The organism is Streptomyces sp. NPDC041970 (genome assembly GCF_055588985.1).
This window is the reverse complement of sequence record NZ_JBVJCD010000002.1, coordinates 113,398-169,088: the sequence shown is the minus strand read 5'-3', so window position 1 is coordinate 169,088 and position 55,691 is coordinate 113,398. Positions and strand designations below refer to the sequence as shown.

Sequence of the window (55,691 nt, the reverse complement as noted above, 5' to 3'; positions counted from 1 at the left end):
GACCCGGCCGCCGGGCTTCGTCACCCGGTGCAGCTCGCGCAGCGCGGCGTCGGTGTCCTGGATGTTGCGCAGCCCGAAGGAGATGGTGACCGTGTCGAACGTCTCGTCCCGGAACGGCAGCCTCGTCCCGTCGCCCGCGGTGAACGGCATCCAGGGGTGGCGTTCCTTGCCGACCCTGAGCATCCCGAGCGAGAAGTCGCACGGCACGACGTAGGCGCCCGCCTTGACGAAGGGCTGCGAGGAGGTGGCGGTGCCCGCGGCCAGGTCCAGGATCCGCTGGGCGGGGCGGGCGTCCACCGCCGCCGCGACCGCCCTGCGCCAGAGCCGGGCCTGGCCGAGCGAGAGGACGTCGTTGGTCAGGTCGTAGTTGGCCGCCACGTCGTCGAACATCGAGGCGACTTCGTGCGGCTGCTTGTCCAGGGATGCTCGGGTCACCCACCCATTCAAGCAGCCCCGCCCCGGCCGCCCCCGTCCGGAGGCGGTGCGCGCCGGCGGCCCTCGGCGCGCGGTCCGCCCGCCCCCCCCCGGCGGATTCGAACTGACCTGCCTTACCCTTCAACCTTTTCGACGTGTGCCCGCTCTGTAACAGGTGGGACCTGCCCCAGGAGGTCCCGACGGGCAGGAAAGCGCGAGGAGAGGGGAGGGCGGATGCCGGCAGGGGCGGAGAGCGCCACGGCGGACGGTGACAGTGCCGCGTTCGAGGCGTACGCCCGCACCGGGCAGCGCCGGCTGTACCGGACGGCCTACCTGCTGTGCGGGGACGTCGAGGGCGCGCGCGACCTGACGCAGACGACGCTCGCCAAGCTCTTCCAGCACTGGCGCAGGGCGAGCCGGGCGGACAACCTCGACGCCTACGCCAAGACCGTCCTCGTCCGCACCTTCGTGGCCGAGCGGCGCCGCACCGTGCGGGACCTCCTCGCCCACCGCCGCAGCGCGCCCCCGCCGCAGCCCAACCCGGCGCCGGGCGCGGACCTCCGGGTCACCCTCCTCGCGCTGCTCGCCGAACTGCCGCCCCGCGCGCGGGCGATGGTCGTCCTGCGGTACTGGGACGACCTGAGCGTGGAGACCGTGGCCGCGCTGCTGCGGTGCAGCGAGTCCACGGTCAAGAGCCAGTGCTCGCGCTCCCTCGTCCGCCTGCGCGCCCGCCTGGGCGACGTCCAGCTCTACTCCACCGGAAGCTGAGGGCCGGTCATGACCCCCGAACCGCACGAGCCCGCCGGGCAGCGCGACCGCCCCCACGCCGCCGAGCACGAGGAGCGGCTGCTGCGGGACGCGCTGCTCCGCACGGCCGACGCCCTCACCCCGCCGCCCGACCTGGTCCCGGAGGCCGTACGGGAAGGGCGCCGGCGGCGGGCCAGGAGGCGGGCGGCCACCGTGGCGGGCGCGTTCGCCGCGGTCACCGCCCTGGCGCTGGGCCTGTCACCGCTGGGCCCCTGGCCGCGGCCGGGTCCGGACGCGCTGCCCGCAGCCCCCCTCGCCCCCTCGCCCTCTCCCTCCCCCTCCCGGCCCGCGCCGGACCCGTCCCCCCGATCCCCCCGACCGACGGAGCCCCACCCCTCCATGCCGATCCCCGCCTCCGTGCCCGAGCCGACGCCCAGTGCCGGCGAACCGGCGCCGCCCCTGGAAACGTCGACCTCCTCCACCCCGCCGCTCGCCCCCGAGGAGGCCGAGCGCATGGCGGCCTACCGGCAGCGGGCGGCCGGGGTCCTGGACGCGGTGCTGCCCGACTCGATCGGGACCGTCCTGCCGGTCGGCGACGACGCGATGAGCTACCGGGGGCGGCACGGCGACGCCGTCCACGCCGTGCGCCTGTCGGTGCGGCCGGAGCCGGAGGCCGCGTCGCCGCCCTGCCGGGACCTCCCGCAGAAGGGGCTGACCTGCACCGAAGTCGCCCTGGACGACGGCACGCCCGCCCGCGTGCTCCGGCAGCCCGGCGTGGGCCGGGCGGGGAGGGAGGTCTCGCTCCGGTTCCGGTACGGCCGCAGCTCCGTGGCCCTCTCCGTCACATCCGTGCCGACCGGGGCGGGCTCCTCCCCCGTCTCCGCCGGGGACCTGATCCGGGTCGCCCGCAGCCAGCGCTTCCGGGAGCTGGTCGCCTACGCGGACGCGTACCCGGTGCCGCGCGGCGGAGCCCCCTCGTGACGCGCCGCCGCGCCGCGGGCACCCTGCCGCCGCCGTACGAGGAGACCGTCCGCGACGAGGCCCCGTCCCGGCGGCGGCCGCCCGGCCCGGCGCGCGACGTCCGCCCGCCGGGCCGGGCGGCGAGCCGGTCCCGTACGCGGGCCCGGATACGGCGCAGACGGCGCAACCGGCGGCGCGCGGTCGGCCTCGCGGTCCTGGCGCTCGCGGCGGGCGCGGCGCTCCTCGTCGGCCGCCCCTGGCAGCAGGCGGAGGGCCCGGCAGCGGCCGCCGCCGAGACGCCCCCGGCGGTGGAGGGCACGTTGGAGAGCGCTCCCGACAACGCGGTGGCCAAGCCGTCCGCGCCCCCTTCCACCCCGACCGCCGCCCCCACCCGGTCCGCCGAGACGTCCCGCAAGGCCCGCCCGAAGCGGTCCGGGGACGTGCCCGCCTCCGGGCCCGGCACGTTCACCGTGGCCCGCGCGGGGGTCGCCCCGTCCGGCAGGGGCAGCGCCTACCGGGTCGAGGTGGAGGACGGGATCGGCGTCGACCCCGACCGGGCCGCCGGGGACATCGCCGCGGTCCTGGCCGACCCGCGCGGCTGGAGCCACGGCGGCGAGCGGTCGTTCCGCCAGGTCGCCGACGGCTCGGCGGGCATGGTGATCCGGATCGCGACTGCGGCGACGACGGACCGGATCTGCGGTTCGTACGGCCTGGACACCGGCGGCGAGGTCAACTGCCGGGTCGGGGAGCAGGTCGTGGTCAACCTCAAGCGCTGGCAGCTCGGCTCCCCGCAGTTCGACGGGCCCGTCTCCGAGTACCGCGCCCTGATCATCAACCACGAGGTCGGCCACTGGCTGGGGCGCGGCCACGAGACGTGCCCCGGCCCCGGCCGCCCCGCGCCCGCGATGATGCAGCAGATCAAGGGGTTGAAGGGGTGCGTCGCCAACGCCTGGCCGTACGACCGCCGGGGGCGCTACCTGAGCGGCCCGGCGGTGCCGTGACCGGTGCGCCGGGGCTCAGCGGGCGCGGTGCACCAGCCGCCCCGCGAGCACCGTCGCCACGCAGGCCCGCGCGCCCGCCGCGTACAGCGCCGCCTCGTCGGGCACGTCGAACACCGCGAGGTCGGCGCGGCCCCCGACGGCCAGCGGGCCGTGCGCCGTACGGGCCAGGTCGGCGCCGGACGCGAAGGGGTCCAGGTCCGGCGGGCCTTCGGGGCCGGGCGGGGCCGGGGGCGGGAGGGGGACCAGCCCGGAGCGGGCGACCGCCGTCCGCAGCACCGGGTCGTCGGCGTCGAGGGGGCCCGCCAGGTGCGTGGTGCCGTGCCGCAGCATCCGCTGGAGCCCCCGCCGTACGCTGCCCGCCCGGCGGGTCGCGTCCATCGACGCCGCGACCCGCTCGAACGCCGCGCCCCGCAGCGGGAGCACCCCCAGCTCGTCGGCCTCGCGCGGGTCGGGGTGGTAGCAGCGGGTGAGCAGGTCGCGGGCCCGGTCCTGGCGCAGTCCGGGCGTGAGGAGTCCGGGCCAGCGGCGGACCCGTCCGGCCGGATGGGCGGCGGCGACCTCCTCGTACGGGCCGAGCGCGGCGATCCGGTCGCCGTCCACGGCCACCGCCCCGTCCGCGACGGCCGCCCCGCCGAGGGGGAGGAGCAGCGGCGCGGCGTGGATCGTCAGCACAGCGGGCCAGGACCTCTCGTTCGGATGATGCCGGGTGCGCGGGCCCCGGCGCGTACGTCCGCGCGTCACCGCTCCGCCTCGCGTGCGCACGCACCGGCCCCCGCGCCCCGGCCCGAGGCGGGCGCGCGGCCCTAGTGGGCGTCGAGGAGCTTCAGCTCCGGGTGGGCCGTGCCGCCCTCGATCGCGGTGGAGGAGATGTGCGAGACCACGCGCTCGTCGACCGGGTCGTTCGCCGGGTCGTCGTGGACGACGAGGTGCTCGTAGGTGGTGGCGCGCTGGGCGGGGACCCGGTCCGCCTTGCGGATCAGGTCGATGATCTCCAGCCGGTTGGAGCGGTGCTTCGCCCCGGCGGAGGAGACGACGTTCTCCTCCAGCATGATCGAGCCGAGGTCGTCCGCGCCGTAGTGCAGGGAGAGCTGGCCGACCTCCTTGCCGGTGGTCAGCCAGGAGCCCTGGATGTGGGCGACGTTGTCGAGGAAGAGCCGCGCGATGGCGATCATCCGCAGGTACTCGAAGAGGGTGGCCTGCGTCTGCCCCTTCAGCTTGTTGTTCTCCGGCTGGTAGGTGTACGGGATGAAGGCGCGGAAGCCGCCCGTGCGGTCCTGGACGTCCCGGATCATCCGCAGGTGCTCGATGCGCTCGGCGTTGGTCTCGCCGGTGCCCATCAGCATGGTGGAGGTGGACTCGACGCCCAGGCCGTGCGCGATCTCCATGATCTCCAGCCACCGTTCGCCGGACTCCTTGAGCGGGGCGATGGCGGTGCGCGGGCGGGCGGGCAGCAGCTCGGCGCCCGCGCCGGCGAAGGAGTCGAGGCCGGCGGCGTGGATGCGGCGGATGGCCTCCTCGGCGGAGACCCCGGAGATCCGGGCCATGTGCTCGATCTCGGACGCGCCCAGCGAGTGGATCACCAACTGCGGGAACGCCTTCTTGATCGCGGAGAAGTGCTCCTCGTAGTACTCGACGCCGAAGTCCGGGTGGTGGCCGCCCTGGAACATGATCTGGGTGCCGCCCAGCTCCACGGTCTCCGCGCAGCGGCGCAGGATGTCGTCGAGGTCGCGGGTCCAGCCCTTGGCGGTGTCCTTGGGCGGGGCGTAGAAGGCGCAGAACTTGCAGGCCGTCACGCACACGTTGGTGTAGTTGATGTTGCGCTCGATGATGTACGTCGCGATGTGCTCCGTACCGGCGTAGCGGCGGCGGCGTACGGCGTCGGCGGCGGCGCCCAGCGCGTGCAGCGGCGCGGACCGGTAGAGGTCCAGCGCCTCCTGCGGGGTGATCCGACCGCCCTCGGCGGCTCGGTCGAGGACGGGCTGGAGGTCGGCCTTCTCGGTCACCGGGCTGTCACCTTTCGGCGGTTCTCTCACGATCCTCGGACCGATCCAGCCTACGCCAGCCCCCCGCGCGGTCAGCCGCCGGACCGGGTGAGCCGCCCCCGCGGGAGGCCCGCGGCCCGTTCCTCGGAGCGGTAGTCGAGCGTCCCGTCGCCGACCAGGCGGAAGACCAGGTCCGCCTCGCCGCCGGTGCACAGCCCCGGCGTGCTGGGGCGGTCCGGGTCGGTGCGCTCGCGGATCCTCAGCTCCCGCGCGGTGGCGGAGGTGAGGGCGCCGACGCTGTTGCAGGTGACGGAGACCCCGAGCTGGGAGATGGTCGTGCTCATCCGGACGACCCGCTCCCCGCGCCGCCCCTCGGTGAAGACGGCGGTGAGGGTGCCGTGCGGCTGGCCGGTCGTCCGCTCGGTGACCGGGCCCTCCCACGCGCCGACGAACGCCTTCGGCAACGCGCCGACCGGGGGCCCGCCCCCGTCGGACGGGCCGTCGGATGCGGTGGGCTCCGGCCGCTCGGCGGCGGGCGGGGAGACGGAGGCGGACGGGCGGCCGGCCGCGGTGTCGTTGTCCTTGCCCCGCTCGCCCTCGCCGCCCGGCAGGAAGCCGTCGAGCAGCCCCGACCCGAGGGCGACGACCGCGAACGCGCCGGCCACGGCCAGAGCGACCGTGCAGCTCACCCGGCGGCTCCCGCGCTCCCCCGGCGTACGCCGGCTCTCGCCGCCGATGCTCACCGAGAACCGGGGGTCGCCGTGCCGCTGCCCCGGCAGCCCGGACGCGCCTCCCACGCCGGGCGGGGTCCCGTAGGGCCCGTCGCGCGGGGGCGCGGCCGGCGGGCCGAACGCCCCGAGGCCCACGGGCCGCGGCTCGGGGGGCTCCTGCGGCCCGAAGCCGGGGCGGCCGTCGCCGGGTCCGGCGCCCGCGCCCGGCGGGGGCGTGCCCGGCGGCGCGCCCAGCGACGCGCTGCTGAACGGCACCGGCCCCGAGCGCACCGGCCCCTCCTGCGGCTCCAGGTCCAGCAGCGCCACGGCGGACCGGCTCAACTCGCGCACCAGCCCGCCCGGCAGCCAGCCGCCCGCCACCAGCGCCGCCGCCCCGCCGGGGGCGAGCGCGCGGGCGAGGTCGGCCGGGGCGGGGCGCGCCTCGGGCTCCTTGGCCAGGCACCCGGTGACCACCTCGCGCAGCTCGCCCGCCAGGTCGCCCAGCTCGGGTTCCTCGTGGACGACCTTGTAGAGGAGCACCGCGGAGGAGTCGCCGGAGAAGGGGGCCGCGCCCGTCGCCGCGTACGCGAGGACCGCGCCCAGCGAGAAGACGTCCGCCGCGCCCGTGACGTCCCGGCCGCGGATCTGCTCGGGCGCCATGTAGCCGGGCGAGCCGACGGAGACCCCGGTGGAGGTGAGGGAGACGGTCGCGCCGAGCGCGCGGGCGATGCCGAAGTCGATCAGCCGGGGGCCGTCGAGGGCGAGCAGCACGTTGGAGGGCTTCACGTCGCGGTGGACGATGTCCTGGCCGTGGACGGCCGCGAGGGCCTCGGCGAGGCCCGCGCCGAGGGCGCGTACGGCGTACTCGGGCAGCGGGCCGTGCTCGGCGACGGCCTGGGAGAGCGGCGGGCCGGCCACGTACCCGGTCGCGACCCAGGGCACCGGCGCGTCCGGGTCCGCGTCCAGCACGGGGGCCGTCCACTGCGCGCCGATGGACCGCGCGGACTCCACCTCGCGCCGGAACCGGGCGCGGAACTGCTCGTCGAGGGCGAAGTGGGGGTGCACGACCTTGACCGCGACCGTGCGGCCGCCGGCGCTGCGGCCGAGGTAGACCCGGCCCATGCCGCCCGCGCCGAGCCTGCCGAGCAACCGGTAGGAACCGATGGTGTGCGGTTCGCCCGCTTCCAGCGGTTGCATATGGACTCCCCCTGTGAACCCCGTGGACGGTCCGGACTCGGACCGAAGCCTAAGGGCTGTCCCGCAACGCCGGGGGAAAGGCGCGAATGCGCGGTGTCCCCCCGCGGAGTTCCGCCGGAATCGGCGGCTTCCGCGCGGGGTTCGGCACCGTCGGCAAGGCCCGGCGGAAGGTGCGGGGAAGTGCGGCGGGCGCGTGTCGGGAAACGCCGCCGCGCGGGCCGGGAAGTCGGCGGGGACGTGGGAAGTCCGGCGGAGTTCACCCCTTCATCGGCGTTCCGTCACGCCCTATTCCGCGCCCCGCGCTATTCCGCCCCCCGCACCCGTACAAGGCGCGGCGCGCACAGCGCCCGGCGGCCGAAACGCGAACGCGGCGCATTCGCCGTTCATTCCCCGCCCGGCCCCGGCTCAGCCGCCGAGCAGCTCCACGTGGACGTCCGCCGGATATCCGGTGTCGCGGCCCGTCCGGCGGGCGAACTCGCGGACGCCGGCCAACTGGTCGGGGCCGAAGCGGAAGTCCAGCGTCGTGAAGTACCGCTCCAGCACCTGCGCGTCGAAGGTCTCCCAGCGGGCCGCCTGCTCCGCGACCTTGGCGACCTCCTCCAGCGAGAGGTCGCGGGAGGCGAGGAACGCCTCGTGGACCTGGGCCGTCTCCTCGGGCCGCGCGGCCAGGAAGTCCTTGCGGGCCGCCCAGACGGCGAAGACGAACGGCAGCCCCGTCCACTCCTTCCACATCTGCCCCAGGTCGTGGACCTGGAGCCCCAGCCGGGGGGCGTCGTGCAGGTTGGCGCGGAGCGCGGCGTCGCCGATGAGCACGGCGGCCTCGGCCTCCCGCATCATCAGCCCCAGGTCGGGCGGGCAGGTGTAGTAGTCGGGCCGCACCCCGTAGCGCTCGGCGAGGAGGAGTTGGGCCAGGCGCACGGAGGTGCGGGAGGTGGAGCCGAGCGCCACGCGGGCCCGGTCGAGCTCCTCCAGCGGGCGCTGGGAGACGATCACGCAGGACATGACGGGGCCGTCGCAGCCGACCGCGATGTCGGGGAAGGCCACCAGGTCGTCGGCGTTGCGCAGGTACTCGACGAGGGTGACCGGGCCGATGTCCAGGTCCCCCCTGATCAACTGCTCGCTCAGCCGCTCCGGGGTGTCCTTGGACAGCTCCAGGTCGAGCAGGGTCCCCGTCCGCGCCAGGCCCCAGTACAGCGGCAGGCAGTTCAGGAACTGGATGTGGCCGACGCGGGGCCGGCTGCGACGGTCGTCGCCTGAGCGGGGGGAGACGGTTGAATTGTCCACATCGCGAGGCTAGACCCGCCCCCGCGCACCACCGCCACCGGGGCGTCGCGCCCCCTCTCCCGGCCGTACGCCCCCCTCGTCGCACGCCCTTGCGCGGCCGCCGCGGGCCGGTGCGGCGAAACGGCCGACAGGGCCGTCAAACATTCGAGTGAGGTGATCTTTCCCTCTACCGCTCGCCGGAGGCCGCGTGCTAGGCTCGTCCGCAAGTTGCAGTTTGGTTTCCCTTGCAGTACAGAGCCTGCGGAGCATGTAACCCGCAGGCTTTTGTAGTATTCAGACTTGTTTGCAGGTTCTGGAGCAGGGCAACCCTTTGGCCCAAGGAGGGCTTATGGCTACCGGAACCGTCAAGTGGTTCAACGCTGAAAAGGGCTTCGGCTTCATCGCCCAGGACGGCGGCGGCCCGGATGTCTTCGTTCACTACTCCGCGATCAACGCGTCCGGGTTCCGCTCCCTCGAGGAGAACCAGGTCGTGAACTTCGACGTCACTCAGGGACCCAAGGGTCCGCAGGCTGAGAACGTCACCCCGGTCTAGTTGCCCTGGGTCGGCCGATCGCGGCCGTTTCTCGCAGTACCCAAGGAGCCCCGCTCCCCCGCATCGGCGGGGGAGCGGGGCTCCTGCCCGTGGGGGGGGTCGCCGGCGCTCCCGGTTGACGTTCCGTCAGCGTCCGTACGGGCCCCGCCGTTCCCCGATCGTTGCCCGGGGCCGGTGCGGAGCGTCGCCCACTGCTGACGCGCCCGCCCGCGACAAGGCAGACTGTTGAGCGCGATACCAGCGGTACCGAGCCATCCGGAGGCATCTCGCGCCACGAGGCACAGGCGGCCATGCGGGCGCGGGCGGCACGGGCAGGGCCGCGGACGAGCGGGACCGGCAGGCGAGCAGGACAGGGGGCATCAATGGACCGTGACGACGGGCCACGCGTGCGCGTACCGGAGCAGCGTGCTCCGGAGAAACCGGGTACGGCCGGCGCCCTGAGGTTCACCGTGCTCGGACCCGTACGGGCCTGGCGGGGCGCGGAAGCCCTGCCCCCCGGATCGCCCCAGCAACGCGCCCTGCTGACCGCCCTGTTGCTGCGCGAGGGGCGCACCGCCACCGCGGGCGAGCTGATCGACGCGTTCTGGGGGGAGGACCCGCCCTCGCAGGCGCTCGCCACCATCCGGACGTACGCCTCCCGGTTGCGCAAGATCCTGGGGCCCGACGCGCTGGTCACCGAGTCGGGCGGGTACGCGCTCCACGTCGAGCGCGGCGCGCTCGACCTCACCCTGGCGCAGGACCTCGCCGCCGAGGCCGAGAAGGCCCGCGCGAGCGGCGACCGCGGGCAGGCCCGCGCCCTGATCACCAAGGTGCTGGGACTGTGGGACGGCGAGGCGCTGGCCTCGGTGCCCGGCCCGTACGCGGAGAACCAGCGCACCCGGCTGGAGGAGTGGCGCCTGTCACTCACCGAGACCCGGCTCGACCTGGACCTGGAGGTCGGCTGCCACGCCGAGGCCGTCTCCGAACTGACCGCGCTCACCGCGGCGCACCCGCTGCGCGAGCGGTTGCGCGAGCTGCTGATGGTGGCCCTCTACCGCAGCGGCCGGCAGGCCGAGGCGCTCGCCGTGTACGCCGACACCCGCCGGCTCCTCGCGGAGGAGCTGGGCGTGGACCCGCGCCCCGAGCTGTCCCAGCTCCAGCAGCGCATCCTGCGGGCCGACGAGGAGCTGGCCCGCCCCGCCGACGAGGCGGCCCCGGCCGCCACCCCGCGCCGGCCCGCCCAGCTCCCGGCGACGGTGCCCGACTTCACCGGCCGGTCCGCGTTCGTGACCGAGCTGGGCGACCGGCTCGCCACCGCCGCGAGCCCGGTGATGGCCGTCTCCGCGGTGGCCGGGATCGGCGGGGTCGGCAAGACGACCCTGGCGGTGCACGTCGCCCACCAGGCCCGCCCGCACTTCCCGGACGGCCAGCTCTACGTCGACCTCCAGGGGGCCGGGGCCAGGGCCGCCGAACCGGAGACGGTGCTCGGCTCGTTCCTGCGCGCGCTCGGGACCCCGGACTCGGCGATCCCGGACACGCTGGACGAACGGGCCGCGCTCTACCGCTCGACGCTGGACGGCCGCCGCGTCCTGATCCTCCTGGACAACGCGCACGACGCCGCCCAGATCCGCCCGCTGCTGCCCGGCACGCCGGGGTGCGCGGCCCTGGTGACGAGCCGGGTGCGGATGGTGGACCTGGCCGGGGCGCACCTGGTGGACCTGGACGTGATGTCGCCGGAGGAGGCGCTGCAGCTCTTCACCCGGATCGTGGGCGCCGAGCGGGTCACCGCGGAGCGCGAGGCCGCGCTGGACGTGGTGGCCGCGTGCGGCTTCCTCCCCCTGGCGATCCGCATCGCCGCCTCCCGGCTCGCCGCCCGCCGCACCTGGACGGTCTCCGTCCTCGCCGCCAAGCTCGCGGACGAGCGCCGCCGCCTGGACGAGCTGCAGGCGGGCGACCTCGCGGTGAAGGCCACGTTCGAACTCGGCTACGGCCAACTGGAGCCGGCCCAGGCCCGCGCCTTCCGCCTGCTGGGCCTCGCGGACGGCCCCGACGTCTCCCTCGCCGCGGCGGCGGCCCTGCTGGACCTGGAGCCGCACGCGGCGGAGGACCTCCTGGAGGCCCTGGTCGACACGAGTCTGGTGGAGTCGGCCGCTCCGGGCCGCTACCGCTACCACGACCTGGTGCGGCTCTACGCGCGTGCGTGCGCGGAGCGCGACGAGGAGCCGCGCGCACGGGAGGGGGCGCTGTCGCGGCTGCTGGACTTCTACCTCGCCACGGCCGTGGGGGTGTACGCGCTGGAGCGGCCGGGCGACCGGCTGACGGACCACCGCGAGCCGACCCAGTACCCCGGCCTGGGCTTCGCCGACCGGCACAGCGCGCAGGACTGGCTGTACACGGAGGCCAACGCGCTTCTGGCCTGCGTACGCCAGACGTCGTCGGCGGGGGCGGTGCGCCGGGCCGTCGATCTGCTGTGGGCCACCAAGGACCTCGCGGAGTCGGGGGCCAACTCCAAGCAGTACGAGGCCGCGGCGATCACCATGCGCGACCTGGCCCGGTCCAGCGGCGACGCGTGGGCCGAGGGCCGCGCCCTGATCACGCTCACCAACGCCCGGCTGGTCGCCGGCCGGTTCGACCAGGCCGAGCGGGACGCCCAGCGCGCCCTGCGGCTCGCCCGCGCGGTGAACGACCCGCTGGCGAGCTGCTGGGCCCCCAACGACCTCGGCGTCATCGCGGTGTACCAGAACCGCCACGCGGACGGCGAGGCCCACCTCAAGCAGGCCATCGCCCGTTTCCGCGCCGACGGCAACCGGCCGGGCGAGGCGAGCGCCCTGTGCAACCTCTCCCGCATCCACCTCGCGATGGGGCACACCGCGAGCGCGGTGGCCCTCGCGCAGCGGGGCATCGACATCTACGACGCGCTGGGCCACGCGCTGCGCGGGGCGAACGGGCGGTACGCTCTGGGGCTGGCGCTGACCCGGACCGGGGCGTACGCCGACGCGACCGACCAGTTGCACGAGGCGCTGGCCGTCTTCCGGGACAGCCGGCAGCGGCTGTGGGAGGGCATGGCGACGTTCCGCCTGGCGGAGGTGGACCTGGCGGCCGGGGTCCCGGCGCAGGCCGCCGCCAAGGCCGAACAGGCGCTCGTCGTCCTGCGCGGCATCGGCGGGGAGTGGCGGCGCGGCAACGTGCTGACCGTCCTGGGCCAGGCCCTGAGCGGGATAGGGCAGCCGGGCCGGGCGCAGGTGTGCTGGCGTGAGGCGCTGGACATCTTCGAGGCGCTCGACTCGCCCGAGGCGGCGGCCGTGCGGACGCTGATGTCCTCGACGCTGCCCGCCTGAGACCGCGGCGCGCGTTCATCATTCGTTTATCGCGGCCCGCGATTCTCGTACCAGTCGATCCGTCGCGTCGGGGGGCAGACGGGCCGGCGTTGGCCGCAACGGTACGTTGAACGGCCAGATGTCATCCGCCCGGCGACCCACGGGGGAGTTGCCGGGCGGGCCCGTCCCGTCCGAGCACAGCTATTCAGGGAGCTGAGAACGCTATGAGCGATGCGAAGAAGAAGCCGGTCATCGAGCCGCTCGACAACCACGCCACCGGTGGAGTGGCCCAGCCGCTCGACAACCACGCCACCGGCGGGGTGCTGAAGCCGCTGGACGGCCACGCCACCGGCGAGGTGGCCCAGCCGCTCGACAACCACGCCACGGGCGAACCCGCCTAGACCATTTCCGAGGGGGGACGGGGGAAGCGGTCGCGGCGACGCCGAGGGGGAGCCGCCGCGACCGCTGTACGGGGGAGAGTGTGAGGGGCCCGAGCCGGGGGACGAGCTCGGGCCCCTCCCGCGTGCCGGGGGCCCCGCCGGCCGGGAGCGCGGGGCCGGGCCGCGTGGCAGGGGTGATCGTCCGGGCGTAGCGTCGAGGCCGGGGGCTGTCCGCGTACGCCGTGGGAGGCGACGATGATCCGCAACGTCCTGGCCGCCCTCGCCGTCCTCACCGGGGCGGCGGCCGCCGTGCTGGGCCCGCTCCGCGCGTGGCGGGCCGGGCGGCGCTCCGTCCGGCGCGCGCGGGTCCGACGGCGCGGGCCGGTGCGGCCGTACGCGGCGCCGGGGCCGGAGGACGCCGACGTCTGGCCGCCCACCCGCGAGCCGGGGATGTCCGTGCACACGTCGCCGGAGCCGGAGCCCGAGCCGGAGCCGTACACCGGCCCCGACCCCCGCGAGCCCCCCACGCCCCCGGAGTCCGACCCCCGCGACCCCGTGCACCCGCCGCATCCGCCGCCTCCCCCGCAGGGGTGACGGGCCCGGTCAGGCGCGGGCCCTGTTGCCGGTGCCGGTGCCCTTGAGCGCGTCCAGGGCGTAGACGCAGCGGTCCTTGCTGCACGCGTAGACGACGCCCGCCTGCACGACCGGCGAGCCCGTGATCTCGCCGCCGGTGGCGAGCTTCCACCGCAACTGGCCGCCCGCCGCGTCCAGGGTGTACAGCACGTGGTCGGCGGAGCCGAAGTGCACCCGGCCCTCGGCCACGACCGGTGCGCCGACCACGTCGCCGCCCGCCGCGAAGCGCCACTTCGGGGTGCCGGTGACCGCGTCCAGGGTGTAGAGCGCGCTGCCGCTGCCGACGTGCACGTTGCCCACCGCGACCAGCACCGGTTCGATGGAGGCGCGGGCCTCCGTGGCGATCCGCCAGCGGTCCTTGCCGGTCGTCGCGTCCAGCGCGTACACCGTGCCGAGGTAGTCCGCGAGGTACACCCCGCCGCCGGTCACCGCGGGGCCGGGCGCGAACGCGGGCGGCGACAGGAAGACGGCCGGGGCCTCGAAGTGCCAGCGCACCCGGCCCGAGCCGGTCTCCATCGCCACGACGCGGGTGCCCGCCGCGACGTAGACGAAGCCGTCGGGCGCGGGGGTGACCCGGACCGGGACGCCGCCGCAGGAGGCGGTGTCGCCGATGGGGTACGACCAGCGCTCGATGCCGGTGCGGGCGTCCAGCGCGCGGAGCCGGGCGTCCTGCCAGACGTACACGGTCCCGTCGTGGATGACCGGGCCGGCCTCCGCCGTCTCGAAGTCGCTCTGCGCGCCGGTGACCTCCCACAGCATCTCGCCGTTGGACGCCTCGCGGCCCTGGACGCCGCCGCCGCGGGTGGCGGTCAGGACCGTGCCCCGGTCGACCTTGACCGCGTACACCCACGCGTCGCTCCGGACCCGCCAGCGCTCGTCGCCGGTCAGGGCGTCCAGGGCGTACAGCGACGGGCCGTCCGACGCGTGGATGCGGCCGCCCTCGACGGCCATCGCCCAGGCCACGTCGCGGGTCTTGAACTGGCGCCGCCCGTTGCCCACGTCCAGCGCGTGGACCTCGAAGGACGTCACGTACAGCAGGTCACCGGAGACGACGGGCGTCCCCCACACGTCGTTGGACATGCGGAACCGCCAGGGCCGCCAGCGGTCCGGGGCGGCGGGCGCGGCGTCGGGGGCGGGGGCCGGCGCCGGGACGGGCGCGGCCGGGGCCGTCGTGGCGTTCAGCCCGCCGGGCGGGCGCACCCAGCCGGTCGCGGCGGCCGGGTGCGCGGCGGCGGCCCCGCGCCCCTCCCCCGCACGCGGTCCGGGGCCGATCGGGGCCTTGGCGCCGGGCAGGTGGACCGGCCCGGCGTCGGAGGGCGGCGCCACCGCCTGGGACACGGGCGGGGTGAGCGGGGAGGGCGAGCTCAGCTCGCCCCCGCCGCGCCAGGCGGTGTCACCGTGGGCCGGGGCCCCCGGCGGCCGCGACGGCGGGGGCGGGGGCGTGAGCACGGCGGGCTGGGCGGTGCGTCCGCCGCCCCGGCGGCGCTCGATCATCGCGGTCGCCGAGGTCGGCAGCCAGGCGGAGGCGGTCCCGCTGTCGTCGCCGCCGGCGGCGAAGAGGTGCGGGGCGAGCTGGGCCTGGAGGTCGGCGGGGGTGGGGCGCTGGGCGGGGTCCTTCTGCATACAGGACTCGATCAGCGGCCGCAGGTCCTCGGGCAGCCCCTCGGTGTCGGGGCTCTCCCGCAGGAGCATGAACACGGTCTCGACCGGGTTGGCGCCCCGGTAGGGGGCGTGCCCGGTGGCGGCGAAGACGAGCGTGGAGCCCAGCGAGAAGACGTCGCTGGCCCCGGTGACGCTGCGGGAGTCGCGGGCCTGCTCGGGCGACATGTAGGCGGGGGTGCCGACGGCGACGTTCGTCATGGTCAGGCGGGTGTTGGAGACGCCGGACGCGATGCCGAAGTCGATCACGCGGGGCCCGTCCTCGACGACGAGGACGTTGGACGGCTTGAGGTCCCGGTGGACGAGGCCCGCCCCGTGGATGGACTGCAGGGCCTCCGCGATGCCGGCGGCCAGCCAGCGCACGGCCTGGGTCGGCATGGGCCCGCACTCGCTGACTATCTCCTCGAGCGAGGGCGCGGGCACGTAGGCGGTGGCGAGCCAGGGCACCGCCGCGCGCGGATCGGCGTCGACCACGGCCGCGGTGTAGAACCCGCTGACGGCGCGGGCGGCCTCGACCTCGCGCGTGAACCGGACGCGGAACAACTGGTCCTCGGCCAACTCGGTCCGCACGGTCTTGATCGCCACCCGCCGCCCGGACGCCGAGCGGGCCAGATAGACCAGCCCCATGCCGCCGGCGCCGAGCCGTCCGAGCACCTCGAACGGGCCGATCCGTCTCGGGTCGTGCTGCGTAAGCTGCTCCACCACGTACCTGCCACCTCCCCGTACGGACCTCGGCGACGAGGTCCGCTTATTACCGCCCGGTCGATTCCCGCCCTGCTCAGCGTCTCACCACCGGGCCTCACCTGGCGGCGCGCACCCTGATTCTTCCTGGCGCGGGCCCCGGTTGCGAACCGGGGCGGACGGGTGTCGCGCGCCGCTGCCGGATTCCTGTGCATAAGGGCGGTCTTCGGGACCGCGACCGGCCCGGTGGGGGCGGCCCGACCCTCGGGGGGCGGCGCGGCCCGCTCCCGGTCCGGGGCCGCCCGCGCACGGGGAGCGGGCGGGGCCGGGTCCGGAGGGGCTGCGGGCTCCTGCGGTGGCGGCCCCTCGCGGCGGGCTAGGGGAGCGGTCCGTCGGGCTGGAGCACCGCGAAGGCGGCCCCCTGGTCGTCGTGGAGGACCGCCGTCCGGCCGTACGGGACGGTGGCGGGCGGCCGGGTGATCCGGCCGCCGAGCCGTACGGCGCGTTCGGCGGTGGCGTCGCAGTCGGCGACGGCGAAGTAGACGAGGAAGTGGCTCGGCATCTCGGCCGGGAGCGCGTCCGTGATGACGCTGCGGCCGCCGACCGCCGTGCCCGGTCCCGGTCCGGCGCCCTCGGGGGTCCACACCCGGAAGTCGACCAGCGCCTCCGCGGCGTCGCGGACGTTGCGGCCCGGTGCGTCCGGGTCGGTGGCGCGGAAGCCGAGGACCTGCTCGTAGAAGGGGTCCACCCGCTCCGGCAGGCGGGTGTACACCTCGGTCCAGCAGAAGGAGTCGGGTTCGTTCCGCTTCTCGAAGCCGCCGCGCTCCTCGGCCTGCCAGAGGCCGAAGACCGCGCCGCCGGGGTCGGCGGCCTGCGCCGTGATCGCGGCCCGACCGGCCCGGACCGGTTCGGTGATCACCTGGCCGCCGTGTTCGCGGACCGAGGCGACGGTGGCCCGGATGTCGTCGGTGGCGAAGTGGACGCCCCAGGCGGTGGGCAGCCGTCCGTCCTTCTTGGCGGCGAGTCCCGCGACCAGGCGGCCGTCGCTGAGCGCGTCCGCGAAGGGCATCCCGTCGCCCGCCCGGAAGGTCCAGCCGAAGAGTCCGCCGTAGAAGCGCTTGCCCGCTTCCAGGTCGGAGAGCTGCACGTCCGCCCAGCACGGAGCGGAGTGGGCGAATGCGGCCATGGGACCGGGTCCTTCCGTAGCAGTGACGCCCGTCACAGTCAACGTAGCGTCGGGGCGGGTGCCGCGCGCCCCGGCGTCCGCCGGACGCGTCCGGCGGGAACATGCGCCCGAGGGGCGAGGGCCGGACGCTTGAGGGGGACGGAAGTTGTCCACCGGTGTTGTCCACAGGCTGTTGATAACACTTTCGCCGCGCGGCGCTTCCGGCTCCGCCACCCCCGTAACCCCTGGCCGAAAAGCATCGCCTCTGCCCGTGCGCACCCCGCCGATCCTGGGGCGTTCCCCATTTGCAGTCGGCCGAATCGCGCTCCCACCCCCCGTCGGTAAGCTGACGGCATGACAGGACAAGTGCGCACCGTCGACGGCCGCGTGGCCGGTCGACGCGGTCAGGCGACGCGGCAGAAGCTGCTCGACTGTCTCAGCGAGATGCTCAGCTCCTCGCCGTACCGGGACGTCAAAGTCATCGACGTCGCCCGGAAGGCGGGGACTTCACCCGCGACTTTCTACCAGTACTTCCCCGACGTCGAAGGCGCCGTCCTCGACCTCGCCGAGGAGGTCGCCAAGGAGGGCGCCGGCCTGACCGAACTGGTCGCCGGGCGCTCCTGGGTCGGCAAGGCCGGCTGGCAGACGTCCGAGCAACTGGTCGAGGGATTCCTCGACTTCTGGCGGCACAACGAAGCGATCCTCCGGGTGATCGACCTGGGCGCGGCCGAGGGGGACAAGCGGTTCTACAAGATCCGCATGAAGATCCTGAACTCCGTCACCGGCTCCCTCGCCGACTCCGTGAAGGAGTTGCAGAGCAAGGGCAAGGTCGACAAGGACGTCAGCCCGGCGGCGGTGGCGGGCTCCCTGGTCGTGATGCTGGCCGGGGTCGCCTCGCACCAGAAGGGCTTCACCACCTGGGGGGTGAAGCAGGCCGAACTCAAGCCCAACCTCGCCCTGTTGGTGCATCTCGGCATCACCGGCAAGAAGCCGGCGAAGTAGCCCGCCCGGCACCGCCCCCCTCGCCGGGCGGCCTCCCGCCGGGCCGCCCCCGTCCTGTCTCGCCGACGGCGGACCACCGCGCATCCCGCCCGTGGTCCGCCGTCGGCGTTCCCGCACCCGCCGGGCAGGGGGGCCGCGCGGACGCGTCCTGCGGTGCAATGGCCCCATGAGCGATACGCCCGGCCACCGCGCCTTCCTCGACCTCCTGCACGCCCAACGCGTCCGGGACGCCGACCTGCCCGCCTTCGATCCGGCCGCCGCGCCGCCGACGCCGCTGCCCCTGTTCCACGCCTGGTTCGCCGAGGCCGTCGCCGCCGGGCAGCCCGAGCCGCACACCATGCACCTGGCCACCGCCGACGCGGCGGGCCTCCCCGACGTACGCGCGCTGGTGCTGCACGACGCGGACGAGCGGGGCTGGCACTTCGCCACCCACGCCACCAGCGCCAAGGGCTGCCAGCTCGCCGCCCGCCCGTACGCCGCGCTCAACTTCTCCTGGGCGACGCGGGGGCGGCAGGTGCGCGTCCGGGGCCCGGTCGCCCCCTGCACCCCCGCCGAGAGCCGCGCCGATCTGCGCGCCCGCTCCACCGGGGCCCTGGCCGCCGCCCTGACCGGGGCGCAGAGCGAGCCCGTCGGCTCGGTGGCGGAGCTGCACCGGGCGGCGGACGCGGCCTGGGAGCGGGCCCGGACGGACCCGGACGCCGAGGCCCCGACCTGGACGCGGTACGTGGTCGAACCGGCCGAGGTGGAGTTCTACCAGGGCGACGCGAGGCGGCGGCACGTACGGCTGCGCTACCGCCGCACCGGGGCCGAGGACTGGAGGCGGGAGCTGCTCTGGCCCTGAGCGGCGGCGGGCCGGCTCACGCCGGGCGGCTTCGACACGAAGGGGCGCGCGTCCGGCGTACGCGGCCGCACACGACGGGCGGGGACGCGGGCCCGGCGTACGCGGCGGCACTCCACGCGGGCCCGGCGTACGCGGCGGCACCCGACGGGCCCGGCGTACGCGACCGCACACCACGCGGGCCCGGCGTACGCGGCGGGGCGCGGGCCCCGCGCGCGGGGCGGCTTCGGTCCGCGACGGGACCCGCCCGGTTCGGGCGAGAAAGGGGCACTATGGGAGGGGCGACGAGTGACAGGCGAGCCGTTGGGAGGCGCCCCATGCCACGAGCCCGTTCCCGCTACGCCCCCGACCGGGGCCTGACCGGTCGCATGGTCGTCACCATGTTCCTGATCGGCCTGCTCTACGTCGTCTTCGTGGGCGTGCTCCTCGCGGCCCTGCGCGGCTCCTGGCCGGTCGTCCTGATCATCGCGGGCGGGCTGTTCGTCGCCCAGTTCTGGTTCAGCGACCGCATCGCGGCGTACGGCATGGGGGCCCGCGAGGTCACGCCCGAGCAGGCCCCCGAGCTGCACGGGGCCATCGACCGGATCTGCGCGCTGGCGGACCTGCCCAAGCCGAGGGTGGCCGTCGCCGAGAGCGACGTGCCGAACGCGTTCGCCACCGGGCGCAACGAGAGGACCGCCCTGGTCTGCGCGACGACGGGGCTGCTGCGCCGCCTGGAGCCGGAAGAACTGGAAGGCGTCCTGGCGCACGAGCTGGCGCACGTCGCGCACCGGGACGTCGCCGTCATGACGATCGCCTCGTTCCTGGGGGTGATGGCGGGGGTCATCACCCGTGTGGCCCTGTGGGGCGGCTTCGCGCGCGGCAGGCCGAGCAACGACCCGGCGGGCGTGCTCCTGCTGCTGATCCCGCTGATCAGCGCCGTGGTGTACGCGGTCAGCTTCCTGCTGACCCGGTTGCTCTCCCGCTACCGCGAGCTGTCCGCCGACCGCGCCGCCGCCCTGCTCACCGGCCGCCCCTCCGCGCTCTCCTCCGCCCTGACGAAGGTCAGCGGGCAGATGGCCCGCATCCCGACCCGCGACCTGCGCAAGGCGGAGCCGTACAACGCCTTCTACTTCGTCCCGGCGTTCGCCTCGAAGGAGAGCCTGAGCCGGCTGTTCTCCTCGCACCCGACGCTGGAACAGCGCCTGGACCAGCTCTCCCGCATCTCCGCGGACCTGTCGCGGTGAGCGGACCGGTGGCGCCCCGCCGATGGGCCCGCCGTTCCGCCCCGTGGAAACACGCAGAAGGAGTCGTCTCCCGTGGGCCTGCTCGACGCGATCCTCGGCCGGAGCAAACCGGTCCGCCCCGATCTCGACCAGCTCTTCGCCGTGCCCTCCGCCGCCCTCACCCTCCAGGCGGCCACCGGCTTCGCCCCGACCGGCCGGGGCTCGGTCTGCTTCGCGGGGGTGGAGGGGGGCGGCTTCGCCCGGCTCCAGGAGGACGTGCGGGAGCTGCTGGACGCGGACACGGGGCGCGGGGGCGTCCCGGTGGAGTTCAGCCGGGACGCGTACGGCTACACCTGGCTGCTCGCCGACCACCCGGCCGACGACTCGGCCGCCCTGGTCAACGACCTGCACGCGGTCAACACCCTGCTCCAGGACGGCGGCTTCGGCCCGCACCTGCTCTGCTCGCTGATCGGCTTCCGGGACGCCGGGGGCCGCTCGCTGGCGCTGGTGTACCTCTACAAGCGGGGCTCGTTCTATCCGTTCGCCCCGCTGCCCGGCGCCGCCGACAAGCGGGACAACGCCCTGGAGCTCCAGGTCAGGGGCGTCCTCGGCGACGACCTGCGGGTGGAGCAGGACCTGTCCCGGTGGTTCCCGGTGTGGGGCGCGCCGGGGCTGTGACCGGGCGCGCCGGGCCGTCTCACCGGCGGACCGGGTTCGAGCGCTCCGCCCGTACGAGCAGTCCCGACATCCGGTCCCCCGGCGGTCCGTCCGGGGCGAGCGCCGGCCAGCGGGCCGGCGGTCCGTCCGGGGCGAGCGCCGGCCAGCGGGCGAACAGGGCGCGGAAGACGACGCACCCCGCCAGGCGGGCCGGCGGCGCGGGAGCACCTCCCGTACGGGATCGGCAGCCGCTGGTGCGTCGGCGAGGCGCCGGCCGACCTGGAGCTGTCGACCGCCCTGTCCACGCCCGTGGCGCGGTTCCACTCCGGCGTGGAGCACCTGGACCCGCTTCCCCGACGTGCGCACGACGCCGCTCCCGGCCCGCCCGCCCCTGGGTCCGCGGCCCCGCTGTGCGTCAACAACCGTACTGCATATGCCTGTTGATGGTGCGTCAGTCATGCCGCCGGCCCCGCTTCCGGGCGGTGGGGCACGTTCCGCCAGAGGTCCCGAGACGGAGTCCACCGCTATCCGGCCACCGGCGCCGTACGGCGTTTGACCGCCGGGACGGTTGGAAACTGACCCAGCAGCCTGCAGAGGAGGCCTCTTGCTGGTCCTGCTGGATCACCCGGTCCCGTCCTCCGTCGAACCGCTGCTGAACCATCCGAGCGTGCTCCACCGCCCCTCGCTCACCGCCCACGCGTACGCCCGCCGCGGCCGGGCGCTGGCTCGGGACCGCCCGGACGTCCTGCTCACCCGGTCGCTGCCCGCCGCCGCCGAGACGGCCGCCTGGAGTGCGGCGGCGGGAGGGCGCGCCCTCCTCGTCGTCCTCCTCCAGGAGGGCGGCGGGCTCGCGCCGGACGGGCAGGAGGACGGTGTACGCCCGCCGCCCGTGCCTCCTCCCGACGGCCCCCTGCCCGGAAGCGGCCCGGCCGTTCCCCGGCCGCGCGTGGTCGTCTGCCCGGCGGCCGGGGCCGACGAGCCCGCGGCGGAACGGTACGCCCGAGCGCTCGCCGCGGCCGAACACCGCCTGCTGGCCGAGCGGGTCGCCCCGGCGCTCGCCCGCCGCCCCGGCCCGGCCCGCGCGGAGGCGGGCTCGGTCGTCCTGGTGGGGGCCGGGGTGGTGAACCTGCTGACCGGGCTGCGGCTGCTCCGGGCCGGCCACCGGGTGGCGTTCTACGACAGCGGCCCCGACCCCCGGTCCGACGCGCCGTGGACGTCGTACGGGTGCAGCCGGGGCGGCGGCGACGCCCGGATGTTCACGCTCACCGAGGCCGACGGCTACTTCGGCAGCCCCGGCGGCGGGCCGGTGCCCTTCGCCCGGCCCGTCAAGGACCGGGGCTGGGGCCTGGCGGACCTGGCCCGGCTCGACCCGGCCGAACGGGCCTGGGTCGAGGACAACGCCCGCGTGCCGCACTGGCTGGCCCGGTCGTACACCGAGAGCGTCCTCGGGTACAACCTGCTGGCCGAGCGGCTCTGGCAGGAGCTCCGACGGGACGAGCCGGCGCTGTTCCACGGGGTCGGACTGCGGGAGGGCATCCTGCGGGTCTACAGCGACCCGGCCGTCCTGGCGGCCCACGTCGCACGCCAGCGGGCCCTGACGTCACGCCGCTTCGAGGTCCTGTCCGCCGACCGGGTGAGCGCCCGCCACCCGGCGCTGGCGGCGGCGCACCGGGCGGGGGCCTTCGTCGGCGGCCTGGTGGTGCAGGGGTTCACCGTGCAGGTGCACCGGTTCCTCGGCGTCCTGGCGGACACCGCGGAGCGGGCCGGGGCGGTGTTCCACTGGGAGCGGCCGGTGGACGGCCTCGTGCCGGGCGGGGGCGGCGCCCCGGACGGGATCAGGTGCGCGGACGGCGAGAGCGTCCGGGCCGACCACTACGTCCTCTCCCCCGGGGCCTACGGGGGCGCCCTGCTGCGCGGCACGGCCTCGGACGGGCTGATCCACGGCGTCGTCGGCGTCTGGCTCACCCTCCCCGACCCCGGCCGGGGGCTGCGCGACTCCCTGAAGATCAGCAGGAGCGGGCACACCGCCGCCGACGCCAACGTCACCGTGACCGAGGGCCCGGACGGCCGCCCCCTGCTCACCGTCGGGTCGGGTTACGGCTGGACGGGCGGCGATCCGCACAACATCGACCCCACCCAGCTCGAAGCGCTCCACGCGGCGGTCGACGACACGGCCGCCGCGTTCTTCCCCGACGCGTTCGACGCGGCCCGGCGGTCCGGTCTGCTGGCGGAGAGCAGGCGGTACTGCGTGCGGCCCTGGACCGCGTCGAGCCTGCCCGTGTTCGAGACCGCGAGAACCGCCCGAGGCGGCCTCCTGGTCGTCACCGGGGGCCACAACACCGGCGGTTTCGCACAGGCCCCCGTGACCGCCGACGCCGTTCGCGCGGCGCTCGCCGGAGAAAGCCATCCGATGCACACCGATTACCACCCGAACCGGCTCCGTATGTTCTACGGACGGAAGAATGCGAGGCTCCCGCGATGACGGACGCAGCGGCGACCAACGACGAGACGGCGTGGCAGCAGCGAGGCAGTTCCTTCGGTGACGGCGTCAGCGCCTACGAGAGCACGCGGCCGGGATATCCGGTCGAGAGCGTGCGGTGGATCCTCGGGACCGAACCGCTGGACGTCCTCGACCTCGGCGCGGGCACCGGCCTGCTCACCCGCGTCCTGACGGCCGAGGGGCACCGGACCTCGGCGGTCGAACCGGACGACGCGATGCGCGCCCGCATCACCGCGACCGCTCCGGGCGCCACGGCCCTGGCCGGCAGCGCCGAGCACATCCCGCTGCCCGACGCCAGCCTGGACGCGGTGCTGGTCAGCCACGCCTACCACTGGTTCGACCACGAGCCCGCCCACGCCGAGATGGCGCGCGTCCTGCGCCCCGGCGGGACGCTGGCGACCCTCTGGAACCTCCGCGACGAAGAGGTCCCGTGGTCGGCCCGGCTGTCGGAGATCCTCGCCGACGAGGACACCGGGGCCGACCCGAGCACGCCCGCGGCGATCATGCTGCACGGCGCGCTGGAGGCGCTGCGCACCCAGGACGACCAGTGGCTCACCGGATGGCTGCGGGACCCGTCCTTCGGGCCGGAGTTCGGCCCCGTCGAGCAGGGGTTCTTCCCGCACTCCGAACCGAAGACGATCGAATCCCTGCTCACGCTCATCACGTCCCGGTCGTATTACCTGACGTCTCCCCCGGAACGGCGCCGGGAGATCGAGGAACGCATCCGCGAACTCGCCGCCGAATTCCCGGAACTGAAGAACGGCAACACCTTCGAGCTACCCTACGTGACGGTGGTCTTCACCACGGTCCGCCGCTGACGGCCCGTACCCCGGCCGGGAGTTCCACCGCGTCCCGGCCGGGCCTTCCACCGCCGACATCACCGGAATCGCCGAAGGGGTCAACGGTGCTCCCACCCGTCGCCGCGTCCGCCTGCCCGTCGCCCGACGGCCGGGAGGCCCGCTGGGAAGGCTTCTTCACCGGTCACCGGGTGTGGGACGAGGCGCGCGTCGCGCAGAGCGCCGAGCGCCTCCTCGGCCTGGACACCGAGACCGTGGCGAAGGTCGCGAACGAGGTGGTGCGGCCGTACCGGGCACGGTCCGGCGGACCCGCCCCGTCGCTCCTGCTGCACACCACCACGCCCTCGATCAAGGCGTTCGACGGCGACCTGGCCGCCCTGCTGGGCGGCCAGGAACCCCACGACGTGACCACCTACGTCGAGGCCAGGTCGGTGTATCTGGGGACCCCCGGCGACCTCACCGTCGGCCGCACCGCCCCCTGGGCCGAGGCCGCCGCGCTCCGGGGCGTCCCCGCCGTCGACATCGGCGACCTGGACCACTACTACCTGACCCACGCCCTGCTCCTCATGGCGGAGGCCCACGAGGCGGGCGCGGACACCCCCCTGGGCCAGGTCGTCGACTGGCTGCGCGACCACCCCGACGCGGTGGTCCGGCTGTACGCGCTGGACGTGGAGACCCAGGTCCTGCTGCTCTGGCTGCGCCGCCGCGCCGGGCTCGCGGAGCTGGCCACCGACGCCAACAGCCCGGCGGTCGCCACCGGATGGAACCGCAAGGACCACATCCACCCCACGGTGGCCGAGGCCCGCGCGATGCCCGCCGCCGCGCTCCTGCTCCCCCCGGACGAACTGCTCGCCGCCGAACAGCGCCTGAGCCGGGCCCACCAGCGGCTCGGGCTGACGATTCCCGTCCTGCCCGGCTACACGATCCCGCGCGCCGGGGCCGACCCGGACGCCTTCGTCGCCGACGTGCTCGCCGCGGCGGCCCTGCTCCGCACCCGGTACGGGCTCGCCCGCGCCGCGCTCAAGCCGAGCGACGCGGGCGACGGTGCGCGCATCGCGGGGAACCTGGACCTCGCCGACGCCGACCGGCTCGCCCGCGAGGCCCGAGCGGCGTACGCGGTCGGCGACGACCACCTGCTGGAGGCGTGGGTCTCCTTCCTCACCGTCTCGCCGGAGCACGGCTCCCCGCGGGACGCCGGCGTCCCGGTCGTCCCCTCCGGGCACATCCGCCACGGGCAGGTCGCCGAGGGGCTGACGCTCCAGATGCTGGACGGCTACGCCTGGCGGGGCAACGACTACGTGGACGAGGCCGGTTGGCGCGGACTGGGACTCCCGGAGCACGCGTACCGGACCGTCCGCTCCTCCCTGGAGGCCGTCCGCGCGGCCTTCGACGGTCCGCGGAGCGCCGCGGACGGCAGCAGCGGCGGGCTGGTCACCGGCGGGATCGACTTCGCGGTGGGCCGCCTCGGCGGCGCGTTCGGGGACCGGCTCGTCGTCGGGGCGATCGACTTCAACCTCTCCGCCCACGGAGCGGAGAGCCTGCGCACCTTCCGGGACCGGGCCCGCGAACGGGGCGTCGCGGAACCGTACGCGGCCACCCGCGTCTTCCTTCCCCCGGCCGACCGTACGCTCCGTCAGATGGACGCCGCCGCACGGTCGATGGCCGAGCCCGGAGCCCTGCTGGAGGCGGTGGCCTGCGTGCCGCGGCGATGGGGCATGGTCGCGGCGACCGGCGACTCGCCGGCCGCGGCGGCGGCCCGCGCGGACGCGCTGGTCGCAGCCCTGAAGGGGCCCGACTCCGGCCCGTGACCGATTCGCAACCGATTCCGGTCTTGACCGAGACCCATCAACCGTGCGGGCGGATACGCTCCGGACCATGCCCAACAGCCCCTCCCCCGAAGGCGGTAGCGCAGCCCTCGCCGTCACCGACCGTACGGACGACCGGCCCGTCTACGTCATCGGCGGCGGCCCCGGCGGCCTCGCCACCGCCGCCGCGCTCCGCGCACGCGGGGTGCGGACGCTGGTGCTGGAGAAGTCGGACCGGGTCGGGGCCTCCTGGCGCGGCCACTACGACCGGCTGCGCCTGCACACCACCCGCCGCTGGTCGGCCCTGCCGGGGCTGCGGATGCCGCGCCGGTTCGGGCGCTGGGTGAGCCGGGACGACCTGGTGCGGTACCTGGAGAAGTACGCCGACCACCACGAGCTGGAGGTGGTGACGGGCGTCGAGGTGACGCGGATCGACCGGTGCGCCGACGGCTCGGGCGACTGGCAGCTCACCGCCACCGGCGGCCGGGTCCTGCGGAGCCGCGCGGTCGTCGTCGCCACGGGCTTCAACCACACCCCGCGCATCCCCGACTGGCCGGGCCGCGACGCGTTCACCGGGACCCTGGTGCACGCCGCCGAGTACCGCGACCCGGCCCCGTACGCCGACCGGGACGTCCTCGTCGTCGGCATCGGCAACACGGGCGCGGAGATCGCCGCGGACCTGGCGGAGGGCGGCGCGTCCCGCGTACGCATCGCGGTCCGCACGCCCCCGCACATCGTCCGCCGCTCCACCGCGGGCTGGCCGGCCCAGGCGACCGCCGTCCTGGTACGCCGCCTGCCGGTGCGGCTGGTCGACCGCGCGGGCGCGCTCCTGACCCGCGTCGCCGTACCCGACCTCTCCGCCCACGGCCTCCCGCGCCCCCGCACGGGCCTGTACTCCCGCGTCCGGCAGGGCGCGATCCCGGTCCAGGACGTGGGCCTCGTCGAGGCGGTGCGCACCGGCAGGGTGGTCCCGGTCGCCGCGGTCGCCTCCTTCGACGGGGACACCGTCGTCCTGGCCGACGGCGCGCGGATCACCCCGGACGCCGTCATCGCCGCCACCGGCTACGACCGCGCCCTGGAACCCCTCCTCGGCCACCTGGACGTCCTGGACGCCGCGGGCCGCCCCCTGACCCGCGGCGGCCGCACCCCGACCCACGCGCCGGGCCTCTACTTCACCGGCTTCACCAACCCGATCAGCGGAATGCTCCGCGAGATAGCCCGCGACGCCGACCGGATCGCCCGCCGAGTGGCCCGCTCACGCCACTGACCCACCCGCGGCACGCGGGCCCCTGGGTCAGCGGGCGTTCGGCGACGCCTCGGACACCGGCGCCCCGGCCGACCAGAAGGGGGAGCGCACGTTCGGCCGGGGAATCTCGACCCCCTCGTACGCGGGGCCGTGCGGCGGGGAGACCGGCGGACGCACCTCGGACTTCTCCACGCACGGCGTGTTGACCTCGAAGTGGGCCTGCCCCTGGTCGGCGATCTCGACAGTGACGCCGAACCCGTCGGGCGTCCGGGCGAAGATCGCCGGATACTTCTTGCTGGGATTCACCGACGTGATCTCGAAACCGCTCTTCTCCCAGTACCTCTCGACCATCCCGAGGAAGCCGCCTCGGCGTGCCTCGGAGATCACGGTCATCACCGTGCGGCGCCGAGTGACGTCGCAGCTTCCGTGCGTCGTGTCGTCGTGCGCCCACTGAACAGCGGGCTCGATGCTCTCCAGCGTCGCGTCGAGGAGGGCGTCCGAACGCTCGGCCGCTTGCTGCATGTTCATGGTCTCTCCGTCCTCCGCCGCTCCCGGAGTTCCGCACCCGGCAAGCAGCGCACTGGCCAGAAGGAGGGTCAGGGCCGGTCCCGCGGACCGGCTCACCGGTGCTCCGCCGAGGTGATCTCACTGTTGCGCGCGGACACGGCATCCTTCTCCGGCGTGAAGTACTGGGAGTGGGCATCGAACATACCCCGGTCGCGGACCGGCCTCGGCCCGTCGTCGGCGTCGAAGCGTCGTCCTGCTCGCGCGCCCCGCGCGAGGTCGGCGCGCGGGTCCGGGCGGGCCACTACCGTGGGGCCGGAGACCCGCCGCCGTGCGCCCCGGTGGGCGGTGGCGGGGCCCCTTCTGCTCGGGAGTCGACGATGACCGTTCGCCGTGTCGTGCCCAACATCCGGTCGAGGGCCGTGCCGGAGAGCCGGGCGTTCTACGGACTGCTCGGCTTCGAGGAGGCCATGGACCTGGGCTGGATCACCACCGTCGCCTCACCGTCCCACCCCCAGGCGCAGGTCAGCCTCATGACCCACGACCTGACCGCCCCGGTCGTCCCCGACCTGAGCGTCGAGGTGGACGACGTGGACGCGGCCTACGCGGTCGTGCGGGCGAGCGGCGCCGAGATCGTCCACCCGCTCCAGGACGAGGAGTGGGGCGTGCGGCGGTTCTTCGTCCGCGACCCCGACGGCCGGGTGGTCAACGTGCTGAGCCACCGCTGACGCCGTGCCGGCCCCGCTCACCGGGGCCGGTGTGACGCCCGCCACGTCCGGTCGTGTCACATCCTTCCGCGCCGGTTCCGTCCCCTGAGTGACTGGACGACACCGAAGGAGCACACCATGACCGCCCGACTCAACGCCTTCACCAGCCCGACCGCCGGCAAGCTCATCAAGCACCTCGTCTCGGCGGGCGCCGTCGTCTCGGGCTCGGGGCTGCCCGCGGCGACGCAGGAGCTGGTGAAGATCCGCGCCAGCCAGATCAACGGCTGCGGCGGATGCCTGGACATGCACACCAAGGAGGCCGCCGCGGCCGGGGAGACCTCGCTGCGCCTCAACCTGATCGCGGCGTGGCGGGAGGCCACCGTCTTCACCGACGCCGAGCGCGCGGCACTGGAGCTGACGGAGCAGGGCACCCGCATAGCGGACGGCGCGGGCGGGGTCCCGGACGACGTCTGGGCGAACGCCGCCCAGCACTACGACGAGGAGCAGCTCATCGCCCTCGTCTCGCTGATCGCCCTGATCAACGCCTTCAACCGGCTGAACGTCGTCCTCCAGCAGCCGGCCGGGGGCTACCAGGCGGGAATGCTCGACCAGTTCGCGTAACCCGCCCGGCCCGGACCGCCCGGCCCGCACCGGTCGGGCGGTACGGCCCAACCGCCCCCGCCCGCCTGCATAAAGTGGCTCCCATGGACGTGTTCGACGAGCTGTTGCGGGGCGTGCGGGGCAGGGGCGCGGTGTTCGGCCGTTCGGTGCTGTGGCCGCCGTGGTCGCTGCGGTTCACGGACGGGGCGTACCTGACGCTGTGTGTGCCGTTGCGCGGCGAGGGCTGGATCGTGCCGGAGGGCGGCGAGCCGCAGCGCGTACGGCTCGGCGAGGCCGCGATCGTCCGGGGCCCGGCGCCGTTCGTCTTCACGGACGACCCGGAGAACCGTGACGTGGCGGGGCAGGTCGTCGGCGTGCGGGAGGTCCACTGGGGCCTGGGCCAGGACACGGTCCTCGCCCCGGACGGCGGCCCGGAGGTCGACGGCCCCACCGCGTTGCTGGTCGCCGCGTTCGACGTGCAGGAGCAGGTCCCCCAGCGTCTCCTGCGGGCGCTGCCGCCGGTCCTCGTGGTGCCCGACGAGCACGACTGCACCCAGATGCGGGACTACCTGGCGGCGCAGATCCGCGGTGGGCGGCCGGGGCATCAGATCGTCCTCGACCGCCTCCTGGACTGGCTGCTGGTGTGCACCCTGCGGGACTGGTTCGCCCGTCCCGAGGCCAACCCGCCGGGGTGGTACGGCGCGCTCGGCGACGAGGTCGCGGGTCCGGCGCTGCGGGCGATCCACGAGAACCCCGCGCACCCCTGGACGACGGCGGAGTTGGCGGCCCGCGCCGGGGTGTCGCGGACGACGCTGGCGAAGCGGTTCACGGAACTCGTCGGCGACGGCCCGGTGGCGTATCTGACCGAGTGGCGCATGACCCTCGCCGCCGACCTGCTGACCCGCTCGGAGCTGACCGTGGCGGCCGTGGCCCGGCAGGTCGGCTACGCCGACGCGTTCGGCTTCAGCGCGGCGTTCAAACGGCTGCGCGGCGAGAGCCCCAGCGCCTACCGCCGCGAGGCGGTCGCCACCGGCGCGACGGGGTGAGCGGGGGGCGCGGCGCGTAGGGGGCCGTGTAGGGGGTGCGTGCGGGGAGAGTGCGTGCGGGGGACGTACGGGATGACGCGTACGAGGGGGATGCGCGTGCGCGTCGGGAGCACCCCGTACGCCGGAGCCCGCCCAGCCCCCAGGGGCCCGCCCCGTACGCCGGAGCCGCCCGCATACCGGGGGCTTGCCCCGTACGCCGGAGCCCGCCCGAACCCCAAGAGCCAGCCTCGTACGCCGGAGCCGCCCGGACCCCAAGAGCCAGCCTCGTACGCCGGAGCCCACCCGCGGACCGGGGCCCGCCCCGTACGCCGGAGCCCACCCCCACACCGAGAGCCCACCCCGCACACCCGGAGACCCCCGGAGCCGCCCGGAGCCGCCCGGAGCCGCCCGGAGCCGCCGCGAAGGACACCCCGAGACACCGGGAAGGGGCGCATCCGCCCCCTCCCGGCTCATCTCCGCGTCAGCTCCACACGCCCCGCGCCGCCGCGTCGCGGACGAACTCGGAGAAGTCGCGCGGCTCGCGGCCGAGCGCCCGGCGCACGCCGTCCAGGACCGGCGCTTCCTTGCTCGTGGCGATCGGCCGCAGCACCGACGCCCAGAGCGCGGCCGCCGGCTCCGGGACGCCGCGGGAGACCAGGCCCGCGCGGAACGTGGCCTCGTCGATCGGGAGGTACGCCGCGCGCACCCCGCCGGCCTCCGCGATCTCCTCCAGGACCTCCGCGACGCCGAGCGCCCGCGGGCCCGACAGCTCGTAGACCTCGCCCGTGTGACCGTCCTCCGTCAGCGCGACGGTCGCCACCTCCGCGATGTCGTCGGCATCGATGTACGCGGCCTTCCCGTCGCCCGTGGGCAGGGCCAGCCGGCCCCCGCGCACGCCTTCGAGGAAGTCGCCCTCGCTGAAGTTCTGGGCGAACCAGCCGGGGCGCAGGATCGTCCACGGCACGCCGGAGGCCCGCACGGCCCGCTCGGCCGCCGCGTGGGTGGTCTTGCCGTCGTGGTCGTCGCCGAAGTAGCCGGGTATGCCGGTGCCGCGCGCCGACAGCAGCACGAACCGCCGGACCCCGCTCGCGGCGGCCTGCTCGATGAAGGCGGGCGTCGGGGAGGACGCGCTGTCGAGGGGGACGATGTAGACGGCCTCGACCCCGTCCAGGGCGGTCTTCCAGGTGGTGCGGTCCGCCCAGTCGAAGGGGGTGTCGCCGGACCGCGAGGCCGCCCGTGCCTCCACTCCCCGTTCGCGGAGGAGGGCCACCACCCTGCGGCCGGTCTTGCCCGTGCCGCCGGTCACCAGCACGGGGCCCTGCGTCGGCGTTGCTGCGTTCTGTGTCATGGCCCCAGCCTGGCCCGGCGGGAGGGGCGCGCCCATGGCTCAGCGTCCGCGAAGGATGTCCGAACGTCCGCCGACCGGGACCGGGACCGGGACCGGAGGCCGCCGGGGCGGAGACGACCGGGCCGCAGACGCGACTGAGGCCCGAATCCAGGGGATTCGGGCCTCAGTCGCGTCCATCAGTAGCGGGGACAGGATTTGAACCTGCGACCTCTGGGTTATGAGCCCAGCGAGCTACCGAGCTGCTCCACCCCGCGTCGGTGAACACCACACTACGCCACCGAGCGCCCCTCCCCGACCACCGGAGCCGCCCCCCGGCCCCGGCCCGCTCCGGCGTGCGCGGTGGCGGTCACCCCGTCCGCCGGCGCTCCCACGCCCCCAGCCGGTCGAGCACGCCCCACGCGGCCGCCGCCCCCACCGCGTACCAGAGCAGGTCCGGCGGGTTGAACGTCGAGCCGAGCACCCACCGGGCCGCCGTGCTCCGGGCCGCCAACGCTGCCGGTACTCCGGTGAGTTGCGCGAACTCCACCGCCCAGCTCACCGCCAGCCCCCATACCGCGGCACGGGCCGGGCGGTGGCGCAGGCGCGGGACGAGGAGCACCGCCACGGCGCAGAGCAGCACCGTGTAGAGCGCGTCCCCGGCGTACGCGCCGGCGTCCGCCGCGTACCCGGTCGCGCCCGCCGCCGCTGCCGCCCGGACCCCGAGCCCGGCGGCGACCGTGAGGGCGGCGGCCGCCAGCGCGGCGAGCCGGGCCCGGCCGTCCCCCCGGCCCGCGTCGGCCGGGCGCCCCGTGCGCCGGCGCGCGGTGCGGGCGCCGGTCACGCGACCCGTCGCAGGCCGCGGATCGGCCGGACCACCAGGAGCACCGCCACCGCCCCCATGTTGATCACGGCCGCCGCCACGAGCAGCTCCGCGGCCCCCACCGCCTCGGCCACCGGGCCGGCGAGGGCGCGGCCCGCCGCGACCATCAGGAGGGAGCCCGCCACGTCGTAGGCGTGCAGGCGGTTCAGGGCCTCCGGAGGGACATGGGTCTGGACCGTCGTGGACCACATCACCAGCCAGAACGCGGCCGCCCCGCCCGCCAGCGCCTGTCCCGCCGCCAGCACCGGCACCGGCATCCCGAGCGCCAGCACCACCAGGCTCACCGCGACCAGCGGCAGCGCCGCCGCCCCGGCCGCCAGCGGGCGCGAGGGGCGCAGCCGCAGGGCGAGGAGGCCGCCGACGACGCTGCCCGCCCCGCTCACCGCCATCAGCATCCCGTACGCCCCCGAGCCGTGCTCCTCGGTGACCAGGACGGCGGTCAGCGGGAGCATCGGGCCGAGGACCGCGAAGCCGTACACCGTCCAGACCGCGATCACGCCCCACAGCCAGGACCGGGCCCGGAACTCCCGCCAGCCGTCGACCAGTTCGGCGGTGAACGAGCCGCGCCGCACGTCGTCGTGCGGGGCGGGGGCCAGCCGCAGCAGGAAGAGGCAGGCACCGGAGACCGCGAAGGTCGCCGCGTTCGCCGCGTAGACCGCACCGGCGCTCGCGAGCCCCACCAGCGCTCCCGCGAAGGCGGGTCCCGCCATGGCCATCAGCGCCTCGGAGACCCGGAGGACGGCATTGGCGCGCTGGACGTCGGCGGCGACGCGGGGGACGGTCGAGGCGACGCCGGGCTGGAAGAGCGCCGCGCCGACGCCGGCCACGGAGCTGAGGAGGTAGACCGACCACAGCGGCGGGTTGCCGGTCGCGAAGGCCACGGCGAGCACCGCCGCGCCGACGAGCCGCAGGGCGTCGGCGATGATCATCATGCGGCGCGGGGTGAACCGGTCCGCGAGCACCCCGCCGAACAGGACGAACACCGCCAGCGGCCCCATCCAGGACGCCAGCGCGTACCCGACGGCGGAGGCGGGCCGCCCCGCGCCCAGCAGCCCGGCGGTGAGGGCCACGGGGATCATGCCGTCGCCGAAGAGGGCGACCGTGCGGGCCACGAAGAAGTACCGGAAGTTGCGGTTCCACAGCTTGCGGGGACCGGGGTCGAAGCCGAGGGGGCCACCGGGGCCGGGCGGCGGCGGGGGGCGTCGGTCGGCGGGGGCCGCATCAGGGGCGGACGCGGTGTCTGTCGGCTTCGTCATCACGTCAGTAACCTGTACCAGCTCGTGGTCTATACCAGCCACCGAGTTACGTCGCGCGTCCGCCGGACGCCCGCCGCGCGCTCCGAGGAGGCCGCCATGCCGCACCGCGTCGTCGTCCTGGCCCTCGACGGGCTGCTCCCCTTCGAACTGGCCATCCCCCAGCGGATCTTCGGGCTCGGCGCGGGGGCGGGCGGCACGCCGCTGTACGACGTGGTGACCTGCTCCGTCCGCCCGCCGGGGCCGGTCCGGACGGACGCGGACTTCTCCGTCCTGGTGGAGCACGGCCCGCGCGCCCTCGCCACCGCCGACACCGTGGTCGTCCCCGCCTCCTCCGAGCGGGGCCCGGTCTTCGAAGAGGGCAGGCTCACCGAGGAGTTGGCGTCCGCGCTCGACCACGTCCGGCCGGGCGCCCGCAGGGTCTCCCTCTGCACCGGCAGCTACGTCCTGGCCGCCGCCGGGTATCTGGACGGCCGCCCCGCCACCACGCACTGGTCCGCCGCCGACCGCTTCCAGCGGATGTTCCCGCGGGTGCGCGTCGACCCGGACGCCCTGTTCGTCGACGACGGCGACGTCCTGACCTCCGCCGGCGCCGCCGCCGGGATCGACCTCTGCCTGCACCTGGTGCGCCGCGACCACGGGGCGGCCGTCGCGGACGAGATCGCCCGCCGCGCGGTCGTCCCCCCGTACCGGGACGGCGGGCAGGCCCCGTACATCCACCGCCCCCTCCCCGAACCGCCGTCCGCGAGCACCACCGCCGCCCGCGCCTGGGCGCTGACCCGGCTGGAGCGGCCGATCCTGCTGAGCGATCTGGCGGCGCAGGAGGCGATGAGCGTACGGACGTTCACCCGCCGCTTCCGCCGGGAGGTGGGGGTCAGCCCCGGCCAGTGGCTCGCCCGGCAGCGGGTGGAGCGGGCCCGCCACCTGCTGGAGTCGACGGACCTGCCGGTCGACCGGGTGGCGCGCGACGCGGGCTTCGGCACGGCGACCTCGCTGCGCCAGCACTTCCAGGCGGCCGTGGGCGTGCCGCCGACGGTCTACCGGCGCACGTTCCGCTGCCCGTCGGGCGCGCCGCCGGCGGACCGCCGGGCCGGGGCCCGCGCCGGTCAGGCCGCGGTGCCGCGCGGGACGTCCACCTCGGCCGCGTAGAGCCCGGTCCCGCCCTCGCCCGCCGCCTTCCGGCGGGCCGCCGCCGCTTCCCGTCCCGCGAGAGCCGACACGGGCCGCCGGGGCGGTACGCACACCGCCCGCACGTCCGGCCCCGGCTCAGACCAGGTTGCGGGAGAGGTAGGAGGGCGGCTCGCGGACTTCGCCGCCGCTCCGGATGACCACCGGGGGCGGCTCCTGGCACCGGGCCGGGCCGTAGCGGTCGATCTCGCACCAGATCTGCTTCCCGGCGCCTTCCGGCTGCCAGCCCCAGCGGTCCGCGAGGCCGTCCACCAGCTCCAGGCCCCGGCCGTTGGTGTCCCCGCCCTCCGCGTGGCGCTGGAGCGGCGGGCGGGCGCTGGCGTCCGCGACCTCGACCCGCACCGTCTGGGTGGCGCCGCCGCTCCCGCCGGTGCCGAACAGCATCCGCAGCACCGCCGGGCAGCCCGTGTGGACGACCGCGTTGGTGACGAGCTCCGAGATCAGCAGGATGAGCGTTTCCGCGAGCGGTTCGTCATCCCCTATCCCCGACCCCACCAGACGCGACCGCGCCCACCTGCGGGCCCGCCCCACCTCCGCGGGGTCCGGGCCGACCTCCAACTGAACCTGAAGCACCTGCACCGCTCACACCATCCGAACCGGCGGACACATCGCCTCGCGCCTCCTCAGGGTCACGGAACGTGATTCCCTTACGCGACAGCATGGTTGACGTACAGTCACCGCAACAAGCGCTTCGGGCATATTCCAGCGCGAAGGAGTACCCGTGGTGCATACTGTGCGACGCACGTTGCGGGGATTCGAACAGGAGCACGTAGGGACGGCGGGAATCGCTTCCCGGACGGCTCCGGCGCAGCTCCGGCGCGAGCCCTCGGTCCGGACCGGGGCCGCCGCACAGGCCGCCCCCGGATCGCCCGGTTCCAGAACCACTCGCATCCCACGGAGGGTACCCGAGCCGGGACCCGACTCCACCCGGTGACGAACGAGGCAAACGACGCAAGCCGGTACGGACCGTTCCGGGCGCGCTGCGTCACCCTCGATCCCCCCGACTTCCCCCACCGCTTCCGCACACGCACGGGTGGTCCGGGCGCGGGACGCGTCGCCCCCGCGCCCCGGACCGCCCCCGTCGCGCCCCTCCGGCGCGTGCCTACGCGTCCGGTTCGATCACCGTGAAGTACGCGGCGAACGCGGCCATCACGTCGCTCTCGGCGATCTGCCCGTCCCGGTCCGTGTCCAGGCTCCGGGCGGCGGCCCCCGCGGCCTCGGCGTCGGCCCCCAGCACCCGCAGGGCCCGCTCCACGGCCGCCACCGACGCTCTGCCCCCGTTCTCGCTGTCCGCGACCGCGATGGCCGCCCGGAGGAAGGGCCGGGCGATCTCCGCGAACCGGTCCGGGTTGTCCCGCAGCCGCTTCACCGCCCCGCCGACGAACTCCTCGCGGGTGACCCGCTGGTCGCCGTCCACGTCGGCGATGCCCGCCATGCCCTGCCAGAAGGCCTCGGCCCCGGTGTAGAGCGCCTGGCCCTTGTCGCAGCGGGCGGTCGTGCCGAACTCGGTGAGCAGGCCGGCCGCCGCGGTGTTGAAATCGGCGCGATCGATGTAGCCGTTGCCGTCCTGGTCGAAGGAGGCGAAGCGGTGCGCGATCTTACGCTCGTACTCTGCGCTGTCCATGCGGGGAGCGTACGACGCCCGGAGCCTTCACGTGTCACCGAGGCGCATCACCCGTGTGACAACCGCGGTTCACCCGACCGTCACGTCAGGCGCTCAGCGGGCGGCACTCCTCGTCGGTCGCCGCCGGCGCGTCCGGGTAGACGTCGAAGAGGCGGCGCACGCCGAGCGCGCCGAGCACCTTGTTGACGTGCGATCCGTCCTCCGCGCCGCGCGCGGGGAGGACCAGCCGCAACCGGCCGCCGCAGGACTTCATGAGCCGCCGGGAGGCGATCAGCACGTTCACGCCGCTGGAGTCGCAGAAGAACACCTGGGACAGATCGAGCACCACATCGTGCTGCCCCTCGGCGACCGCCTCGTGGACGGACTGACGCACGACGGGTGACGACACGAGATCCAGTTCACCCCGTATCCGCAGCACGGTCCAGGAGCCCTGCTCGGTCTCGTCCACCTTCAGCGCCACGCGACTGGACCTCTCGTTCCGGGGCTCCCGGCAGTACCGGAAGTGTCCGTTCCTCCTCGCGGCTGCCCCACCGCCCCTCCATGAAACACCGGAACACCCGCGCGGGCCTGCGGAATTTACGGTGGAAAAGCTCACTTCGGCCCGTTTCCCCTGGTCAGACGGGGCGAGCAAGCATACCCGGCGGAAATCGACTACCGTCGACCGCCATGCTCCACGGGAACGGAGTCGACGCGAAGACGCGCCCTCCGCCCGTCCCGCGCATTACATTCGGTCCCCACGGGCAGAGCGCGGAGCACGGAGCGGGGCACGGGCAGGGCTGGGGGTTGCATGGCGAAGGACACACCGCCCCGCTGGGACCGCCGGATGCGGCAGCGGTTGACCCGCGGGGAGGCGGCGGCGCTGGGCGAGCTGTACGACCGGTTCGCCTCGCTCGTCCACAGCCAGGCCCATCTGATGCTCGACGACGAGGACGCCGCCGACCTGGTGACCCGCGAGGTCTTCCTGGAGATCTGGGAGGACCCCGGCTCCTTCGACCCGGACCAGGGCTCGATGCGCTCCTGGGTCGCCGGGCTCACCCACCGCCTCGCCGTGCGCCGGCTGCGCGTGACGGCGGCCGCCTGCCACGAGGCCCGGTACGGCGAGGGCGCGGCCCCCGACCCGGAGGAGCTGGAGCGGCGGGTGCGCCGCGCCACGGCGGCCGCCCGCGCCGACTACATCGTCTCCTCGATGCCCGCCCCGCTGCGGCAGGCCCTGGAGCTGGCGTACGTCCGGCGCCGCGACTACCGGCAGGCCGCCGCCGATCTCGGGGTCACCGAGGACGAGGCCCGCCGGCGGCTGCGGCTGGGGCTGCAACTGCTCTCCACCGCGGGCGCCCGCCTGCCCGAGGGGGCCCCGCCGCCCGGTCACGGACGGGACCGGTGAACGGCGGCGGGCGCGAGGGCGACGGGCCCGGCGACGAGGTGCGCGGCGCGCGCCGCATACCCGGCCCGCGCGGCCCGGCGGACGACCTGGACCCGGCGTACGCGCCGGTGTACGCGCCCCCGCCAGGCCGGCGGGCGCCGGACGACGCGGTGCCGGAGCAGGCCGGGCCGGACGACGCCGCGAGCGAGGCGGCCGCCCCCGGTGGCGCGGGGCCGCCGGAGGGGGTGGCGGACGCCGGGACCGGGGAGCCGCCCCGTACGCCGCCCGTGCCGGACCTCCCGCACCGGGTGCTCATGTCCCTCCTCGGGGCGTGGGCGCTGTCCGCCTGCTCGGCGGAGGAGACCGCCGCCGTCGAGGACCACCTCACCGGGTGCGCCCCGTGCGCGGACGAGGCGCTGCGGCTGCGGGACGCGGTGGGGCTGCTGCACACCGACGGCTCCCTGGACCTCGACCCGACGCTGCGGAACCGGGTGATGGAGGGCTGCCTGAGCCGCCGCCCGGCCCGCGTGCCCGTACCGGAGTGGGCCTCTCCGTACGACGCCGAGACCGCCCGGCTCGACGCCCTGCTCCGCGACATCCGGGACGTGGAGTGGCACGCCCCGGTGCGGCTGCGGTGGTTCGAGCACGAGCGCGCCGCCGCCCGCAGGACGACGGTCGCCGGGGTGATCGGCCATCTGACGGCGGTCGACGGGCTGCTGTCCGCCGCCCTCGGCCTCGACGACCCGCTCGGCGGCGGCGACCCTCCCCCGGACCCCACCGAGCGCACCGAGCGCTACTGGTCGGCGGCGCGCCAACCGTGCACCCGCGCCGTCCGCGAGCCCTGGCGGGACCAGAGCCACGAGCTGATCCGCACCGCGTCGTTCGCCGGGCGCAACGTCGCCGAGCTGTCCGTCTCCTACGGGGACTTCGCCCTGCCGTTCCAGGACGCGCTGCTGGAGCGGGCCTTCGAGTGCTGGGTGCACGGCGGGGACATCGCGGACGCCGTGGACTACCCGTACCGGCCCCCGTCCGCCGCACACCTGCGCCGGATGATCGACCTCGCGGCCCGGCAGCTCCCGGCCGCGCTCACCCGCCGCCGCCGCAGCGGACTGGCCGGACCGGCCAGGGACCTGGTCGCGGCCGGGGCGCCGGGCCGCTCGCTCCATCTGGAGATCGAGGGCCACGGCGGGGGCGACTGGTACATCGCGCTGGACTCGCCGGCCGCCCTCGGCTCGCCCGAGCGCACGGTGGCGCGGGTCGCCCTGGACGGGGTGGAGTTCTGCCGCCTGGTCGCGGGCCGCGTCGCACCGGTGGAGGCCGCGGCGGGTCAGGAGGGCGACCGCGAGGCGATCGACGACGTCCTGGCCGCGGCGGCGTCGCTCAGCCGGCTCTGACCGGCCGGCGCGGCGGCGGGCCCGCGGTCAGGGGAAGATCACCGTGCGGCGGCCGTTGAGCAGGATGCGCCGCTCCGCGTGCCACTTCACCGCGCGGGCCAGCGCCCGGCACTCCACGTCCCGGCCGACGGCGACGAGCTGGTCCGGGGTGACGCCGTGGCCGACCCGCTCGACCTCCTGCTCGATGATCGGGCCCTCGTCGAGGTCGGCGGTGACGTAGTGGGCGGTCGCGCCGATCAGCTTCACCCCGCGGGCGTGCGCCTGGTGGTACGGCTTGGCGCCCTTGAAGCTCGGCAGGAACGAGTGGTGGATGTTGATGATCCGGCCGCTCAGCCGCTTGCACAGGTCGTCGGAGAGCACCTGCATGTAGCGGGCGAGGACGACCAGCTCGACGCCCTCCTCGCGGACCAGCTCCAGCAGGCGCGCCTCGGCCTCCGGCTTGGTGTCCCTGGTCACCGGGAGGTGCCGGAAGGGGATGCCGTACGAGGCGGTCAGCTCGGCGAAGTCCGTGTGGTTGGAGACGACGGCGACGATCTCCACCGGGAGCGCGCCGGTGCGGGAGCGGAACAGCAGGTCGTTCAGGCAGTGCCCGAACCGGCTGACCATCAGCACCACCCGCATCCGCTCCGCCGACCGGTGGATCTGCCACTCCATGCGGAAGGCCTCCCCGACCGCGGCGAAGCTGGCGCGCAGCTTGTCCACCGTGACGGTGGCGTCCGCCGAGAAGTGGACGCGCATGAAGAACAGGCCCGTGTCGTGGTCCCCGAACTGCTGGCTGTCCTCGATGTTGCAGCCGGTCATGAAGAGGTAGCTCGACACGGCGTGCACGATGCCCTGCTTGTCGGGGCAGGAGAGCGTGAGGACGTACTGCTCCGAAGCGGCGGCGTCCGGGGCGGCGGGGGCGGGCTGCGACGCGGTCATCCCCGTAGGGTGCCACACCGCTCCGGTGTCAGGCGGCCCTGGTCATGATGCGGATGACGTCCAGCGGGCGGGGCGGGATGTCCGGGTCCTCGCCGTCGTTGCCGGCCAGCAGCACGTGCGCCTCGCGCGCCGCCCGGACGGCCTCCGGCCAGCCGGGGTGCTCCAGGTAGGCGGAGACGGGGGCGTCCGCGCCGACCTGGTGCATGATGCGCAGCACCCGCAGCGCGGCGGTGTCCACGGCGGCCGCCTCGGCGGAGTCCCGGAAGATGGCGCCGACGTACTTCTCGGCGGACCAGTTGTCGAGCCAGGTGTCCTCGACGAGGCGGTACACGGCGTCGGTGACGTCCCCGTACCCCTCCCGGCCGGCGAGCCAGCACGCGTGGTGGAAGACCGGGTCGGAGAGCATGTGCAGCGCCGAGCGCACGTTGGTGCGCCAGCGCCACCACGGCATGTCAGTGAGCGGCATACCGCCCATGGTGGAGGAGCGGCGGCCGCGACGGGAAGAGTTCTCCGAACCTTGCTGCACGGTCGTCGATCGTACGTTCCCCCGACCTTCCCCCGCACAGCCCCCCGCAATTCACCTGGAGGTCACTGAGCGTTGAGAACCGCACACCGCGCCGTTACCCCGCGCGCGGAAGACTCACGGTCCATGACCGGACGGCGACGCCCTTCCCTGACCCGCCCCTTCCCGCGCGTGATCGGAGCTGTGGCGGCGGGGGCGCTCTCGCTCACCGGCTGCGGGGCGCTCCCCGGCGCGGTCGGGGGTGCCCCGGAGCCCGTGACCGTGATGACCTGGGCGCCCGACCGCTCGGACGACATCAACGCGGTGAAGATGGCCGGGGTGCCCGCGATGGCCCGCACCTACGCCCGCTGGGTCAACGACACCGGCGGCATCGACGGGCGTGAGCTGCGGGTGCTCGTCTGCGATGAGGGCGACACGCCCCTCGGCGCCGAGCGGTGCGCGCGGGAGGCCGTCGACAAGGACGTGGCCGCCGTCGTCGGCTCGTACAGCCGGCACGGCCAGAGCTTCATGCCCGCGCTGGAGGCGGGCGGGGTCCCCTACATCGGGGGGTACGGCGCCTCCACCGAGGAGTTCAGCAGCTACCTCTCCTATCCGGTCAACGGCGGCCAGTCGGCCCTGCTCGCCGGCCACGGACGGCAGTTGGCGAGCCGCTGCGAGCGGGTCTCGCTGGTCCGGCCGGACTCGATCGGCGGCGACGTCATGCCGCAACTCCTCAACCACGGGCTGCTGGCCGGCCACCGGCCCGAGTCCACCGACATCCTGGCCCCCGAGAGCGCCACCTCCTACGACGAGCAGGCCACGACGGCCCTGGAGCGGTCCGGCGGCAGTTGCGTGACGGCGGTGCTCGGCCCGCGTACGGAGACCTTCTTCGACTCCTTCCGCCGGTTGGAGGAGGACGGCGAGCGCGTCAGGATCTCCTCGGTGCTCGGCAGCGTCAGCCAGCCGCTCATCGACCGCACGGGCGGCCGGAACAGCCCGTTCGAGGGCGCGTACGTCACCGGCTGGTACCCGGACGCGGGGGACGCCCGCTGGAAGGGGATGCGCGAGGTGATCCGGAGGTACGCCTTCGGGGACAACCGCATCGACCCGGACGACACCGCCGTCCAGACGACGTGGATCGCGTACACGGCGCTGCGGGCGGCGGTGGCGGCGATCGACGACCGGGAGGTCACCTCGGGCCGGATCATGGCCGCCCTCAACCGGGGCACCGAGGTGGACACCGGCGGGCTGACCCCGACGCTCCGCTGGCGCTTCAGGGACCTGGTCGGCACGGCCGGGTACCCGCGCATCGTCAACACGAAGGTGACGTTCCAGGTGGTCCGCGAGGGCCGTCTCACCGCTCAGAAGAGGGGTTTCGTCGACGTCGCGGAGGCCCTGGCGGAGCCCGCGGCGCGGTGACGGCGGGCCGACTCCCGCGCCGGGCGGCCCGAGCCGATCCCCGCGCCGGGCGGCCCGAGCGGCCCGGCCCCCGCCCGCGGTGCGGGGCCGGGGCGGGCCGCTCAGGCGGTCACAGCTCGACGTAGGTGTGCTTGGTGAGGCCGTACTTCGCGGCGATCACGTTCCAGAGCCGGGACGCCTCCCGCTTGGCCTGGGTCGCCACCCCGCTCTGCTGGTTGCCGCGGGCGGTCTCGTTCGTCGAGCGGGCCTGGCCGCCCTTGCAGACGCCCTTGTTCTTCTTCGCCTGCCGGGCCCAGGCGGCGTAGTGCTCGTCGGCCGCGGCGGACGCCTTCCAGGCGCGGGTCAGCGAGGCGGTCAGCTCGGCGTGGCGCGGCAGCTTGTCGAGCGTCAGGCCGTCGAGCCGGGTCACGAGGTCGCGGCGCTGCCGGGCGGCGCCCCGGAGGTCGGAGTCCGCCCGGTCCAGGTCCTTGCAGGACTTGATCTTCTCGACCGCGCTGATCACCGCGGCCCGGCTGTCGTTGCTGTCCGCGAGCAGTCCGTCCAGCGCCTCGGCCTGCGGCTGGCCGGGGTCGACCGGCTTCTCGGGGCTGGGGGTCGCGGCCGGTGAACTCGCCGCCACGACCGGCTGCCCGGCCTTCTCGCCGGAGTCGTCGCCGCCGCTCATCAGCGCGCCCGCGCCGAGCCCGACGACCGCGCAGACGACGACCACCGCGGCGATCAGCGTGATGTGCGCGGACCGCCGGCGCGGGGGCTCGCCGCCGCCGGGCGGACCGCCCGGCTCCGTGCGACCGGGGGACGACGGCGGGCCCGCGCGGTGGCCCTGGGCGGTCGGGTGCGGCAACGGGCCGCCGGGGGGCGGCTGCTGGGGCTGGTACCCGTGCTGGGGCACGCCCTGCTGGTACGGGGGCGGACTCTGCCGGTACGCCGGGGGCTGCTGCCGCGCGTCGGGGTGCGGCCGGTGCGCGGTCGCGCCCGCCGGGCCCTCCGCGCGGAACAGGTTGTCGAACTCGGCGGGCGGCTGCCGGTCCTCCGGCGCCCCCGGCCTGATCCCGTACGCGTCCCCTCCGGGCACGGGCGGCAGGTACTGGGTCGCGTCGGCGTGGGCGGCGTCGGCGCCCACGCCCGGAACGGGGGCGATGTACTGGGTCGCGTCGGCGCCGCCGCCCGGAACCGGGGCTATGTACTGCGTGGCATCCGCGCCGCCGACCGGAGCGCCCGAACCGCGCGGGACCGGGGCTATGTACTGCGTCGCGTCCGCGCCACCGCCCGGAACGCCCGAACCGCCCGGAACCGGGGCTATGTACTGCGTCGCGTCCGCGCCACCACCCGGAACGCCCGAACCGCCCGGAACCGGGGCTATGTACTGCGTCGCGTCCGCGCCACCACCCGGAGCGCCCGAGCCTGCCTCCGGCGGCAGCGGCCGCGCGTACGGCAGGGGTTGGGAGCGGGGCTGCTGGTTCGGGTCGGGCTCCTGCGGGTACGCGCCGGTCCGGCGCGGCTGCTGGTACCCGGACTGCTGCCGATACCCCTCGCCCGGCGCGGGCTGCGCGGGCGGCAGGGGCTGGGCCTGCGGGCGCGGCTGCTCCTGGGGCTGCGGATAGCCGTAGTGCCCCGCCTGCGGTGTCCCCGCCTGCGGCGGCTCGTCGGGCTGGGACTCCCGAGGCCGGCCCCAGGGCTGACCACCCGCGGGCACCGCCCGCACGTCCGGCCCGCCCTGTCCGGACGCGGACTGTCCGGGAATCCAGGGGCCGCTGCCGTCGGCGGGCAGCACGACCCCCTCGTACGCGGGTCGTGCGGCGGGGAGCTGCTGCTCGCCGCCCTGGCCGCTCTGCGTCACCGGGACTCCTCCATGGGAACTACGGAACCGTCGGCTCACGCTATCGGGTGGCCGCCCCCCTCCGCCAAGCGCGTGGTCCCGCACACCCCCTCTTCACAGGGCCGGTCGCGCCCGGCCCCGTCCCGACCACGCCCCGCCCACGCCAACGGCCGGACCGCGCCCGCCCGCAGCCCGGTCCGTCGTGTGCCGGGGGGTGGTCCGCCTTGTGGCGGGGGCCGGTTCGCCGTACGACGCGGTCCAGTTCGCCGTACGACGCGGCACGGTCCGTCCGGGGCCCGGTTCGCCGTGTGCCGGGGCCCCGGAGGTTCAGGCCGCCTGGAGTTCCAGCCGCTCGCCGAACTCCCGTACCGCCGGCTCCTGGGAGAAGGGCGCCAACCGCTGCTGGAGGTCGTCGAGATACTCCGCGCCCCGGCTGGAGCGCACCGTCCCCAGCAGCTCCATCGCCCGCGTGCCCGTGTGGCAGGCCCGTTCCACCTCGCGCTGCTGGACCTGCGCCGAGGCCAGGAGGACCAGCCCGATGCCCCGGCGCCGCGCGCGACTCTCCGGCAGGGTGGCCAGCGCCTCCCTGGCCCGCCGGGCGGCCTCCTCCGCCTGCCCCAGGTCCCGGTGGCAGTGGGCCAGTTCGTCCGCGAGGTAACCCGCGTCGAAGTGCGCGATCCAGGCCGGGTCGTCCCCGGCGTCCGGGTCGGCCTGCTCCAGCGCGGCGATCGCCCGGCCGGCCACCGCCTGGCAGGCGCGGGCGTCCCCGAGCAGCGCGTGGCCGCGGGCCTCCGCCGCGTAGAACATCGCCTGGGCGCGGGGCGTGGCCTGCCCCCGCGTCCCCTCCTGCGCCGCGCGGGCCAGTTGGGCGATCTCGCGCGGGTTGCCGAGTTGGGCGGCGAGGTGGCTCATCGACGCGGCGAGCACGTAGCCGCCGTACGCCCGGTCGCCCGCGGCCTGTGCGAGCCGCAGCGCCTGGATGTAGTACCGCTGGGCGAGGCCGGGTTGGCCGGTGTCGACCGCCATGTAGCCGCCCAGCTCGGTGAGGCGCGCCACCGCGCCGAAGAGCGCCCGCCCCACCCGTTCGCGGTACGCCCCCGAAAGCAGGCCGGAGACGACGCTGTTGAGGTAGTGCACGAGCACCGGGCGCACATGGCCGCTGCCGAAGCGGTGGTCGAGGTCGACGAGGGCGCTGGTCATCGCCCGTACCGCCTCGACGTCGGCCATCCCGACGCGGGCCCCGGCCGACCGCTCGACCTGCGGGTCGGTGCCGGAGATCAGCCAGTCCCGGCTGGGCTCGACCAGCGCGGAGGCGGCGACCGCCGTGCCGGTGAGCAGGTCGCGGCGGCCCACGTCGCTGCGCCACAGCTCGCAGACCTGCTCGACGGCCCCGGCCACGGTGGGCGCGTACTGGAGACCGACGCCGGAGGCCAGGTTCTTGCCGTTGGCCATGCCGATCTCCTCGATCGTGACCGTACGGCCGAGCTTGCGGCCGAGCGCCTCGGCGATGATGCCCGGCGCCCTGCCGCGGGGTTGCTGTCCGCGCAGCCAGCGGGCCACGGAGGTCTTGTCGTAGCGCAGGTCGAGTCCGCGCTCGGCCCCGACCATGTTCACGCGGCGGGCGAGCCCCGCGTTGGAGCAGGCGGCCTCCTGGATGAGCGTCTGGAGCCGTTCGTTGGGCTGGCGGGCTACGAGTGGCCTTGCTGCCATATGTCCCCCTGGAACAGTCGGTACGGGCAGTTTGCGATGGAAGGGATCACTGCCCGTCACCTGTGCAAGAAATGCGCCCATTCCATCGATATTCGGTACGAGCACGACGTGTTGACGCCGCAGTGGCGGACCGGGCGGCAGCCCTGGGGGTGGTTACCCGCACTTCGCCGGGATGTCTCCCGCGCGCCCCCGCCCGTGCACCGGTGCGCCCCGTGTGCGGGTGCGGTGCGCCGTGTGCACGGCGCGGGCCCGCGCACGCGTCCTCCGGGGCCGCGGACCGGGTTGCGTGCGGGCCGGCGCTCGTGCGCACCGGCTTCCGTAGGGTGGCCCCACCAGTGGCGTCTTCGAAAGGCTGTGCCATGCCGGACCGGGCAGACGCGCGTGAGGGAGCGGACGCGCGTGAGGGAGCAGACGGGCGCGGACGAATGGACCCGCGCGCGGGAGGGGGCCCGCGCGAGGGCGCGGGAGCGCGTGAGGACGCGGGAGCGGTGGCGGGCGGCGCGCGCACGGCGCGGCCCGCCGTGCGCATCGAGGGGTTGTGGAAGCGGTTCGGGGACCAGATCGCCGTGTCGGGGATCGACCTGGAGCTGCCCGCGGGGAAGTTCGTCGGGCTCGTCGGCCCCAACGGGGCGGGCAAGACGACCACCCTGTCCATGGTGACCGGCCTCCTGCGCCCCGACCGGGGCAGGATCGAGGTCGCCGGCCACGACGTCTGGGCCGACCCGGTCGAGGTCAAGTCCCGGATCGGAGTGCTGCCGGAGGGGCTGCGCCTCTTCGAACGGCTGTCGGGCCGCGAACTGCTCGCGTACAACGGCCGGTTGCGGGGGCTTCCGGGCGACGAGGTCGACAAGCGGGCCGCCCAGCTCCTGGACGTACTGGATCTCGCGGGCGCGCAGCACAAGCTGGTCGTGGACTACTCGACCGGGATGCGGAAGAAGATCGGACTGGCGGCCGCGCTCCTCCACAACCCCGAAGTGCTTTTCCTGGACGAGCCGTTCGAGGGGGTCGACCCGGTCTCCGCGCAGACCATCCGGGGCGTGCTGGAGCGCTACACCCGCTCCGGGGCGACCGTGGTCTTCTCCAGCCATGTGATGGAGCTGGTCGAGTCGCTGTGCGACTGGGTGGCCGTGATGGCGGCGGGCCGGATCAGGGCGCGGGGCACGTTGGCCGAGGTGCGCGGCGACGCCCCCTCCCTGCAGAGCGCCTTCCTCGAACTGGTCGGCGCGGGCGGCCGGGACGCCGGGGACGCGCTCGACTGGCTGGGCGGCTCCCGATGAGTGTGCTGGACGCCCCGGCGGGCGCGGCCGCCCCGACGGCCCCCGTCCAGGGCCTGACCTCGGTCTTCGTCCGGCTGAAGCTGACGCTCCTGCGGAACGGGCTGCGGCAGTCCGGCGGGCGCAGGGCCGCGTTCGTCGCCTCCCTCGTCCTCGCCCTGCTGTTCGCGGCGGGCCAGGTGCTGGGACTGGTCCTGCTGCGCGGCCACGACCACGCGAGCACGGTCGTGGTGCTGCTCACCGGCGTGGTGGCGCTCGGCTGGGCGGTGCTGCCGCTCTTCTTCCCCAGCGGCGACGACACCCTCGACCCGACCCGGCTGGTCATGCTGCCGCTGCGCCCGCAGCCGCTGGTGCGGGCCCTGCTGGTCTCCTCGATGGTCGGCATCGGCCCGTTGTTCACCCTGTGCCTGGTGGTCGGCTCGGTCCTGGCGCTGGCGCACGGGGCGGCGGGCGCGGTCTTCGCGGTGCTCGCGGTCCCGTCGGCGTTGCTGTTCTGCGTGGCGCTGTCGCGGGCGGTCGCCACCGCCAACGTACGGCTGCTGAACTCCCGCAAGGGCCGCGACCTCGCGGTGCTCAGCGGGCTGGTGATCGCGGTGGGCCTCCAGTTCGTCAACTTCGGCGCGCAGCGGCTCGGCCGGGCCGGCGGGCTCTCCGCGCTGGACCCGGCGGCGGACGTGGTCCGCTGGCTCCCCGGCCCCTCCGCCCTGGGGGCGGTCGACGCGGCGTCGCGGGGCGCGTACGCGGTGGCGGTCCTCCAGGCGCTGATCACGGCGGCCGGGCTGGCGGCGGCGCTGTGGTCGTGGCGGCGGAGCCTGGTGCGGCTGATGACCTCGCCGGACGCCTCGACGCCGGGCGCGGCGGAGTCGGCCCGCGCGGAGTCGGGGACGGACCGCACGGGCCTGGCGGCGCTGCTCCCGGAGGGCCGTACGGCGACGGTGGTGCAGCGCGGTCTGCGGTACGTGGCGCGGGACCCGAAGACCAAGGCCGCCTGGGTGACGGCGTTGGCGGTGGGGGCGATCGTCCCGCTGCTCAACGCCGCCCAGGGCACCGGCTCGGTGTACTTCGCGTGCTTCGCCGCCGGGATGCTCGGGATGCAGATGTACAACCAGTTCGGCCAGGACACCTCGGCCTTCTGGATGGTGGCCCTGACGATCTCCTCGACCCGTGACGCCTACGTCGAGCTGCGGGCGCGGGCGCTGACCCTGCTGCTGATCACCCTGCCGTACACGGTCGTGGTCTGCACCGCGACGGCCGCGGTGATCGGTGACTGGCGGTCGCTGCCCGCGGCGCTGGGCCTCTCCCTGGCGCTGCTGGGCGCGATGACGGCGACGGGGGCGGTGGCGTCGGCGCTCTTCCCGTACTCGATCCCGCAGGACGGCGCGTTCAAGAACGTGGCGCCGGGGCAGGGCGGGCTCGCCTGGATCTCGATCCTCGGCGGCATGGCGGGCTCCGCGCTGCTGGCCGCGCCGGTGCCGGCGCTGACGGTCTGGATGCACCTGGCGGACCACCATGACGCGCTGTGGCTGCTGGTGCCGGTGGGCGCCGCGTACGGGGCGCTGATCGGGTGGGCGGGGCTGCGGTTCGCCGCGCCGCGCACGGCGAACCGACTGCCGGAGATCCTGACGGCGGTCAGCAAGGGGTGACGGGCGGAGCCGTGGGCCGGCCGACCGGCTGGTCGGGCGGTCGGGCGGTCGGCCGGTCGGCCGGTCAGCACAGACGGCCGGTCAGGCGGTCGCGCGGTCAGGTGGTCGGGCGGTCAGCCCGGACGGATGGTCAGCTGGTCGGGCAGTCGGCCGGTCGGCCGGTCGGTCGGTCGGTCGGTCAGCCCAGACGGCCGGTCAGGTGGTCAGCCCATCAGCCGGTCAGGGCGAACGGTTGGCCGGAGGCCGGGGCGGGCCGGGGTGTCGCGGGCGGCTGAGGCGTCAGGGGGCGACCTGTTCGCGGTCCTCCCGGTTGTCCTCCGCGAGCTGCTCCAGGAACGGCTCCACCGCCGCCCGCCAGCCCTCGGGCTGGTCGTAGTGGACGAGGTGGCCCGCGTCCGCCACCTCCGCGTACTGCCCGCGCGGCAGGACGCGGACCATCTCCTGGGCCTCGGCACGGCCCAGCTCGCCGTCGATGCCGCGCAGCACCAGCGTGGGGCAGGAGACCTGGGCCAGCTCCTCCCAGTGGGCGTCGTGGACCCAGGTCGCGCGGGAGCGGAGCATCTGGCCGCGCGAGAAGACCGGGCGCCAGCCGTCCTCCCGCTCGGCCATCACCTCGGCGTAGAACGCGCCGCGCGCCGGATTCGGCCGTTCGACCCAGGGGTCGTCCTCGCCGAACCACTTCCGTACGTCCGCGAGGGTGGCGAAGGGCAGCGGCCAGGAGGCGAACCAGTCGCTCCACTCGCGCTGGGACGCGGCCCCGAGAGCGGAGGCCCGCATGTCGCAGATGACCAGGGCCCGCACCAGGTCGGGGCGCTTGGCGGCGAGCTGCCAGCCGGTGAGCGCCCCCATGGCGTGGCCGACGACGGTGACCGGGCCGAGCCCGAGCTGTTCTATCGCGGCCTCGGCGTCGCGGACGTAGGCGTCGCGGGTGTACGGCCCGTCGGCGGGCTTCTCGCTGCGGCCGTGGCCGCGCTGGTCGAGGCCGACCGCGCGACAGCGCTCGGCCAGCCAGCGGGCGGTCGGGGCCCAGTGGGAGGCCCGGCCCATCAGCCCGTGCAGCAGTAAGACCCCCGGCGCACTGTCGTGCTCCGCACGCCCCTTGGGCGGATCGGCGAACTCCCACGCCGCGAGGCGTACGCCGTCGAACCCCGTCACATCGATGCGCCGCACCATCGTCCTGGCACCCCCTTCTGGTCCTCGATCACCGTCTGGTCGCACCCCGCAGGCTATCGAACTTATATTCGAACACGGGGGTTCGGCCTCGAATAACCCACGTTCGAGTGACACCTGCCGAGGATTGACGCCGAGTCTTCGGGGGAGATTTCCAGCGGGAGGCGGGCCGCTCGGGGACAAGGGCCCGTAGGGAGTGACCTTGAGAGCTCGGGGCTCCGGGTCAACACGGGGGAGGACCGGGGGGGGGGGGGGGGGGGGGGGGGGGGGAGGGGCGGCCTGGGGGGGGGGGGGGGGGGGGGAGGGCGGGGGGGGAGAGGGGGGGGGGGGGGGGGGGTTTGGGAGCTTTTGGTTTCGTATCCCCCCCGGGCACCCCCCCCCCCCCCCCTCCCCCCCCCCCCCCCCCCGCCGCACGTCCGGGGACGTCCCGACGGCCGGTTTCGCCCGGCCATGACAACGATGCCGAGCGGCGACGCGCTCCGCCGCTCCCCTTTCGGGAGGACCCGCCCTCGCGCTTCCGGGGCCAGGGCGGCGTGCGGCTCGTCGGGGACCGCCCGGTGGGCGTGCCGGTACGACGGGCGCATTCCCTGCTCCCTCCCCGAGCGTGCCGGCCGCGGCCGGTCGACTCGGTCGACCCCTTCAGGCGTCTGCCTGGCCTCAGCCTGGCACGCGATCGCTCCGGGCGCTGCGATTCCGGACGGAAAGCGGAAAGCGGGCGCCACGGCGGTGCCGTACGGCGGTCGTGCCGCCGGAGAAACGGAGAAGCACCGGCGCTCGACGGCGGACACCGACGCTCGGCGACGGACCTCGGCACCCGCCGACGAACACCGACGGACGCCGGCGCACGCCGGGCGACGGACGCTCGGGGTCCGGCACTCGGGGCCAGCGACGGGCGTGAGCGCGTGACGGCGGCTCGGCGCCCAGCGACGGACAGGAACACCTGGCGGCGGCTCGCCTCTCAGCGCTCAGCGCCGGGCGGGGAGCACCCGTCGACGGCTCAGCGCTCAGTGCCGGGCGGGGAGCGCCCGTCGACGGCTCAGCGCTCGGGGACCGGCGTCAGCGCATGGCGAGGGCTCAGCGCTCGATGGAGGACGTCGACACCCGCCGACGGCTCGACGCCCGAAGACCGGCGCGGACAGCCGGTACGGCGACGGCGAACGGCGACGGGCGACCGGCGACGGGTGCCGAGTGCCGGGCGACCAAGTCAGCGCTTGGCGACGAAGACGTGCGACGCGATCTCGGCGCCCAGCTCGGCCGCCTCCCCGCTGGAGCCGACCAGCACACCGCCCGGCGACTCGGTGACGCTGACCACCGATCCGGGCTGCACCCCGGCCCGGCGCAGCGTGTACATCAACTGGGCGTCGGCCTGGATCGGCTCCCCGATCCGCCGCACCACCACCGTCTTCCCGTCCGCGCCGGGGTCCAGCTCGGCCAGGCTCACCATCGACGCGTCCAGGAACGGATCGGCCTCCGCCTCCTCGCCCAGCTCCTCCAGGCCCGGAATGGGGTTGCCGTACGGCGACTCCGTCGGGTGCCGCAGCAGCTCCAGCACCCGCCGCTCCACGGCCTCGCTCATCACGTGCTCCCAGCGGCAGGCCTCGGCGTGCACCTGCTCCCACTCCAGGCCGATCACGTCGACCAGCAGGCACTCGGCGAGGCGGTGCTTGCGCATGACGCGGGTGGCGAGGCGGCGGCCCTCCTCGGTCAGCTCCAGGTGGCGGTCGCCCGCGACCTGGACCAGTCCGTCGCGCTCCATCCGGGCCACGGTCTGACTGACGGTGGGACCGCTCTGGTCCAGCCGTTCAGCGATGCGGGCGCGCATGGGGATGACGCCTTCCTCCTCCAGCTCGAGGATGGTGCGGAGATACATCTCCGTGGTGTCGATCAGTCCGGACATACGTGCCCCTCGGTGCTGTGACAGAAAAACGTCGTGCGACGGCCCTCCGCCAATTCTGACCCATACCGCCGACAACCGTGCCGCCCCGAGCGCGCGACCGCGCGGGCGGGGACGACGGGTCCTATTGACAGGCCACTGGTCCAGACCGCAACGTGATCGGCGGCACCGGCGCCCCCAGCGTCGCACGCCCGCCGCACCACCCGTCCCACGCCCGCCCCATCCCCCGTCGAAAGGGCTTTCCCCGATGAGCGACAGCAAGCTGGCCGGTCAGTTCTTCGACGCAGCGATCGGCTTGCTGACGCGGGTGCGGGACGAGGAGTCGGAGAGCATCGCCGCCGCCGGCACGGTCATCGCCGACGCCGTCGAGGCGGGCGGGCGGCTGTTCGCCTACGGCGCCGGGCACTCCTCGCTCGCCGCCCAGGACGTGGTCTACCGGGCGGGCGGCCTGGCCCTGATGAACCTGCTCACCGTCCCCGGCACCACGGGCGTGGACGTCATGCCCGCCACGCTCGGCTCCGCGCTGGAGCGGGTGGACGGGCTCGCCTCGGCGGTCCTGGACTCCAGCCCCGCCACCGCCGGGGACGTACTGGTGATCATCTCGCTCTCCGGGCGCAACGCCCTGCCCGTCGAGATGGCGCAGAACGCCCGCGCCCTCGGGCTGAAGGTCATCGGGCTCACCTCGGTCGCGTACGCGGACCAGACCCGCTCGCGGCACGTCTCGGGCGGCTTCCTGCGCGACCACTGCGACGTCGTCCTGGACAGCAAGATCGCCGTCGGTGACGCGGAGCTGACGGCCCCCGGCATCGGCGCCCCCTTCGCCCCGGCCTCGACCGTCGTGACCAGCGCGATCATGCAGGCGATGATGGCCGCCGCCGCCGAGGAGCTGTCCTCCCGCGGCATCGAGCCGCCCCTGCTGCGCTCGGCCAACGTCGACGGCGGCCACGAGTGGAACGGCCGCGTCATGACGGAGTACCGGGACCGCATCTTCTACCGGCACTGACGGGACCGGGGGCGGCCGCGTCCCTCGTACGCGTACGGGGCCGCCGGCCGTACGGACACACGCCTACGCCCCCGGCACCACGCACGCGCACGCCTGCGCCCCGTCGTCACGTACGCGCGCCTACGGCCCCGCCGTCGCCTGCGCCAGGTCGACCGCGCCCGCGACGCGAGCCGCCACCGTCTCCGCGTACGCCGTGTCCGGGCGCTCGAACGCGGTCCGGTTCGCCGCGCGCAGGAAGGTCAGCACGCCGAGCGTCCGCCCCCGGCTCCGGAGCACCGCGCACAGGGCGTGCGCCGCGTCCGGGGGCCAGTGGCGCTCGGCCGCCCACGCCGGCCCGACGCCCCCGGAGGCCGCGCTCGTCCGGACCGTGCCGGTGCGCTCGACCGCCTGGAGCGCCGGGTGGCCGGGGCCGTAACGGGCCGGGGCGGAGCCGCCGGAGACCGGCAGGCAGGGGCCCGGAGCGTCGACGGGGGTGGCGGCCGTACGCACCAGGCGCTCCCCCGCCACCAGGTCGATCAGCACATGGTCGGCGAACCCGGCCACCGCGAAGTCCAGCAGCGCGGTCGCCGCCTCCATCGGGTCCTCGCACTCGGACGCCGTACGGGCCGCCCGGTGCAGTTGGCTCGCCCGGAAGCGCAGCCGGTCCGCCTCCCGCTCCGCGAGCTTCGCCGCCGTGACGTCCCGGAACAGCCAGCCCGCCCCGAGCGGCACCGGCTCCTCGGTCAGCGGCGAGGCCAACCGCAGGAACCCGCTGCGCAGGCACCGGCGGCGCCCGCCCTCCGCCGTCCGCAACGTCACCCAGAAGTCGGCCGGGGGGCTCTGCGCGCCCTCCGCGAGCACATGGTGCAGGGCCGCCTCCAGCTCCTCGACGCCCTCGACGACCAGCTCGCCGAGCGGGCGGCCCAGCAGGGAGACGCGCCCGCCGCCGAGGGCGCGGGCGGCGTGGGGGTTGACCGCGGTGGGGCGCAGGTCCACGTCGAGGAGCACCACCCCCCAGGGCACGCCCTCCAGCAGCCCCTCGCTCAGCGCGATGGCCCGCTCCAGGTCGATGCGGGCGTGCACCTCGCTGAACGCGCAGTACACCCCGCGCGGCCCGCCGTCCGCGTCACGCACCCCGGCGGACTGGGCCCGCACCAGGACCCGGCCGCCGTCCTTGCGCAGCAGGGCGAACTCGTGCACCCGCCGCCCCGGCGCGTCCATCACCGCCATCAGCCGCGCCAGGACCTCGTCCGCGTCGGCCCGCCGCACCGCCCACCCGGCGAACCCGGTGCGGCCGACCGCCTCCCGCGCCGACCAGCCGAGGAGGCGTTCGGCCTCGCGGTTCCAGTGGGTGACCGCGCCGTCCGCGTCGAGGGCGCAGAGCGCGGTGTCCATGCCGTCGAGCAGGGCCGCCAGCAGCTCCGACCCGTCGGGGGCGCCGCCGCTCCCGTCACCGGCGGACCGGGGGCCCGGACGGGCGGGGCCGCCCGGCGTCCCGCCGGGGTCCTCGTCCGGCCCGAGCGCGTCGGTGGTCCCACTGCTCCTGGAAGCACCCACTCCGTACCCCCCGCAGAACGCGTCGGCTGTTCCCCCGCGTGTCATCGCGCCTATCGCTGCACGTCAGACCATTCAACTCGAACGCGCCCCGCCGCACATCCCCCTTCGCCGAATAAACGGGTTGAACCATCGGCGAGGCGGCTCCTAGGCTGGGGCCAGCGAAGAAAGGAGGTGTTCCGGAAGTGATTTCTTCTCGGACTCGTGAGGTGACTGCGGGCTGACGCCCGTTGTCGCGCTCTTTGCAGTGCAGGCCGGTCATCGGCCAATTCCCAGCAGTCACCGACCCGCAGGCTCGCCGGTAAGTCCGGCCGGCTCCTCCGCACACGGTCAACCCCGTTGTGCGGAGGAACCAGAGCCTGCGGGTTTCTGCGTTACGGGGGGGGGCAGCGGGCGGGGCGGGCGCTCGGCCGCGCAGCCCGCCCCCGTAGGTCACGGGCAGAGCCGCTCCACCCGCCAGGCGGCGGACTCCCCCTCACCCTCCCGGACGTACCGCAGGCGGTCGTGCAGCCGGTTCGCGTGCCCCTGCCAGAACTCGATGGTCTCCGGGACCACCCGGAAGCCGCCCCAGTGCGGCGGGGCCGGGACCTTCTCGCCCTCGGGGTAGCGGGCGGCCAGTTCCGCGTACCGGGCGACCAGCTCCTCGCGGGAGCCGACCACCTCGGACTGGGCACTGGCCCACGCGCCGAGCTGGGAGCCGTGCGGGCGGGTGCGGAAGTAGCCGACGGTCTCCTCGCGGGAGACGCGCGCGGCCGTGCCGGTGACGATGACCTGGCGGGCCATGGGGTGCCAGGGGAAGAGCAGCGAGACGTACGGGTTCGCGGCCAGCTCGCGACCCTTGCGGGAGGCGTAGTTGGTGAAGAAGACGAAGCCGCGTGAGTCGTACTGCTTCAGCAGCACGGTCCGCGAGGACGGGCGGCCGTCCGGCGTGGCGGTGGAGACGACCATCGCGTTGGGCTCGTGGAGCACGCCGCCGACGGCGACCTGGCGGAACCAGCGGGCGAACTGGTCCATGGGGTCGGGGCTGAGATCGTGCTCGGTGAAGTCCTCGGAGCGGTAGTGCTCGCGCATGGCCGCCGGGTCGACGGGCCTTGCGGCCTCTGTGATCCCTGCGGCCCCTGTAGTCCCTACGGCCTCTGTGATCCCTGCGGCCCCTGTAGTCCCTACGGCCTCTGCTGTCCCTGCGATCCCTGTGGCTCCTGTTGTCCCTGCGGCCTCTGTGGCCCTTGTTGTCCCTGCGGCCTCCGTCTTGGGGGCCGGGCGAACTGCCGCGTGATCGGGTGCGGGCACAGCGTGATCCGGATGCGGCACGGAGTGATCTGGTGTGGGCACGGGCCCATCCTGCCGCAGCGGCCGAGTGTGCCCGGCGTCGAGGGGCCGTAACCTCACCCCGCCGAAAGGGGGCCCTGTGCCGGATGTCACGCTTCCCCGCGTCGGAGGAACCCGCCAATATCTTGGGGCAGGCCCCTGTGGCCTTCGCCCAGCAGCGGACCGACGTACACCTGCCGCCCGTACACCTTCGTACGCCAGCCGTCCGTACGCCTGCCGTCCGTGCCTGCCGGCCATGTGCGTGTGGCCGCCGATCGCCGACCGCCGAACTGAGGGAGCCGCCTGATGTCCGACTTCGTACCCGGTCTTGAGGGAGTCGTCGCGTTCGAAACGGAGATCGCCGAACCGGACAAGGAAGGCGGTTCGCTCCGCTACCGCGGGGTGGACATCGAGGACCTCGTCGGCCACGTCTCCTTCGGCAACGTGTGGGGCCTGCTGGTGGACGGGGCGTTCAACCCCGGACTGCCGCCCGCCGAACCGTTCCCGATCCCCGTCCACTCCGGTGACATCCGCGTCGACGTGCAGTCGGCGCTGGCGATGCTCGCCCCGGTGTGGGGGCTGAAGCCGCTGCTGGACATCGACGAGGCGACCGCCCGCGACGACCTGGCGCGCGCCGCGGTGATGGCGCTGTCGTACGTCGCCCAGTCGGCGCGCGGCCAGGGCCTGCCGATGGTGCCGCAGAGCGAGATCGACAAGGCGCAGTCCGTGGTGGAGCGGTTCATGATCCGCTGGCGCGGCGAGCCGGACCCCCGGCACGTCAAGGCGGTCGACGCGTACTGGACCTCCGCCGCCGAGCACGGCATGAACGCCTCCACCTTCACCGCCCGCGTCATCGCCTCGACCGGGGCGGACGTCGCGGCCGCCCTCTCCGGCGCGGTGGGCGCGATGTCCGGCCCGCTGCACGGCGGCGCGCCCTCGCGCGTC

At 75.3% G+C, this 55,691-nt stretch carries 48 protein-coding genes and 1 tRNA gene (2 of these 49 only partly in view); 26 read left to right on the top strand and 23 right to left on the bottom strand.

Going from position 1 to position 55,691, the window contains the following annotated elements:
- On the bottom strand, nt 1–435 hold the 5' portion of the coding sequence (locus tag ACZ6EJ_RS02020) for a demethylmenaquinone methyltransferase (RefSeq protein WP_469263837.1). 258 nt of this gene lie to the left of the window's left edge; only the first 435 of its 693 coding nucleotides appear in the window; the start codon lies at nt 433–435; its stop codon lies beyond the left edge, outside the window.
- 213 nt (nt 436–648) lie between these two features.
- On the opposite strand from ACZ6EJ_RS02020, the gene ACZ6EJ_RS02015 reads away from it, so the two are divergent.
- The 3 genes from ACZ6EJ_RS02015 to ACZ6EJ_RS02005 are packed head-to-tail and all read left to right on the top strand — an operon-like array spanning nt 649 to nt 3,122.
- The gene (locus tag ACZ6EJ_RS02015; RefSeq protein ID WP_469263835.1) at nt 649–1,182 is read left to right on the top strand and encodes a SigE family RNA polymerase sigma factor; all 534 of its coding nucleotides are present in this window, start codon (nt 649–651) and stop codon (nt 1,180–1,182) included.
- Nucleotides 1,183–1,191: 9 nt separating this feature from the next.
- Nucleotides 1,192–2,142, top strand: coding sequence for a hypothetical protein (locus ACZ6EJ_RS02010; protein ID WP_469263833.1), 951 nt, complete (start codon nt 1,192–1,194; stop codon nt 2,140–2,142).
- Nucleotides 2,139–3,122: a DUF3152 domain-containing protein gene (locus ACZ6EJ_RS02005; RefSeq protein WP_469263831.1), complete on the top strand. Its 984-nt coding sequence runs from the start codon at nt 2,139–2,141 to the stop codon at nt 3,120–3,122. Before ACZ6EJ_RS02010 ends, ACZ6EJ_RS02005 begins: the two co-directional genes overlap by 4 nt.
- Before the next feature lie 15 nt (nt 3,123–3,137).
- On the opposite strand, the gene ACZ6EJ_RS02000 is transcribed toward ACZ6EJ_RS02005, so the two are convergent.
- The 4 genes from ACZ6EJ_RS02000 to ACZ6EJ_RS01985 all read right to left on the bottom strand — a co-directional run bounded on the left by ACZ6EJ_RS02000 (nt 3,138) and on the right by ACZ6EJ_RS01985 (nt 8,295).
- Complete coding sequence (locus ACZ6EJ_RS02000; protein ID WP_469263829.1) at nt 3,138–3,794, bottom strand: imidazolonepropionase-like domain-containing protein; 657 nt, start codon at nt 3,792–3,794, stop codon at nt 3,138–3,140.
- A 131-nt stretch (nt 3,795–3,925) separates the two neighbouring features.
- Complete coding sequence (mqnC, locus tag ACZ6EJ_RS01995) at nt 3,926–5,125, bottom strand: cyclic dehypoxanthinyl futalosine synthase (RefSeq protein ID WP_469263827.1); 1,200 nt, start codon at nt 5,123–5,125, stop codon at nt 3,926–3,928.
- Between the two features lie 71 nt (nt 5,126–5,196).
- Entirely contained in the window at nt 5,197–7,011 is a 1,815-nt protein-coding gene (locus tag ACZ6EJ_RS01990) for a serine/threonine-protein kinase (protein WP_469263826.1), read from the bottom strand.
- A 405-nt stretch (nt 7,012–7,416) separates the two neighbouring features.
- Nucleotides 7,417–8,295: a menaquinone biosynthetic enzyme MqnA/MqnD family protein gene (locus tag ACZ6EJ_RS01985; RefSeq protein ID WP_469263825.1), complete on the bottom strand. Its 879-nt coding sequence runs from the start codon at nt 8,293–8,295 to the stop codon at nt 7,417–7,419.
- Between the two features lie 328 nt (nt 8,296–8,623).
- Here ACZ6EJ_RS01985 and ACZ6EJ_RS01980 point away from each other — a divergent pair, with 328 nt between their 5' ends.
- The 4 genes from ACZ6EJ_RS01980 (at nt 8,624) to ACZ6EJ_RS01965 (ending at nt 13,097) form a co-directional block, all read left to right on the top strand.
- Nucleotides 8,624–8,827 carry a cold-shock protein gene (locus ACZ6EJ_RS01980; protein ID WP_327176284.1) on the top strand — a complete coding sequence of 68 codons (204 nt, stop codon included), beginning with the start codon at nt 8,624–8,626 and terminating at the stop codon, nt 8,825–8,827.
- Between the two features lie 362 nt (nt 8,828–9,189).
- Entirely contained in the window at nt 9,190–12,144 is a 2,955-nt protein-coding gene (afsR, locus tag ACZ6EJ_RS01975) for an SARP-family global regulator AfsR (RefSeq protein ID WP_469263823.1), read from the top strand.
- A gap of 203 nt (nt 12,145–12,347) precedes the next feature.
- Complete coding sequence (locus ACZ6EJ_RS01970; RefSeq protein ID WP_469263822.1) at nt 12,348–12,524, top strand: hypothetical protein; 177 nt, start codon at nt 12,348–12,350, stop codon at nt 12,522–12,524.
- Nucleotides 12,525–12,758: 234 nt separating this feature from the next.
- Nucleotides 12,759–13,097: a hypothetical protein gene (locus tag ACZ6EJ_RS01965; RefSeq protein ID WP_469263820.1), complete on the top strand. Its 339-nt coding sequence runs from the start codon at nt 12,759–12,761 to the stop codon at nt 13,095–13,097.
- A 9-nt stretch (nt 13,098–13,106) separates the two neighbouring features.
- Here ACZ6EJ_RS01965 and afsK read toward each other — a convergent pair whose 3' ends face one another.
- Both afsK and ACZ6EJ_RS01955 read right to left on the bottom strand, forming a co-directional pair.
- Nucleotides 13,107–15,500, bottom strand: coding sequence for a protein serine/threonine kinase AfsK (afsK, locus tag ACZ6EJ_RS01960; RefSeq protein ID WP_469263819.1), 2,394 nt, complete (start codon nt 15,498–15,500; stop codon nt 13,107–13,109).
- Between the two features lie 352 nt (nt 15,501–15,852).
- A complete protein-coding gene (locus ACZ6EJ_RS01955) occupies nt 15,853–16,662 on the bottom strand; it encodes a VOC family protein (RefSeq protein ID WP_469263817.1) in 810 nt (269 codons plus the stop codon).
- A 333-nt stretch (nt 16,663–16,995) separates the two neighbouring features.
- Between ACZ6EJ_RS01955 and ACZ6EJ_RS01950 the strand changes: the two genes are divergently transcribed.
- From ACZ6EJ_RS01950 to ACZ6EJ_RS01915, 8 genes are all read left to right on the top strand, one after another.
- Complete coding sequence (locus ACZ6EJ_RS01950) at nt 16,996–17,643, top strand: TetR family transcriptional regulator (RefSeq protein ID WP_469263815.1); 648 nt, start codon at nt 16,996–16,998, stop codon at nt 17,641–17,643.
- A 166-nt stretch (nt 17,644–17,809) separates the two neighbouring features.
- Complete coding sequence (locus ACZ6EJ_RS01945; RefSeq protein WP_469263814.1) at nt 17,810–18,484, top strand: pyridoxine/pyridoxamine 5'-phosphate oxidase; 675 nt, start codon at nt 17,810–17,812, stop codon at nt 18,482–18,484.
- Nucleotides 18,485–18,798: 314 nt separating this feature from the next.
- On the top strand, nt 18,799–19,707 hold the full coding sequence (gene htpX, locus ACZ6EJ_RS01940) for a zinc metalloprotease HtpX (protein ID WP_469263812.1): 909 nt from the start codon (nt 18,799–18,801) through the stop codon (nt 19,705–19,707).
- Between the two features lie 72 nt (nt 19,708–19,779).
- Nucleotides 19,780–20,364 carry a PspA-associated protein PspAB gene (gene pspAB / locus ACZ6EJ_RS01935; protein WP_469263811.1) on the top strand — a complete coding sequence of 195 codons (585 nt, stop codon included), beginning with the start codon at nt 19,780–19,782 and terminating at the stop codon, nt 20,362–20,364.
- A 583-nt stretch (nt 20,365–20,947) separates the two neighbouring features.
- On the top strand, nt 20,948–22,825 hold the full coding sequence (locus tag ACZ6EJ_RS01930) for an NAD(P)/FAD-dependent oxidoreductase (protein WP_469263810.1): 1,878 nt from the start codon (nt 20,948–20,950) through the stop codon (nt 22,823–22,825).
- Nucleotides 22,822–23,661, top strand: coding sequence for a class I SAM-dependent methyltransferase (locus tag ACZ6EJ_RS01925; protein ID WP_469263808.1), 840 nt, complete (start codon nt 22,822–22,824; stop codon nt 23,659–23,661). The genes ACZ6EJ_RS01930 and ACZ6EJ_RS01925 overlap by 4 nt, the downstream gene beginning before the upstream one ends.
- A gap of 86 nt (nt 23,662–23,747) precedes the next feature.
- Complete coding sequence (locus ACZ6EJ_RS01920) at nt 23,748–25,448, top strand: hypothetical protein (RefSeq protein ID WP_469263807.1); 1,701 nt, start codon at nt 23,748–23,750, stop codon at nt 25,446–25,448.
- 67 nt (nt 25,449–25,515) lie between these two features.
- Nucleotides 25,516–26,712: a flavin-containing monooxygenase gene (locus ACZ6EJ_RS01915; protein ID WP_469263806.1), complete on the top strand. Its 1,197-nt coding sequence runs from the start codon at nt 25,516–25,518 to the stop codon at nt 26,710–26,712.
- Nucleotides 26,713–26,739: 27 nt separating this feature from the next.
- Here ACZ6EJ_RS01915 and ACZ6EJ_RS01910 read toward each other — a convergent pair whose 3' ends face one another.
- The gene (locus tag ACZ6EJ_RS01910) at nt 26,740–27,219 is read right to left on the bottom strand and encodes a hypothetical protein (RefSeq protein ID WP_469263805.1); all 480 of its coding nucleotides are present in this window, start codon (nt 27,217–27,219) and stop codon (nt 26,740–26,742) included.
- Nucleotides 27,220–27,575: 356 nt separating this feature from the next.
- On the opposite strand from ACZ6EJ_RS01910, the gene ACZ6EJ_RS01905 reads away from it, so the two are divergent.
- The 3 genes from ACZ6EJ_RS01905 (at nt 27,576) to ACZ6EJ_RS01895 (ending at nt 29,548) form a co-directional block, all read left to right on the top strand.
- Nucleotides 27,576–27,923 carry a VOC family protein gene (locus tag ACZ6EJ_RS01905; protein WP_469263804.1) on the top strand — a complete coding sequence of 116 codons (348 nt, stop codon included), beginning with the start codon at nt 27,576–27,578 and terminating at the stop codon, nt 27,921–27,923.
- Between the two features lie 117 nt (nt 27,924–28,040).
- Entirely contained in the window at nt 28,041–28,523 is a 483-nt protein-coding gene (locus tag ACZ6EJ_RS01900) for a carboxymuconolactone decarboxylase family protein (RefSeq protein ID WP_469263803.1), read from the top strand.
- 83 nt (nt 28,524–28,606) lie between these two features.
- Complete coding sequence (locus ACZ6EJ_RS01895; RefSeq protein WP_469263802.1) at nt 28,607–29,548, top strand: AraC family transcriptional regulator; 942 nt, start codon at nt 28,607–28,609, stop codon at nt 29,546–29,548.
- 460 nt (nt 29,549–30,008) lie between these two features.
- Here ACZ6EJ_RS01895 and ACZ6EJ_RS01890 read toward each other — a convergent pair whose 3' ends face one another.
- From ACZ6EJ_RS01890 to ACZ6EJ_RS01875, 4 genes are all read right to left on the bottom strand, one after another.
- Entirely contained in the window at nt 30,009–30,875 is an 867-nt protein-coding gene (locus tag ACZ6EJ_RS01890; protein ID WP_469263801.1) for an NAD(P)H-binding protein, read from the bottom strand.
- 180 nt (nt 30,876–31,055) lie between these two features.
- Nucleotides 31,056–31,129 (bottom strand) — tRNA-Met (locus ACZ6EJ_RS01885).
- Nucleotides 31,130–31,221: 92 nt separating this feature from the next.
- Complete coding sequence (locus ACZ6EJ_RS01880; RefSeq protein WP_469263800.1) at nt 31,222–31,695, bottom strand: DUF2809 domain-containing protein; 474 nt, start codon at nt 31,693–31,695, stop codon at nt 31,222–31,224.
- Complete coding sequence (locus ACZ6EJ_RS01875) at nt 31,692–32,990, bottom strand: MFS transporter (RefSeq protein WP_469263798.1); 1,299 nt, start codon at nt 32,988–32,990, stop codon at nt 31,692–31,694. Before ACZ6EJ_RS01875 ends, ACZ6EJ_RS01880 begins: the two co-directional genes overlap by 4 nt.
- A 96-nt stretch (nt 32,991–33,086) precedes the next feature.
- Between ACZ6EJ_RS01875 and ACZ6EJ_RS01870 the strand changes: the two genes are divergently transcribed.
- Nucleotides 33,087–34,136 carry a GlxA family transcriptional regulator gene (locus ACZ6EJ_RS01870; protein ID WP_469263796.1) on the top strand — a complete coding sequence of 350 codons (1,050 nt, stop codon included), beginning with the start codon at nt 33,087–33,089 and terminating at the stop codon, nt 34,134–34,136.
- Nucleotides 34,137–34,253: 117 nt separating this feature from the next.
- On the opposite strand, the gene ACZ6EJ_RS01865 is transcribed toward ACZ6EJ_RS01870, so the two are convergent.
- From ACZ6EJ_RS01865 to ACZ6EJ_RS01855, 3 genes are all read right to left on the bottom strand, one after another.
- Complete coding sequence (locus tag ACZ6EJ_RS01865; protein ID WP_469263795.1) at nt 34,254–34,754, bottom strand: ATP-binding protein; 501 nt, start codon at nt 34,752–34,754, stop codon at nt 34,254–34,256.
- 523 nt (nt 34,755–35,277) lie between these two features.
- Nucleotides 35,278–35,799: an EF-hand domain-containing protein gene (locus ACZ6EJ_RS01860; RefSeq protein ID WP_469263794.1), complete on the bottom strand. Its 522-nt coding sequence runs from the start codon at nt 35,797–35,799 to the stop codon at nt 35,278–35,280.
- A gap of 85 nt (nt 35,800–35,884) precedes the next feature.
- Nucleotides 35,885–36,259, bottom strand: coding sequence for an STAS domain-containing protein (locus ACZ6EJ_RS01855; RefSeq protein ID WP_469263792.1), 375 nt, complete (start codon nt 36,257–36,259; stop codon nt 35,885–35,887).
- Between the two features lie 327 nt (nt 36,260–36,586).
- Between ACZ6EJ_RS01855 and ACZ6EJ_RS01850 the strand changes: the two genes are divergently transcribed.
- Complete coding sequence (locus ACZ6EJ_RS01850) at nt 36,587–37,180, top strand: sigma-70 family RNA polymerase sigma factor (protein ID WP_469263790.1); 594 nt, start codon at nt 36,587–36,589, stop codon at nt 37,178–37,180.
- Entirely contained in the window at nt 37,177–38,553 is a 1,377-nt protein-coding gene (locus tag ACZ6EJ_RS01845) for a zf-HC2 domain-containing protein (protein ID WP_469263789.1), read from the top strand. The genes ACZ6EJ_RS01850 and ACZ6EJ_RS01845 overlap by 4 nt, the downstream gene beginning before the upstream one ends.
- Before the next feature lie 27 nt (nt 38,554–38,580).
- Here ACZ6EJ_RS01845 and purU read toward each other — a convergent pair whose 3' ends face one another.
- Nucleotides 38,581–39,474, bottom strand: coding sequence for a formyltetrahydrofolate deformylase (purU, locus tag ACZ6EJ_RS01840; RefSeq protein ID WP_469263787.1), 894 nt, complete (start codon nt 39,472–39,474; stop codon nt 38,581–38,583).
- Between the two features lie 28 nt (nt 39,475–39,502).
- Nucleotides 39,503–39,949 (bottom strand): SCO4402 family protein, encoded by a 447-nt coding sequence (locus ACZ6EJ_RS01835; protein ID WP_469263982.1) that lies wholly within the window; start codon nt 39,947–39,949, stop codon nt 39,503–39,505.
- A gap of 174 nt (nt 39,950–40,123) precedes the next feature.
- Here ACZ6EJ_RS01835 and ACZ6EJ_RS01830 point away from each other — a divergent pair, with 174 nt between their 5' ends.
- Nucleotides 40,124–41,395: an ABC transporter substrate-binding protein gene (locus ACZ6EJ_RS01830; protein ID WP_469263785.1), complete on the top strand. Its 1,272-nt coding sequence runs from the start codon at nt 40,124–40,126 to the stop codon at nt 41,393–41,395.
- Between the two features lie 109 nt (nt 41,396–41,504).
- On the opposite strand, the gene ACZ6EJ_RS01825 is transcribed toward ACZ6EJ_RS01830, so the two are convergent.
- Nucleotides 41,505–43,232, bottom strand: a complete 1,728-nt coding sequence (locus tag ACZ6EJ_RS01825) for a hypothetical protein (RefSeq protein WP_469263783.1) — start codon at nt 43,230–43,232, stop codon at nt 41,505–41,507.
- A gap of 306 nt (nt 43,233–43,538) precedes the next feature.
- Nucleotides 43,539–44,921, bottom strand: coding sequence for a transcriptional regulator (locus tag ACZ6EJ_RS01820; protein ID WP_469263782.1), 1,383 nt, complete (start codon nt 44,919–44,921; stop codon nt 43,539–43,541).
- A 359-nt stretch (nt 44,922–45,280) separates the two neighbouring features.
- Here ACZ6EJ_RS01820 and ACZ6EJ_RS01815 point away from each other — a divergent pair, with 359 nt between their 5' ends.
- Both ACZ6EJ_RS01815 and ACZ6EJ_RS01810 read left to right on the top strand, forming a co-directional pair.
- Nucleotides 45,281–46,198, top strand: a complete 918-nt coding sequence (locus tag ACZ6EJ_RS01815) for an ABC transporter ATP-binding protein (protein ID WP_469263780.1) — start codon at nt 45,281–45,283, stop codon at nt 46,196–46,198.
- Nucleotides 46,195–47,838: a transporter gene (locus ACZ6EJ_RS01810; protein WP_469263779.1), complete on the top strand. Its 1,644-nt coding sequence runs from the start codon at nt 46,195–46,197 to the stop codon at nt 47,836–47,838. Before ACZ6EJ_RS01815 ends, ACZ6EJ_RS01810 begins: the two co-directional genes overlap by 4 nt.
- Before the next feature lie 279 nt (nt 47,839–48,117).
- Here the strand turns inward: ACZ6EJ_RS01810 and ACZ6EJ_RS01805 are convergent, their stop codons facing one another.
- The gene (locus tag ACZ6EJ_RS01805) at nt 48,118–49,011 is read right to left on the bottom strand and encodes an alpha/beta fold hydrolase (RefSeq protein WP_469263778.1); all 894 of its coding nucleotides are present in this window, start codon (nt 49,009–49,011) and stop codon (nt 48,118–48,120) included.
- A gap of 1,201 nt (nt 49,012–50,212) precedes the next feature.
- Nucleotides 50,213–50,905 carry a metal-dependent transcriptional regulator gene (locus tag ACZ6EJ_RS01800; protein WP_469263777.1) on the bottom strand — a complete coding sequence of 231 codons (693 nt, stop codon included), beginning with the start codon at nt 50,903–50,905 and terminating at the stop codon, nt 50,213–50,215.
- A gap of 244 nt (nt 50,906–51,149) precedes the next feature.
- On the opposite strand from ACZ6EJ_RS01800, the gene ACZ6EJ_RS01795 reads away from it, so the two are divergent.
- Nucleotides 51,150–51,905, top strand: a complete 756-nt coding sequence (locus ACZ6EJ_RS01795; RefSeq protein WP_469263775.1) for an SIS domain-containing protein — start codon at nt 51,150–51,152, stop codon at nt 51,903–51,905.
- Between the two features lie 120 nt (nt 51,906–52,025).
- Here the strand turns inward: ACZ6EJ_RS01795 and ACZ6EJ_RS01790 are convergent, their stop codons facing one another.
- Both ACZ6EJ_RS01790 and pdxH read right to left on the bottom strand, forming a co-directional pair.
- Nucleotides 52,026–53,441 (bottom strand): PAS domain-containing protein, encoded by a 1,416-nt coding sequence (locus tag ACZ6EJ_RS01790; protein WP_469263774.1) that lies wholly within the window; start codon nt 53,439–53,441, stop codon nt 52,026–52,028.
- 429 nt (nt 53,442–53,870) lie between these two features.
- Nucleotides 53,871–54,509, bottom strand: coding sequence for a pyridoxamine 5'-phosphate oxidase (gene pdxH, locus ACZ6EJ_RS01785; RefSeq protein WP_469263772.1), 639 nt, complete (start codon nt 54,507–54,509; stop codon nt 53,871–53,873).
- A 543-nt stretch (nt 54,510–55,052) separates the two neighbouring features.
- Here pdxH and ACZ6EJ_RS01780 point away from each other — a divergent pair.
- Nucleotides 55,053–55,691, top strand: partial view of a citrate synthase 2 gene (locus ACZ6EJ_RS01780; RefSeq protein ID WP_469263770.1) — the 5' portion only. It continues 462 nt past the right edge of the window; 639 of the gene's 1,101 nt are visible here — the first part of the coding sequence; the start codon lies at nt 55,053–55,055; its stop codon lies off the right edge, out of view.

Excerpts from the sequence above, each read along its gene's own strand:
- ACZ6EJ_RS01795 (WP_469263775.1), top strand. The coding sequence starts at position 51,150 with ATGAGCGACAGCAAGCTGGCCGGTCAGTTCTTCGACGCAGCGATCGGC.
- ACZ6EJ_RS01925 (WP_469263808.1), top strand. The coding sequence starts at position 22,822 with ATGACGGACGCAGCGGCGACCAACGACGAGACGGCGTGGCAGCAGCGA.
- afsR (WP_469263823.1), top strand. The coding sequence starts at position 9,190 with ATGGACCGTGACGACGGGCCACGCGTGCGCGTACCGGAGCAGCGTGCT.
- ACZ6EJ_RS01955 (WP_469263817.1), bottom strand. The coding sequence starts at position 16,662 with ATGGCCGCATTCGCCCACTCCGCTCCGTGCTGGGCGGACGTGCAGCTC.
- ACZ6EJ_RS01835 (WP_469263982.1), bottom strand. The coding sequence starts at position 39,949 with ATGGGCGGTATGCCGCTCACTGACATGCCGTGGTGGCGCTGGCGCACC.
- ACZ6EJ_RS01980 (WP_327176284.1), top strand. The coding sequence starts at position 8,624 with ATGGCTACCGGAACCGTCAAGTGGTTCAACGCTGAAAAGGGCTTCGGC.
- ACZ6EJ_RS01965 (WP_469263820.1), top strand. The coding sequence starts at position 12,759 with ATGATCCGCAACGTCCTGGCCGCCCTCGCCGTCCTCACCGGGGCGGCG.
- htpX (WP_469263812.1), top strand. The coding sequence starts at position 18,799 with ATGCCACGAGCCCGTTCCCGCTACGCCCCCGACCGGGGCCTGACCGGT.
- ACZ6EJ_RS01970 (WP_469263822.1), top strand. The coding sequence starts at position 12,348 with ATGAGCGATGCGAAGAAGAAGCCGGTCATCGAGCCGCTCGACAACCAC.
- ACZ6EJ_RS01860 (WP_469263794.1), bottom strand. The coding sequence starts at position 35,799 with ATGGACAGCGCAGAGTACGAGCGTAAGATCGCGCACCGCTTCGCCTCC.
- ACZ6EJ_RS01945 (WP_469263814.1), top strand. The coding sequence starts at position 17,810 with ATGAGCGATACGCCCGGCCACCGCGCCTTCCTCGACCTCCTGCACGCC.
- ACZ6EJ_RS01830 (WP_469263785.1), top strand. The coding sequence starts at position 40,124 with ATGACCGGACGGCGACGCCCTTCCCTGACCCGCCCCTTCCCGCGCGTG.
- ACZ6EJ_RS01805 (WP_469263778.1), bottom strand. The coding sequence starts at position 49,011 with ATGGTGCGGCGCATCGATGTGACGGGGTTCGACGGCGTACGCCTCGCG.
- ACZ6EJ_RS01815 (WP_469263780.1), top strand. The coding sequence starts at position 45,281 with ATGCCGGACCGGGCAGACGCGCGTGAGGGAGCGGACGCGCGTGAGGGA.
- ACZ6EJ_RS01910 (WP_469263805.1), bottom strand. The coding sequence starts at position 27,219 with ATGAACATGCAGCAAGCGGCCGAGCGTTCGGACGCCCTCCTCGACGCG.
- ACZ6EJ_RS01850 (WP_469263790.1), top strand. The coding sequence starts at position 36,587 with ATGGCGAAGGACACACCGCCCCGCTGGGACCGCCGGATGCGGCAGCGG.
- ACZ6EJ_RS01990 (WP_469263826.1), bottom strand. The coding sequence starts at position 7,011 with ATGCAACCGCTGGAAGCGGGCGAACCGCACACCATCGGTTCCTACCGG.
- ACZ6EJ_RS01915 (WP_469263806.1), top strand. The coding sequence starts at position 25,516 with ATGCCCAACAGCCCCTCCCCCGAAGGCGGTAGCGCAGCCCTCGCCGTC.
- ACZ6EJ_RS01890 (WP_469263801.1), bottom strand. The coding sequence starts at position 30,875 with ATGACACAGAACGCAGCAACGCCGACGCAGGGCCCCGTGCTGGTGACC.
- ACZ6EJ_RS01950 (WP_469263815.1), top strand. The coding sequence starts at position 16,996 with ATGACAGGACAAGTGCGCACCGTCGACGGCCGCGTGGCCGGTCGACGC.
- ACZ6EJ_RS01900 (WP_469263803.1), top strand. The coding sequence starts at position 28,041 with ATGACCGCCCGACTCAACGCCTTCACCAGCCCGACCGCCGGCAAGCTC.
- pdxH (WP_469263772.1), bottom strand. The coding sequence starts at position 54,509 with ATGCGCGAGCACTACCGCTCCGAGGACTTCACCGAGCACGATCTCAGC.
- ACZ6EJ_RS02010 (WP_469263833.1), top strand. The coding sequence starts at position 1,192 with ATGACCCCCGAACCGCACGAGCCCGCCGGGCAGCGCGACCGCCCCCAC.
- ACZ6EJ_RS02015 (WP_469263835.1), top strand. The coding sequence starts at position 649 with ATGCCGGCAGGGGCGGAGAGCGCCACGGCGGACGGTGACAGTGCCGCG.
- ACZ6EJ_RS01905 (WP_469263804.1), top strand. The coding sequence starts at position 27,576 with ATGACCGTTCGCCGTGTCGTGCCCAACATCCGGTCGAGGGCCGTGCCG.
- ACZ6EJ_RS01810 (WP_469263779.1), top strand. The coding sequence starts at position 46,195 with ATGAGTGTGCTGGACGCCCCGGCGGGCGCGGCCGCCCCGACGGCCCCC.
- ACZ6EJ_RS01895 (WP_469263802.1), top strand. The coding sequence starts at position 28,607 with ATGGACGTGTTCGACGAGCTGTTGCGGGGCGTGCGGGGCAGGGGCGCG.
- ACZ6EJ_RS01800 (WP_469263777.1), bottom strand. The coding sequence starts at position 50,905 with ATGTCCGGACTGATCGACACCACGGAGATGTATCTCCGCACCATCCTC.
- ACZ6EJ_RS01820 (WP_469263782.1), bottom strand. The coding sequence starts at position 44,921 with ATGGCAGCAAGGCCACTCGTAGCCCGCCAGCCCAACGAACGGCTCCAG.
- ACZ6EJ_RS01870 (WP_469263796.1), top strand. The coding sequence starts at position 33,087 with ATGCCGCACCGCGTCGTCGTCCTGGCCCTCGACGGGCTGCTCCCCTTC.
- purU (WP_469263787.1), bottom strand. The coding sequence starts at position 39,474 with ATGACCGCGTCGCAGCCCGCCCCCGCCGCCCCGGACGCCGCCGCTTCG.
- ACZ6EJ_RS01875 (WP_469263798.1), bottom strand. The coding sequence starts at position 32,990 with ATGACGAAGCCGACAGACACCGCGTCCGCCCCTGATGCGGCCCCCGCC.